Here is a 57,671-nt window from a genome sequence, read left to right on the forward strand (position 1 = left end):
CTGTACAGCCGCAAGTCTGATATGAAAAGGATGTTTCATCGTTCTGGACCTCCAGATTCCGGAATCTGGTGTCCAGGATCTGGGGTTCAGTGCACCGCCGCCCCCCTGACCACCCCGGCTCCCGGCAAAGAAAATCGCCGCTTCGCGGTCCCTTCGGCTAATGACTTGCGGCTGTCGGGTCGGGGTCGATCCTACATCCCTGTAGGTCGCCCCTCTCGGCGCATCCATGCGCCTCGCCCCGGCCTCCAGTCAACGCCTCAGCGATTTTCAGCCGGACCAGGGTGCCGCTGGGACATCTGTGCCTGAGAGGCATTTTCATCGCGGTAATTTCTTGTTTTGCGAGGCTGCTTCCGGGAATAGCCCTTCACATAGAATGGATATGGCGGTATCTTTTTTACGCGTCTGCAAAATCAGGCGTCGGGATTGACCTCCTGCTTTCTTCATCGGCGACGTATAATGATGCGTCGTACGCTCTGCTACATCTCAATGGTGGGCTGAGTAGGGGCATCGCAAGGTGCGCCGGTATCCGATGAAGCCGGTAAGGTCAACTCTGCTTAGTCCGCCACCCATGAGATTGACCTCTCTGGTGGTGGTTAATTAAATCATTCATCGGAGGCTGCCTTTATGGCTACGACCCTAAACCACACTCACGCATTACTTACCCTGCCCTTCAATCACAGCACGTCTTTTACCGAACTGGCGGACAACTGCGAACGCTTTATGGATGCGCTGGTTGAATGTGATCTTCCCACTGAAAAACTCGCCCTTTACGGACGACTTTCCGCCTGTCTGGCCCTGCTGCAACCCACGCTGCTGGAGCCCGTGCCGGACTATTTAAAAGCGAGCCTGACCGTAGACGATTTACCGACACGCCTGCCCGCCTTCGACCCTGAACCCGATCAACTGGGCCGTTACTGTCAGGAGCTGACTCGGCATCTGATGAGCGGTGCATTCCCATCTGAAGCCGAAAGAGTCATCAAGGATCTGCTTTATGAGCTGGTCAGCTTCTATGCCGATACGCTAAAAATGCCACGCTGGCTCAGAACAGACGAGGGAACAATCCCCTTAAATTAACCCACGAAAAGAGATGAAAATGCTTGAGTCATTTACCGACTCACAGCAACACCTGGTCCGGCTGAAAATCGCCGAAGCGTTTCCCGCAGGCCGGGGCGAGGCGCATGGACGCGCCGAGAGGGCATAGCCTGCAGGGATGCAGGCTGGTGCCCGACCCGATAGCCGGAGGGAATAAGCTGAGGGAATCGCGAAGCGGCGATTTTCTTGCCGGTAGCCCGGGTAGCCAGGGTGGTGGCGATTGAGCCACCCTGGCACGTTCACGGGTTCGGTTGTAACAGAGAAGCAATGGACTGGAAGTGAACGGAACCACCACCGGTGTAGCATGCTACCCCTCACCCCAACCCTCTCCCTCAAGGGAGAGGGGGCCGACCGCGCCGCCGGGCAATGCAGACCGCACAAAATTCACTATCTATTGCCACTTTTTTTCTAAAAACGATTCGGCATTAACGATGCTTTTTAATTCCTTTATCAAAATACCGCCGCCGGAAATACTGCCTCCATAACAACTACGGTAGCAGACACCATGGCAATTTCATCGCGTATCACCTTACTTGGCGCCCTTGCGCTGTGGGCATTTCAGGCGCAGGCGGTGGACGTCACCGTCGCGTATCAGACCTCCGCTGAGCCCGCCAAAGTGGCCCAGGCGGACAAGACCTTCGAGAAAACCAGCGGCGCCAAAGTGGACTGGCGTAAGTTCGATAGCGGCGCAGCCATCGTGCGGGCCCTGGCCTCAGGCGACGTGCAGATTGGCAACCTCGGCTCCAGCCCGCTGGCGGTCGCCGCCAGCCAGCAGGTGCCGATTGAAGTTTTCCTTCTGGCCTCGCAGCTCGGGAATTCCGAAGCGCTGGTAGTGAAGAAAAACATCACCAAACCCGAAGATCTGATCGGCAAACGCATCGCGGTGCCGTTTATCTCCACCACCCATTACAGCCTGCTCGCCGCCCTGAAACACTGGGGGATCAAGCCGGGTCAGGTGGAAATCATCAACCTGCAACCGCCAGCGATTATTGCCGCCTGGCAGCGTGGCGATATTGACGGGGCGTATGTCTGGTCTCCTGCGGTCAACGAGCTGGAAAAAGACGGCAGCGTGCTGACTGACTCCGCCCAGGTCGGCCAGTGGGGCTCGCCAACCCTCGATGTGTGGGTGGTGCGTAAAGACTTCGCTGAGAAGCACCCGGAGGTAGTTAAAGCCTTCGCCAAAAGCGCCATCGACGCCCAGCAGCCCTACATCGCTAATCCGGATGAGTGGCTGAAACAGCCCGCCAACCTGGAGAAGCTCGCCCGTCTGAGCGGCGTGCCGGAAGCCGACGTGCCGGGTCTGGTGAAGGGCAACACCTATCTGACGCCTGCCCAGCAGGTGCAGCAGCTCTCCGGGCCGGTGAATAAAGCGATTGTCGATACCGCCGGGTTCCTGAAAGAGCAGGGCAAAGTGCCCGCGGTGGCGGCAGATTACAGCCAGTACGTGACCGTTCGCTTCGTGAAATAAGGGGGGCCGGATGCTGAATATTACAAATCTGTCTGCCGATTACGCTGGCAAGCCTGCGCTGGAGGATATCAACCTGACGCTGGATAGCGGCGAGCTGCTGGTGGTGCTCGGCCCGTCCGGCTGCGGCAAGACCACGCTGCTGAATCTGATCGCCGGGTTTGTACCTTATCAGCACGGCACCATTCAGCTGGAAGGAAAAAAGGTGGAGGGCCCCGGCGCGGAGCGCGGCGTGGTCTTCCAGAACGAAGGGCTGCTGCCGTGGCGTAACGTGCAGGAGAACGTCGCCTTTGGCCTGCAGCTGGCGGGCACCGGACGGGAAGAGCGGCTGGCGATCGCCCGGGACATGCTGAAAAAGGTGGGGCTGGAGGGGGCGGAAAAACGCTTTATCTGGCAGCTCTCCGGCGGACAACGTCAGCGCGTCGGTATTGCCCGGGCGCTGGCGGCTAATCCGCAGCTGTTGCTGCTGGATGAACCCTTCGGGGCGCTGGATGCCTTCACCCGGGAACAGATGCAAACCCTGCTCCTGCGCCTGTGGCACGAGACCGGCAAGCAGGTGCTGCTGATCACCCATGACATCGAAGAAGCGGTGTTTATGGCTACCGAACTGGTGCTGCTGTCGCCGGGGCCTGGAAGGGTGCTGGAGCGCCTGCCGCTCAATTTTGCCCGCCGCTTTGTGGCGGGGGAGCCGGTGCGCAGCATCAAGTCCGATCCCGATTTTATTGCCCGGCGCGAATACGTGCTGAGCCGCGTCTTTGAGCAGCGGGAGGCCTTCTCATGAGCATTGTGGTGAATGACAAAACGGCGCGCAAACGCCTGACCCTGCGCTGGCCCCTTTCCCGCCAGTTGACCCTCAGCCTCAGTACCCTGCTGGTGCTGCTGGCGGTGTGGTGGGCGGTAGCGGCGGCCCAGTGGGTCAGCCCGCTGTTCCTGCCGCCGCCGGGCCAGGTGCTGGTGAAGCTGTTCACCATCGCCGGTCCGCAAGGTTTTATGGATGCCACCCTGTGGCAGCATCTGGCGGCCAGCCTGGGGCGCATTCTGGTGGCCCTGCTGGCGGCGGTGATCGTCGGGATCCCGGTGGGCATTGCGATGGGCTTAAGCCCGACGGTGCGCGGCATTCTCGATCCGCTGATTGAGCTATACCGCCCGGTGCCGCCGCTGGCCTATCTGCCGCTGATGGTGATCTGGTTTGGCATCGGCGAGACCTCGAAGATCCTGCTCATCTACCTGGCGATTTTTGCCCCGGTGGCGATGTCGGCGGTGGCCGGGGTCAAAAGCGCCCAGCAGGTGCGGATCCGTGCGGCGCAGTCGCTGGGTGCCAGCCGTGCCCAGGTGCTGTGGTTTGTGATTTTACCCGGCGCGCTGCCGGAAATTCTTACCGGTCTGCGCATCGGCCTTGGGGTTGGCTGGTCGACGCTGGTGGCGGCTGAGCTCATCGCCGCCACCCGCGGGTTAGGGTTTATGGTCCAGTCGGCGGGGGAGTTCCTGGCGACGGACGTGGTGCTGGCAGGGATCGCGGCGATCGCCGTGATCGCCTTCGGATTAGAACTGGGGCTGCGCGCGCTTCAGCGCCGCCTGACTCCCTGGCATGGAGAGATACAATGAGTGAACGTCTGACCATTACCCCGCTGGGGCCGTACATTGGGGCGCAGATTTCCGGCCTGGATGTGACCCGGCCATTAAGCGATAACCAGTTTGAGCAGCTCTATCACGCGGTGCTGCGCCATCAGGTGGTGTTCCTGCGCGAGCAGGCGGTGACGCCTCAGCAGCAGCGGGCGCTGGCGCAGCGGTTTGGCGATCTGCATATCCACCCGGTCTATCCCCATGCCGAGGGGGTAGAGGAGATTATCGTCCTGGATACCCACAACGATAATCCGCCGGACAACGACAACTGGCACACCGATGTCACCTTTATCGAGACCCCGCCCGCCGGGGCGATTCTGGTGGCAAAACTGCTGCCGGAGAGCGGGGGCGATACCCTGTGGACCAGCGGGATTGCGGCGTTTGAGGCGTTATCCGCGCCGTTCCGTCAGCTGCTGAGCGGCCTGCGGGCGGAGCACGATTTTAAGAAATCGTTCCAGGAGTATAAGTACCGTAAAACCGAAGAGGAGCATCAGCGCTGGCTGGAGGCAGTGGCCAAACACCCGCCCCTGCTGCACCCGGTGGTGCGCACCCATCCGGTGAGCGGCAAGCAGGCGCTGTTCGTCAACGAAGGTTTCACCACGCGGATTGTGGATCTGAACGAGAAAGAGAGCGATGCGCTGCTAACGTTCCTGTTTGCGCATGTCACTAAGCCGGAATTCCAGGTGCGCTGGCGCTGGCAGCAGAACGATCTGGCGATCTGGGATAATCGGGTGACGCAGCATTACGCCAATGCCGATTATTTGCCGCAGCGACGGATTATGCACCGGGCGACGATTTTAGGGGATAAGCCTTTCTTCCGTGCGGGCTGACTCCCTCCCCGACCCTCTCCCCAAAGGGGCGAGGGAGAAAACCTGTACGGTACCTGACTGTCCCCTCTCCCTTCCAGTTCCCGTAGGCCCGGTAAGGCGTCGCCGCCACCGGGCGTGACAAATGTGCGCTGTTTTTGCCGGGTGGCGCTGCGCTTACCCGGCCTACGAGACATCAACACCTACAAATGTGCCCCAATATACCGCTGGTACCGGCTGGCTTTCAGGTAACAGAGATCCACCAGCACCAGGCCGTCGATGCAGTTGTTGAACGCCGGGTCGCTGCCAAAATCGATAAACTGCACGCCGCCGGGCTCGCACAGCTCGGAATACTGTTTATAGAGCGGCGGAATGCCGCATCCCAGGTTGCCCAGCAGCGATTTCAGGCGGGTGAGGTCTTCCACGTAATCTTCGCCGCCAAACTGCGCCAGCACGTCGGGCAACGAGGCGGGATACGGGCGGCGGGAGGTCGCCAGCGGATGGGTAGCCGGGAACCACAGCCGGTAAAAGGCGACCAGCAGATCCCGAGCCGCAGGCGGTAATCCACCGGAGATGGAGACCGGCCCGAACAGGTAGCGATAGTGCGGGTAGCGCGCCAGATAGGCTCCAATCCCCGACCACAGATAGTCGAGGCCGCGACGTCCCCAGTAGCGCGGCTGAATAAAGCTGCGCCCCAGTTCAATCCCGTGATCGAGGATCGCCTGCATCTCGTCATCGTAGTGAAACAGGCTGTGGCTGTAGAGCGCCTCCCGTCCCTTTAAGGCACCCGGCATAAAGCGGTAGGCACCGACGATCTCCAGATCCTCGTCATCCCATAAAATCAGGTGCAGATAGTCATCGTCATAGCGATCGGTATCGCGCCGCTTTCCGCTGCCTTCCCCCACCGCGCGAAAAGCGATCTCCCGCAGGCGACCCAGCTCGCGCAGGATCGGCGCCTCTTCCTGGCCGTTGCGCTGCCACAGATAGATGGTTTTGCCATCGGCGGTTGTCCCCAGACACTCCGCCTGCGTCAGGGCGCGCTTCAGGGTGGCCCGATCTTCCGGGCGGGCAATGGCGGATTCGGTTTTGAACACGCCTGACAGCCCCTTGCCGAGACGCAACACATGCTGGCGGCACTGTTCGGCCATCTCCCGGGCTGAAAGGGTCGGGCTATACCAGTGGCTCCAGCCGATCTGCTGGCCGATTTTCACCGGCAGGCGGCAGTGGCGACGGCGAAACATCTGCTGCATCAGCAGAAGCATCGACAGCTGCGGCGAGAGCAGGGTGCTGGCATAAAACAGCAGGCTGTTGCGGGCGTGGATGTTCACCGGCAGCAGCGGCGCGCGGAATTTGCCCGCCAGCTTGATAAAGCCGGGGTGCCACTTTTTATCGCGGATCCCGGTGCGCGTCGGGCGGGAGACTTCCCCGGCCGGGAAGAAGATCAGCACCCCGGCGTTTTGCAGGTGCTGTTCCATCAGGGTGAACGACGACTTCGCCGTGCGTCCGCCCATATTATCCACCGGGATAAACAGCGAGCTTAGCGGCTCCAGGTGGCTCAGCATGCGGTTGGTGACAACTTTCACGTCCCGGCGCACCCGGGAGATGGCATACAGCAGCGCCAGGCCGTCCAGCGTCCCGGTGGGGTGGTTAGCGATAACAATCAGCGGACCGTGAGCGGGAATTTGTTCGAGGTCGTGAGCCGGAATGGCGCAGAGGATATCAAGATGTTCCAGAACCTGTTCCACCATATCGAGCCCTTTCAGGTGACGGTGGTCGGCGGCAAACTGCTGAAATTCTTCTTCGTGTAAGAGCTTCTTTAACAGGCTTTTTTGCCAGGGTGCAGGTTTCGCCTGCGGCCAAAGGTCATCGAGAACGCTGTCGAGACTAAACATGGTGGCTCCTCCTCCTGTTCTGCGAAGACAGTAGAAGCGCCAGATGTCGGTGGTATTGCAGTGTGGTGAAGGTTTGTCGCAGGCCGGGCAGGGCGAAGCCCCACCCGGCACTGGCGGTTAACGCAGAATTTTCTTCTCGGCCAGATCCAGCGCGAAGTAGCTGAAGATCAGATCCGCGCCCGCGCGTTTGATCGCACCCAGACTTTCGAGGATCACTTTCTCTTCGTCGATCGCACCCGCCTTCGCGGCGAACTTGATCATCGCGTACTCACCGCTCACCTGATACGCGCCCAGCGGCAGTTCGGTGCGCTCGCGAATGTCGCGCAGGATGTCCAGATAGGCACCAGCCGGTTTAACCATCAGGCAGTCAGCGCCCTGGGCTTCGTCGAGGAGCGATTCACGGATCGCTTCCCGGCGGTTCAGCGGGTTCATCTGGTAGGTTTTGCGATCGCCCTTCAGCGCGGTACCGGCTGCTTCACGGAACGGGCCGTAGAAGGAGGAGGCGAATTTGGTGGAGTAGGACATGATCGCCGTGTCGGTGAAACCGGCGGCGTCCAGCGCCTGGCGAATGGCCTGAACCTGGCCGTCCATCGCCGCGGAGGGGGCGATAAAGTCAGCGCCCGCTGCGGCTGCCACGACCGCCTGTTTGCCCAGGTTGAGCAGGGTCGCGTCGTTGTCCACGCCGTGATCGCACAGCACGCCGCAGTGGCCGTGGGAGGTGTATTCGCAGAAGCAGGTATCGGACATGACGATCATTTCCGGTACGGTCTGTTTGGCGATGCGCGACATACGCGCCACCAGACCGTCCTCTTTCCAGGCATCGCTGCCGGTGGCGTCGGTATGGTGGGAGATGCCGAAGGTCATGATTGAGCGGATGCCCGCGTTGGCAATGCGTTCAATTTCGCGCGCCAGGTGCTTCTCAGGAATGCGCATCACGCCCGGCATGGCATCGATGGCTTTGTAGTCGTCGATCTCTTCTTCAACAAAAATTGGCAACACCAGATCGTTTAAGGACAGGGTTGTCTCTTCAAATAATGCGCGCAACGCCGGGGTTTTGCGCAGGCGACGGGGACGAGCAATTAAATCGGTCATGATATGCCTGAAGTCGGTGAATCAAAGAGAGGCAGTGTAACCGAAATGCGCGCAGACTGTTTTACTAAAGTTGTCGTTTTGGCCACAGAGTGCGCAGCGGTAAAATCGGCATTATTTTTGCTTTATATGTTTTTCCGCCTGAAATAAGTTTACGCTTTATCGGCGAGCATTAATTACAGGGCCATGGATATAGTGAATCCAGGTAATATCTCAACTTGCCTTGCTGATGCTGTTAGTTGCTGGTTGTTATTTATTTATTTTATCTCTTATTTTCTTTTATTTTATAATTAACAATGATCTTTCGCCTCGCCTTATTTTTCTTTCGAATATATATAACATACTGTAATTAAAGTTGTTTTTTATTATTTTTGTATTTTAAAAAGTGCTGTGGTTATTTTGTCTGTTTCCGGACTTAATTGCCGCATTCATTGAACTATTTTCTTTCGAGACTGCATAATTCGCCTCGCAATATATTTGCACTGTATTTACGGACAAACTTGCTTACGTCCCTGAGGAGGGATGACCCAATGCAAACATGGAAAAAGAAATTTGTTGTATCTCAACTTGCATTAGCCTGCACGCTGGCTATCGCTTCTCAGGCCAATGCAAAGGATATTTCTGATACTACTTACAACACCTTTGGTTACGATAATACCGCCACCTCGGCCTGGTATAATGGATATTCCGACTGGAATGACTCTTCCGCGGCACACGATGGCGATATCTATCCTGTCATCAACAAGTCCACGGTGAACGGCGTGATTTCAACGTACTACCTGGACGACGGCGCGGGCGGTCGTGCCAACGCGCTGTCTATTTCCAACAGCACCATTAACGGGATGATCACCTCGAAGTGCATGACCACTGAATGTGCCAGCGGCCTGAATTCAGACGGCACGACGCACCAGCAGTACGACCGTTTTGCGCTGACGGTGGACAATACCACCATCAACGATACCTATGAGCATTACGCTTACGACGTGGTAAGCGGCAGCAGCACGACCACCACCTACTGGGATACCTACGCGCTGGGTAATGCCATCACCCTCGACGTTGAGTCGGACATTGTTATTCAGAACAACTCCCGCGTGGCCGGTATCACCCTGACCCAGGGCTATCACCAGCTGGACAACACCCCGTATGACGCGGTCACCGGCATTGAGGACAACGGCCACGTCTTTACCAACACCCTGCAGGTGAAAGATTCTGTCGTCACCTCAGGCGCCTACAGCGACCTGGGCACCAGCGGTTTTTATGGTCAGTCGGCAAAACCGAGCGATTACGGCGAAAACAACGCCACGGCCTCGGATGATGCGGCGCTGATCGTCACCGCCAGCAGCGCGGATAACGCCATGCGCACCACGGCGAACTTCGATCGCTCCACCCTGACCGGCGATGTGCTGTTCACCAGCACCTTCGACAACAACTTCTATCCGAATGGCGATCCGGCCACCGATACCACCGCCGACGGCGTCTACAACCCGACCACCAACGGCTGGGACGGTACCGACAAACTGGATCTGACCCTGACCAACGGCAGCAAATGGGTCGGCGCGGCGGTCTCCAGCGTGGAGGCGATCGGGCCGGGTCAGATGTACGGTCAGGGCTACAGCAGCGTCGACTGGCGTGCGCTGTCGCCAAACAGCATCTGGCCAGCCTCAACGTTCAACAGCAACGGCCATCTGGTGGGTAATCAGGTTTACCAGAGCGGTCTGTTCAACGTCGTGCTGGATAACGGCTCAGAGTGGGATACCCGTAAGCAGTCCAACATCGATACCCTGACCGTTAACAACCGCTCGCAGGTTAACGTCGAGAGCTCCGGCCTGCTGGCTGACAGCATCACCCTGACCAACCGCTCGTCGATGAACATCGGCGATTCCGGTGACGTGGCGACCGACAGCCTGTATCTCGACAGCGCCAGCCGGCTTACCCTGACTCAGGAAACCGCCGGGCTGTACGCCAACACCATTACCGTTGATAACCAGGCTGAACTGGCGCTGGGTCTGGGCCAGGTGGATACCCACAAAATGGTGCTGACCGACGGCGGCGTGCTCAACGTTGCCAGCCGCGATTACGTGTTCAATTCCGATCTGAACAACGCCCGCTATGTCTCTGACGATATCCACCATGCTGAGTACGATTACGGGGTGATTGCCCTCAATTCTGACGGGCATCTGGCGGTGAACGGTGAAGTCTCCGGTAACTACAACGTGCGTCTGGATAACGCGACCGGGGCGGGTTCAGTTGCCGACTATAACAATAACGAGATCGTTCGCGTTTACGACAACAACGCGGATACCCGGTTTAGCTTTACCGCGGCCAATAAAGCGGATCTCGGTGCTTACACTTACCAGGCGCAGCAGCAGGGCGACACCGTGGTGCTGCATCAGGAGCGTCTGACCGATTACGCCAACATGGCCCTGAGCATTCCATCAGCCAACACCAATATCTGGCATCTGCAGCAGGATGCGCTCTCTACCCGTCTGACCAACAGCCGTCACGGCCTGAAGGACAACGGCGGCGCGTGGGTAAGCCTTGTCGGCGGTAACTTCGACGGCGATAACGGCACGATCCACTACGATCAGGACGTCAGCGGCATCATGGTGGGTCTCGATACCTGGATTGATGGCAACAACGCCGACTGGATCTTCGGTGCGGCAGCGGGCTTTGCCAAAGGCGATATGAGCGATCGTACCGGCCAGGTGGATCAGGACAGCCAGACCGCCATGGTCTACTCCGCGGCGCGCTTTGAGAACGCTATCTTCCTCGACAGCTCCCTGAGCTACTCGCGCTTCAATAACGATCTCTCTGCGACCATGAGTGATGGCAAGTACGTCGATGGCAACACCACGACCGATGCCTGGGGCTTTGGCCTGAAGCTGGGCTACGACTGGAAACCGAACACGGCCGGTTACCTGACACCGTACGCGGCTATCTCCGGGCTGTTCCAGTCTGGCGACGACTACCGTCTGAGCAACGATATGCGCGTGGGCAGCCAGTCTTACGACAGCATGCGTTATGAGGCCGGTTTCGACGCGGGTTACACCTTCGGTTATGGCGACGATCAGGCGCTGACGCCGTTCTTCAAACTGGCGTACGTCTATGATGATGCCGGTGAAGATGCGCGCGTGAACGGCGACAACATCGACAACGGCGTGAAAGGCTCTGCGGTTCGCGTGGGGCTGGGGACGCAGTTCAGCTTCACCAAACACTTCAGTGCTTACACTGATGCGACTTACCTGGGTGGGGGTGATGTCGATCAGAACTGGGGCGCAAACCTGGGTGTGAAATACACCTGGTAATACGTCTGATGCGGGGAGGCTTGCCTCCCCGTTTTTTAGCTCAGTTAAGGATGACCTGAGGCCTCATGAACCGTTATGCAAAACCCATTTCTGAGTTCTCCCGACTTGAACATTGCCTGGCGTCGCACAGCACGCCATTCAAACTTCCCGCAATGCATCCTCTCTTCGGGGAGGGCGATCGAGAAAATGACAACGCAGTGGTGCTGCAGTCGGGCACGCTCAGTATTCATCGTCAGCAGGACGACCTGCTGATAGAGATTGTTGCCGCGCCTTATATCTTCGGGCTCAATGCCGGCATGATGGGCTGCAGCACCGAATATCTGCTGGTGACGCAATCGCCCTGTACCGGTTTCTGGCTGCCTGCGGCGAGTGCCCGCCAGCTGATTCAACAGGCCGGACTGTGGTCCGACGCCTTCTGCTGGCTCTCCTGGCACCACCGCATGATGGAGATCCGCGATAAACAGCTGGTAGGCAATAACTCCTACAGCCAGATCCGCTCCACGCTGCTGGACATGGCCCAGTGGGACGAGGGACTGCGGATGCGGGTGGGGGTGATGAACTACATTCAGCGCCGCACGCGCATTTCGCGTTCGGTGGTGGCAGAAGTGCTGGCGGCGCTGCGGCAGGGGAACTACATCATGATGGAAAGGGGCAAACTGATCGGTATCAACCATTTGCCCGCTGAATATTAAGCCTCAGGATGCCGGAATAACCTGCGGTTTGTTCTCGCTCAACTCCACCACTAGCTGGTTAACGCCGTCGCTCATGTTGACGAAACGCGTGAGCGGCGAGCGCGTCACCACCACGAATACCCCCACGTTAGACTGCGGGATCATCGCCATATAGGTGATGAATCCGCCGCCACCGCCGGTTTTCTGGATAATCCCCGGACGACCGTTTTTCGGCGACATATAGACCCAGCCAAGGCCCAGCGCGTCCGCGCGGCCCGGCACATCCATCCCGATCACCCGCGTTAACTGGCTGCGCTGATAGATCAGGGTCTGCATTCTGTCGGCCTGGTTGCTGCGCGAATAGAAATCCGAGGAGAGGAACTGCTGCATCCAGCGCATCATGTCCCCCGGCGTGGAGTAAACCCCGCCGCTGCCCACTGCGGCCAGAGTGTTGTTACACGGGCTGGCCCCTTTTTCCGCCACCATCAGGCGTTTGCACTGATCGGGGGAGGGGGTAAAGGTGGTGTCTTTCATCCCCAGCGGACGGGTGATCTGCTCTTCGAACAGCTGCGCATAGGGCTTGCCGGCGGCGTTGCCCAGCGCGTCGGCCAGCAGGTCAAACGCCAGGTTGGAGTAGGCGGCCTGCGTGCCCGGCGTCGATTTCAGGGTCGCCGTCGACAGCCAGTTCCAGCGCTGATCCCGGGTGGGCCAGACGAAGACCGGACGATGCGCCGCGCCGCCCGGCTGTTCGCGCGGCAGGGCGCTGGTGTGGGTAGCGAGGTTAACGAGCGTAATCGGCGCGCCCTGATAGGTCGGCACGCGAGCCCCCGGCGGGGCATATTTACTTAACGGATCGTTGAGCCTGACCACGCCCTGATCGAGCAGTTTTACCAGCATCTCGCTGGTCATTAACTTGGTCAGGGAGGCGATGCGCACCACCGAATCCAGCTGCGGGTGAACGTTGTTGCCCGGGCGCGTTTCGCCAAAGCTGCGGAACACGCGCTGGTTGCCGTCAATCGCTACCAGAGCCATCCCCGTTGCGCCACTGCCGTAAAAAATATGATTTGCGTAGCGATCAACCACATCAGAGGCAAAAGCCGGATCGGCGATCGGCTCGACAGCCTGCACGCTGGTGAGGCTGGCCGCATACAGCGCGGCGGAGAGGAACAGACAACGTTTCAACGAAAGTATCCATGAAATGAATGAAAAAAGTATGCGTATTTATACTACTAATCGGCGTATTGCAAAGGCCTGAACAGCATAACGATAGCGTGAAAAACGTAACCATGGGTAAATACGAACAATTTCGTGATTACCGATCTCATGTTTTGTGACATTGCGCTTATGATACCTGTCAGATTCATTCACTTTTCCGCCCGGGTGGCGGGTGACGGCGAACTAAAACCAGGCCGACAGGTCTGATAATCCGTCGTGCACAGCAGTAAAGATAACAACCAGAAGGAAGCGTTATGTTTAAGTCGTTTTTCCCAAAACCGGGACCCTTTTTTCTCTCGGCCTTTATTTGGGCTCTGATCGCAGTCATTTTCTGGCAGGCGGGTGGTGGGGCCTGGATTGAGCGTCTGGCTGGCGCTACCGGCGATGTACCCATCAGCGCGGCGCGTTTCTGGTCGCGCAGCTACCTGCTCTTTTATGCCTACTATGCGATCTGCGTCGGGGCGTTTGCCCTGTTCTGGTTTATTTACTCGCCGCACCGCTGGCAGTACTGGTCGATTCTTGGCACCGCGCTGATTATCTTCGTCACCTGGTTTCTGGTGGAAGTGGGGGTGGCGGTCAACGCCTGGTATGCCCCGTTCTATGACCTGATCCAGACCGCGCTCAGCTCGCCGCATAAGGTCACCATCAACCAGTTTTATCACGAAGTGGGCATTTTCCTTGGCATCGCGCTGATCGCTGTAATTATCGGCGTGATGAATAACTTCTTCGTCAGCCACTACGTGTTCCGCTGGCGTACCGCGATGAACGAACACTATATGGCCCACTGGCAGCAGCTGCGCCATATCGAAGGTGCCGCCCAGCGTGTGCAGGAAGACACCATGCGCTTTGCCTCCACCCTGGAGGATATGGGCGTGAGTTTTATCAACGCTATCATGACCCTGATCGCCTTCCTGCCGGTGCTGGTGACCCTGTCGGCACACGTGCCGGACCTGCCGATTGTCGGCCATCTGCCGTATGGCCTGGTGATCGCCGCGATTGTCTGGTCGCTGATGGGGACCGGTCTGCTGGCGGTGGTCGGGATCAAGCTGCCGGGGCTGGAGTTTAAAAACCAGCGCGTCGAAGCGGCCTACCGTAAAGAGCTGGTCTATGGCGAAGATGATGCCAGCCGCGCCTCGCCGCCAACGGTGCGCGAGCTGTTCGGCGCGGTGCGCCGGAACTACTTCCGTCTCTATTTCCACTACATGTACTTCAACATTGCCCGCATTCTCTATCTGCAGGTGGATAACGTTTTCGGTTTGTTCCTGCTGTTCCCGTCGATTGTGGCCGGTACCATTACGCTCGGTCTGATGACGCAAATCACTAACGTGTTCGGTCAGGTACGCGGCTCGTTCCAGTATCTGATCAGCTCGTGGACCACGCTGGTGGGGCTGATGTCCATCTATAAACGTTTACGCAGTTTTGAACGTGAGCTGGACGGTCAGGATCTACAGGAAGTTACCCATACGTTAGGTTAATACAGGGAGTGTCTATGTCTTTTACCGTACCGCGCGCGTTACCCCTTTCGCTGCTTGCCGTCCTGGTGCTGGCCGGGTGTGCTGAGAAAGGGGCGGCGCCGCTGAAAAAGGGCGAAAAGCCCGTCGACGTGGCAAGCGTGGTGCGGCAAAAAATGCCTGCCACGGTAAAAGACCGGGACCAGTGGGCCTCGGCGCTGGCGAAAACCTTTGAGAGCCAGAAGATCGCCCCCACCGAGGAGAACATCTGCTCGGTGCTGGCGGTGGCGCAGCAGGAGTCGCTCTATCAGTCCGACCCGGCGGTGCCCGGGCTGAACAAAATCGCCTGGAAAGAGATCGACCGGCGCGCCGAAAAGCTGCATATCCCGACGTTCCTGGTGCATACCGCTTTGAAAATCACCTCCCCGAACGGCAAAAGCTACAGCGAGCGGCTGGATGCAGTGAAAACCGAGAAGCAGCTGAGCGCCATCTTCGATGACATGATCGGTACGGTGCCAATGGGGCAGACCCTGTTTGGCTCGCTTAACCCGGTGCATACCGGCGGGCCAATGCAGGTGAGTATCGCCTTTGCTGAAAAGCATACCGACGGCTATCCGTGGAAAATCGAAAACACGGTTCGCCAGGAGGTCTTCTCCCTGCGCGGCGGACTCTGGTTTGGCACCTACCATCTGCTGAACTACCCCACCAGCTATACGGTGCCGCTCTACCGCTTTGCTGACTTTAACGCTGGCTGGTATGCCAGCCGCAATGCAGCGTTCCAGAATGCCGTCAGCCGCGCCAGCGGCGTGAAGCTGGCGCTGGATGGCGACCTGATTGTCTATGGCAGCAACGAGGCAGGGAAGACGGAGCTGGCGGTGCGCAAGCTGGCCAGCAAGCTGGATATGAGCGAGAGCGAAATTCGTCAGCAGCTGAGAAAGGGCGACAGCCTGGCGTTTGAGAAAACTGAACTGTATGAGCGGGTGTATAAACTGGCGGAGCAGAAGAGCGGAAAGACGTTACCGAGAGCGATGCTACCGGGGATCCAGCTTGAGAGTCCGAAAATCACCCGCAATCTGACCACGGCCTGGTTTGCCCAGCGCGTTGACGATCGCCGGGCGAAATGTATGGCGCTGAATTAACGGTAGCGGCGCCAGCGCACCACGACGGCAACGGCGCCTAACACTACCAGACCGACAAGGAAGGGGATCAGTCCGAAGACGGTGCCGACGCCCAGGCCAATTTCAACCCGCGGGCGGCCGCTGTCTTCGACCTGCATCAGATGTTCGTAGACCCCTGGTGCATGCACCAGAATGTTCAGCAATTGCGAACCTGCCCAGAAGCAGAACAGCACAAACAGCGCGTAAGCAATATTACCCGCCGTGGAGGTTTTGGGTTGTCTGGTGCTGAAGATGGGCTTCGGCATAGTGAAGTCTGCCATAAATACCTCCGAGTGTTCTGCCTGGCTATGTGCCTGTTGTACACGTCAAGTTTGACAGCACATTGCCGTTGTCAATATCGGAATGATGGTAATTTGGCCTGGGGAATTCTCCTGGTTTACCAATTTCTGCCGCGCATCACAGATTTTTTACTTAAGTGAAATTCACTCTCATTTCAGATTTTCCGCATACGCCGCAGACCTGGCGACAAAACTGTGCGAGGATAGATTTTTTCTTCTGGAGCGACCATGAAACTGCCTGCCAAAATTCGCCGTGACTGGCACTTCTATGCTTTTGCTATTGGGCTGATCTTTATTTTGAATGGGGTGGTAGGACTGCTGGGCTTCGAAGCGAAGGGCTGGCAAACCTATGCGGTGGGGTTGGTGACCTGGGTGGTCAGCTTCTGGCTGGCCGGGTTTATCATTCGCCGCCGCCCGGAAGAGACGACGGCGAACGACGCGGATTAACCGTTCACTGAAATCTGCAGCGCGCTGTCAGCGGCATGTCGCTCCAGCGCCAGTTCAATCAGGCGGGTGATTAAATCCGGATAGCTCAGGCCACTGGCCTGCCACAGTTTCGGGTACATGCTGATGTTGGTGAAGCCGGGCAGGGTGTTGATCTCGTTGATCACCACGCTGTTATCCGCCGTTAAGAAGACGTCGACGCGCGCCATGCCGCGGCAGCCCAGGGCCTGATACGCTTCGATGGCAATCGCGCGGATCGCGTCGTTAACCTCAGCATCCAGCGCCGCAGGGACCACCACCTGTGCGCCCTTGTCATCGATGTATTTGGTGTCGTAAGAGTAGAACTCGCTGTTCAGCACCACTTCGCCGCAGGTGCTGGCCTGCGGAAAATCATTGCCCAGCACCGCACACTCAATCTCACGCCCTTTAATTCCCTGCTCAACCACCACTTTGTGATCGAAGGTGAACGCCAGACGCACCGCTTCGCTGAACTGCGCTTCGCTGTTCACCTTGCTGACGCCAACGGAAGAGCCCTGGTTAGCCGGCTTGACGAACAGCGGCAGGCCAAAGCGGGCGCTGAGATCGGCAAAGGTGTGTTGCTCGCGGTTGGCGCGGGTGAGGGTGACAAACGGCGCCACGTTCAGCCCGGCATCGCGCAGCAGGCGTTTGGTGACGTCTTTATCCATACAGGCGGCGGAACCGAGCACATCGGAGCCGACGAACGGCAGGTTGGCCATGCGCAGCATCCCCTGCAGGGAGCCATCTTCGCCCAGCGTGCCGTGGACAATCGGGAAGATAACGTCGAGCTGTGAAAGCGTCTGGCCGGTGCCGGCGTCGATCAGCTGGCCCTGCACTACGCCCGGTACGGTGGCAACGCTGATTTCAGACGGGTTCAACGCAATGCGCGCCGGATCGTCAGCATTAAGCAGATAGCCCTGCTCGTCGTTAATGTGCCACTGGCCCTGTTTATCAATACCCAACAGCACGACTTCAAAGCGGCTCTTATCAATCGCGTTAACGATATTTTTGGCCGATTGCAGCGACACTTCGTGCTCTGCTGATTTTCCCCCAAAGACAATACCTACCCGCAACTTCGCCATCACTTCGTTCATCCACTCTGACTCAAAACGCTTACCATATCACGATGCCCGGCGGGATTCGCCGCCTTCTGCCATAATGTTTTTGACACATCGCAAAGGGGGGTGAGTGAAAGGAAAAAGCCTGATTATCTGTCTGATACTGATTGTTGCGGCTGTGGCGGGCTATCGCTGGCTGCCGTCTTATTACAATCCTTTTGCGCCGCTCACCCTCGACGATCCCCCCGGCACCCTGACCCAGTTTAAGCTCCGTCGCCTGACGCCCGAGCATTGTGACGTGCTGCTGGCTCAGGCCAATGCGCGCCAGCTGATCCGCACCCAGGCAGTGGCCGACAGCACGGGAGAGTGTCCGTTGAGCGACGTGGTGCGGGTGCGCAGTTTTGGTCACGTCAGCCTCAGCAGCAGCTTTCTGGCCAGCTGCCCGCTGGCGCTCAGTACGGCGCTGTTCGTTGATCAACAGGCCCGGCCGCTGACCCAAAGCCTGATGGGAAGCAGCCTTTCGCGTATCGACCATTTCGGCAGTTTTGCCTGCCGGAACATCTATCACCGTCCCAACGCCCGGCGCAGCGAGCATGCCACCGCCGAGGCGCTGGACATCAGCGGATTTACCCTGGAAAACGGTCAGCGAATTTCGGTCCTGCGCGGCTGGAAGAACGCCCGAACCGAACCCTGGCTGCGGGCGCTGCTCAGCGCCAGCTGCGGCTACTTCGGCAATGCCCTCGGCCCGGATTACAACGCCGCCCACGCCAACCATTTTCACCTGGGGATGCGCGGTTTTGGCTACTGCCCGCAAAGCATAAATCACCAGCAAAAAGGCGAAAATATGTGACATATTTCACAAATATGATGACTGGGAAGATAAAACACCGAAGTCGCGTCAGGCGCATCTCTGACAACTAACGGCGCAACGTAACTTGCTAATCTGATAACGAATTTACGTAATATGAAGACAGTACCCGCCTATGGAATCGTGGAAGGTTAACCTCATCTCGGTCTGGTTTGGTTGTTTTTTCACCGGCCTTGCCATCAGTCAGATTTTGCCGTTTTTGCCGCTGTATGTGTCTCAGCTTGGCGTCTCGTCCCATGAGGCGCTGTCGATGTGGTCAGGACTGGTCTTCAGCGTCACGTTTCTGGTGTCGGCCATCGTCTCGCCCATGTGGGGCAGCCTCGCGGATCGCAAAGGGCGCAAGCTGATGCTGCTGCGCGCCTCGCTGGGGATGGCGATTGCCATCCTGCTGCAGGCGTTTGCCACTAACGTCTGGCAGCTGTTCCTGCTGCGCGCCCTGATGGGGCTCACCTCCGGCTATATTCCGAATGCGATGGCGCTGGTGGCCTCCCAGGTGCCCCGGGAGCGTAGCGGCTGGGCCATCAGCACTCTGTCGACGGCGCAGATCAGCGGGGTGATTGGCGGTCCGCTGATGGGCGGATTCCTGGCAGACCACGTGGGGTTGCGCGCGGTGTTCGTCATCACCGCCGTCCTGCTGGTGATCAGTTTTCTGGTGACGCTGTTTCTGATTAAAGAGGGGCGCGCCCGACCGTGAGCAAGGCGGAGCGACTGAGCGGCAAGGCGGTGTTTGCCTCGCTCCCTTATCCGGGGCTGATGATCAGCCTGTTCGTCACCACCATGGTGATCCAGCTCTGCAACGGCTCGGTGGGGCCGATCCTCGCCCTGTTTATTCAGTCGATGGCGCCCGAGAGTAACAATATTGCCTTCCTCAGCGGGATGATTGCCGCCGTGCCGGGGATTTCTGCGTTAATGTCCGCTCCACGGCTGGGCAAGCTCGGGGATCGCATCGGCACGGGCCGTATTCTGATGGCGACGCTTATCGTGGCGGTGGTGCTCTTTTTCGCCATGTCCTTTGTCACCACCCCGTTGCAGCTTGGCGTGCTGCGCTTTTTACTCGGCTTTGCTGATGGCGCCATGCTGCCCGCCGTGCAGACCCTGCTGATCAAGTACTCCAGCGATCGGGTCACCGGGCGCATCTTCGGCTATAACCAGTCGTTTATGTACCTGGGGAACGTGGCCGGTCCGCTGATGGGGGCCGCGGTTTCGGCGATGGCCGGATTCCGCTGGGTATTTGCCGCCACCGCGGTGGTGGTGCTGGTGAATATTCTGCAACTGGCGTGGGCGATGCGCCAGCGCCGCCTGCGGGAAGCCCGGACTCAGGCGGCAAAGCGTCTTTAATGTTGTTGTATAATATAGTGTGATCTGACCGCCATTATCATAAATGTGAAATGGCGGTTCTTCATTTTAATTATTCTGCTAAGAAAGAATTAAATTTAATTTAAAGCACGTCTTATCACGCACCCAGAGATACTATTTTATGATGCATGTGGGGTTTGCTTAAAAATAGTACTTTTACCCACTTTGCAAGAATCAGACATAATGATAACGTCGAAAAAAACTGATAAGGAAATAGCGCTGTGAAAAATCTCATTGCAGAGTTGTTGGTGAAGCTGGCAGAAAAGGAAGAAGAGTCAAAAGAGCTGGTGGCTCAGGTTGAGGCACTGGAAATTGTGGTCACCGCACTGTTACGCCAGATGGCGCAAAGCGATCAGCAGGCGTTGATCAAAAGCGTTGAAGGCGCGCTGGATGAGGCCCGACCAGATGCGGAGGTACCGGCCCAGGATAGCGAGATGCTGCAGCAATACGTAAAAAAGCTGCTACGGCACCCGCGCAGCTGAACGGTTATCTGACTTAAGTTATTGTCATAGAAACGTCACGTCGGTTGCCTGTAGTCGCTCTGTTTTATTTTTCATGTATTTCTCCATGGAGAAAATAAGTGAAACAGAGCGCATTTTATATTGCATTACTCCCTCTGCTGTTTACCCCCACTATTTATGCTGAAAATGTCGCATCCACTACGGTACTTGATAATCGTGCTGCCCAGGGGATATCACCTGGCCCGGCGGGGCTCGTCGTTTGACGGAAGTTCAGACCGCCGCAATTCGCGCGTCATTAAATGATAAGCCAGCCCAAAATATTATTCTGCTGATTGGCGACGGAATGGTCGATTCCGAAATAACCGCGGAACGAAATTATGCCGAAGGGGCAGGCGCGTGCAGGCTCAGGCCCGTGGCTATCAGTTGGTGAGCGATGCCGCATCAGGGCTGATATAAACTGGCTGCCCGACGGGAAAATATCCCGCCGGGTGGTTTTTTTATCAACACGGACCAGACTTAAGGAGATCATTCACAGAAGGAAAGTGCTATGAAAATCACACTGCTGGTCACGCTGCTCCTTGGGCTGTTTTCTCTCACCCCGGCGGGGGCGCAGGATAAACAGCTCACCCCGCAGCAGCAACGCATGACTACCTGCAACCAACAGGCGACCGCCCAGGCGCTGAAAGGCGACTCCCGTAAGACCTACATGAGCGATTGCCTGAAAAACGCCTCTTCTAAACCCAACGAAAAAAGCCTGACGCCGCAACAGCAAAGAATGCGTGAATGTAACTCCCAGGCGACGCAACAATCGCTCAAAGGCGATGACCGTAATAAGTTCATGAGCGCCTGCCTGAAGAAAACCGGCTAGTTCAAAAGGGTGAGCGCTTCGTCTGGCTCACCCGAAATATCATACTTAGCGCCAGATAAGCCTTTCTATAATTTGGGAAAATACTATTGAGTATTCCCAATGCCCATGAATGATGAGAACTTTTACACTAAAGCCTATGCCCGTGAGGGTATAAACCAGGCGCGATCCGCGGATGAACATCACCGCGAAGGCATCCGTCTGGCCCGCCGGTTACGTTTACCCCGTGCTGTGGGTCTGGCTATTCTTTTCTTCCCGATTGGCAGCATGCTGGCCGCGCTGCCGGCGAACGGCCTCTGGTGGCTACTGCTGGTGGGATGGGCGTTCGTCTGGCCGCACCTGGCCTGGCAATTAGCGATGCGCTCGGCGGATCCTCATCATAATGAGATGTTCAACCTCAAAATTGACGCCATTATGGCCGGGGTATGGATTGGGCTGATGGGCTTCAACGCCATGCCCAGCGCGGCGCTGATCATGATGATGAGCATGAACCTGATGGGCGTGGGGGGCATCCGGCTTTACGCCACAGGCGCGTTAATGACTGCACTGTCGGCGCTGGTAACCCTGCAAATGATGCACGTGCCGCTGGCCTTCGTCAGCGCCCCGCTGGAAATCTGGCTCGCGCTGCCGGTCATTGTGGGTTATCCGATGCTGTTTGCCTGGGTCAGTTTCCATACTACCAACAGTCTGGTGGAGCATAAGCGGCGGCTGGAGCTGATGAGCACGCTGGACGGGATGACAGGGGTATTTAACCGTCGCCACTGGGAAGTGCTGCTGCGCACGGAGTTTGAAAACTGCCGTCGCTACCACCGGAGTGCGACGATGCTGCTGATCGACATCGATCACTTTAAGGGCATTAACGACACCTGGGGCCACGACGTCGGCGATCAGGCCATTATCGCCGTGACCCGCCAGCTTCAGCTGACGTTACGCGCCAGCGATATGATTGGCCGTTTTGGCGGGGATGAGTTCGCGGTGATCATGAGCGGGACGCCTGCGGAAAGCGCCATTGCGGCGATGTCGCGGGTCCATGAACGGCTGGCGGAACTGCGCCTGCCGGGTGCGCCGCAGGTAAAGCTGTGCATCAGCGTCGGGGTTGCGCCGCTAACGACGTCGATGGTGCATTACCAGGAGTGGCTGAAAGCGGCGGATATCGCACTCTATAAAGCGAAAAATGCCGGACGGAACCGCACCGAGGTGGCCGCATAACGTCCGGCTGTCGATCAGGATTTGCTCAGCAGCTCTGATTTTTCCATGCACTTATTCATGGCTTCAATGACGGCTGCGCGGAATCCGCGCTCTTCCAGCACCCGCACCGCTTCAATGGTGGTGCCGCCCGGTGAGCAGACCATATCTTTCAGTTCGCCGGGATGTTTGCCGGTCTCCAGCACCATTTTGGCTGAACCCATCACCGCCTGCGCAGCAAACTTATAAGCCTGCGCGCGCGGCATCCCGCCCAGCACCGCCGCATCCGCCATCGCTTCGATAAACATAAACACGTAGGCGGGCGCCGAACCGCTGACGCCCACCACCGGGTGGATCATCGCCTCGGCAATTACTTCGGCTTCCCCGAAGCAGCGGAAAATATTGACCACATCGGCAACTTCTTCCGTCGTCACCAGCGCGTTAGGGGTGATGGAGGTCATGCCCGCTTTCACCAGCGACGGCGTGTTTGGCATCGCGCGGACGATTTTACGGTCGTGGCCCAGGGCGCGCGCCAGCTGGTCGAGGGTGACGCCTGCCGCGATTGAGACCACCAGGGTCTCTTTATTGAGGCTGGAGGTGATATCGCTCAGGACTTTGACCATCATGTTCGGCTTCACCGCCCCGAAGACGATATCGGCCACCTGCGCCACTTCCTGGGCGCTCTGCGCAGCGTTGATCCCGTACTGGTCGTGCAGGGCGGCGACCTTGTCTGGCGACGGGGTGTAGACCCAAATCTGACCCGGCAGCACCTGACCGCTGGCAATCAGTCCGCCGAGAATGGCTTTGCCCATATTACCGCAGCCGATAAAACCGATTTTCTTCTCCATCACGTCTCCCTCTTAAACTTTGTTATGATTGTCGAACTTTAGCCTATCAGGTTTTGTTACGCAGCATTATATGCCGGAGAGAGAAGATGGCGATTTGGGTGGATGCCGATGCGTGTCCCAATGTGATTAAAGAGATCCTGTTTCGCGCCGCCGAGCGCGTTCAAATGCCGCTGACCCTGGTGGCGAATCAGAACCTGCGCGTGCCGCCGTCCCGCTTTATCCGCTCCCTGCGCGTCCCGGCCGGTTTTGACGTGGCCGATAACGAAATCGTGCGCCTGTGCAGCGCGGAGGATCTGGTGATCACCGCCGACATTCCGCTGGCGGCGGAAGTGCTGGAGAAAGGGGCGGCAGCCCTCAACCCGCGCGGCGAACGTTACTCCCCGTCCACCATCCGCGAGAAGCTGACGATGCGTGATTTTATGGACACCATGCGCGCCAGCGGCGTGCAGACCGGCGGGCCGGATAGCCTCTCCCAGCGCGACAGGCAGCTGTTTGCCGCCGAGCTGGATAAATGGCTGCTGGAAGTGAAGCGCCGCCAGGGTTAATCATCACTGCGACATATGTTTTGGTCATTATTACCCCAGTCCGGGGTTGTCAACGGCGGGTGGGTTCAGGTAAGGTGGGCGCACCGGCTAGTGCCATCATTTCTTTACAGGTTCTTTCCTTGATATTTCTGGAGTTGACTGAAATGTCAGTAAAAAGCCACGCCTGATGTAATAATTTTTTTACGGTTAACGTGTGTACTAGCTTAATGGTATCATTGCACTCTTTTCGACTTCACGTCCCGCACGTCTGCGGCATCAAGGGGAACACCTGGTCATGACCCAGCCTATTTTTTTAATTGGCCCCCGCGGCTGTGGCAAAACCACCGTCGGTCTTGAACTGGCTCGTCTGTGCCAGAGTGAATTTGTCGATACCGACCACTGGTTACAGACCCAGGCCGGTCAGAGCATCGCCGACATTGTTGAGCAGGAAGGGTGGGAGAGTTTTCGCGCCCGTGAGACGGCCACTCTCGAAGCGGTGACGGCAGGCTCCGGCATTATCGCTACCGGCGGCGGCATTATTTTGTCTGCCTACAACCGGCAGTTTATGCGCGAAAAGGGCATTGTGATTTACCTTTGCGCCCCCGTCCCGGTGCTGGTGGAGCGCCTTGAGGCCTCCCCGGAAGAGGGACAGCGTCCAACCCTGACCGGCAAACCCATCAGCGAAGAGGTGAGCGCGGTGCTGGCAGAGCGTGACGCGCTCTATCGCGAAGCCGCGCATCATGTGGTGGACGCATCGCTTGCGCCTGAAGACGTGGTGCAAAATATCGTCGCTGCGCTGCATCTGGCATGCGCCAGCTAACTGATGTCTATACTGATAGTTCAGCCAACCAAAAAAAGGATGAACTATGCCAACCAGACCTCCCTATCCGCGTGAAGCCCGTATCGTTGCCGTTGAAAAAGGTGCGACGGGCCAGACCGTAACCTGGTATCAGCTGCGCGCCGACCACCCGAAACCGGATTCGCTCATCAGCGAGCATGAAACGGAGCAGGAAGCGCAGGATGCCAAAGTCCGTTACGAAGACCCCGATAAGTCCTGATAAAAATCTGAAAGCATAAAGAACCGTACGGTAATCACATTTTTAACAAAGCGTAAACATGAATCGGAGGGTAATGTTCAGGGTTTACAGACACATTGTGTCAGGCTCGCGGATCTTTACATTCCAGCACCCTAAAGTGCTGCTACGCTTTTCAGCACTTTTTCTGAACAGCGAAGTGAGCCTGTATCTGTGTCACGGTAGTGATGGTTAAGAAAGGCGAGAACAATGAAGGCGACGTTGGCGATCCTCACGATTGGGGTAGTCCCGGTAAGCGAAATATTACCGCTCTTAACAGAGCATATTTCTGAACAACAGATAACGCATTACAGTCTGCTCGGTACGCTGAGCCGGGAAGAGGTCATGGAAGACTACGCCCCTGAACGGGGTGAGGCGCGGCTGCCAGTTCTGCTCAGCGACGGTAAGCTGGGCCACGTCTCGCTGCCAAAGATCGAGCGAGGCCTGCAAAGCGTGATTGAAGTGCTCGATAACCAGGATTATGAGGTGATCCTGCTGATGAGCACGGCCCCCATCACCGGGCTTGTCGCCCGCAACGCGATCCTGCTTGAGCCGATGCGGATCATCCCCCCGCTGGTCGGATCCATTGTCGACAGCCATCAGGTGGGGGTGATCGTCCCGATGGATGAGCTGCTGGAGAACCAGTCGAAAAAATGGCAGGGTCTGTCCAACGCGCCGCTCCTCGCCGTAGCCAATCCCTTCTGGGACAGCGAAAACAGACTCATCGACGCCGGACGCGATCTGCTCGATCGCGGCGCGGACGTTCTGATGCTCGACTGTCTCGGTTTCCATCAGCATCACCGCGATTTACTGCAAAAAAATCTGGATGTGCCGGTGCTGCTGTCAAACGTGCTGGTGGCCCGGCTGGCCTCGGAATTGCTGGTCTGATGATTTTGCGTGACAGGCATGGAGTGTCACCCCTATATTGGATTGACAACCAACGACAATAAGGACCAGTCCATGCTTCAGAGTAATGAATACTTTTCCGGTAAAGTGAAGTCCATCGGTTTTAGCAGCAGCATTACTGGCCGCGCCAGTGTCGGCGTAATGGAAGAAGGGGAGTACGCCTTCGGGACCGCGCAACCTGAAGAGATGACCGTAGTCAGCGGCTCACTGAAGGTGTTATTACCGGGTGAAACCGAGTGGAAAATCTATAATCCGGGTGATGTTTTCAACGTACCCGGCCACAGCGAATTCCATCTGCAGGTTGCTGAACCTTCATCCTACCTGTGTCGTTATCTGTAAAAAAAAGAGCCGGGTTAACCCGGCTCCGATTTCTGACTGGCAGTATGCATTAACGCTGTGCTTCGCCGCCTAATCCTTCCACCACGCTTTTAATCAACGCCGCCAGTTCACCCGTCATCAGAATGAAGTCAGCATCAAAGCGCTGGGCGTAGTCGTCCCGGTCGATATCGTCGTTCTGATCGCGCAGCTCATCGGAAAACTTCAGACGCTTGATTGAGCCATCGTCACACATCATGAACTGAATACGCTGCTGCCAGTCGAGGGCCAGCTTGGTCACCAGCTTGCCGGCTTCGATATGCACGGCGATTTCGTCGCTGACCAGCTCCTGCTTCTTGGCGCGGATCACGCCGCCATCTTCCAGAATCGCTTTCAGCTCGGCTTCGTCCAGCAGCTGGAACCCCTGCGGAACGTTGTTGCCGCGTACCCACTCGGTGAGGGTCAGCTCGATCGGGTTTTCCATCGTCAGCGGCACCACCGGCAGCGAGCCGAGGCTTTTACGCAGCAGCGCCAGGGTGTCTTCTGCTTTTTTGGCGCTGGCGCAGTCGACCATAATCAGGCCGTTTACCGTGTCGATCCACATCATCGTCTGGCTGAAGCGGCTGAAGGCGCGCGGCAGCAGGGAGTGCAGAACTTCATCTTTCAGCGAATCTTTTTCCGTTTTTTTCAGCTTCCGGCCCTGTTCGGCTTCCAGCTTGAAAATTTTGGCTTCCAGCGCCTGCTTCACCACCGGCGTCGGAAGGATCTTCTCTTCCTTACGCGCGCAGATGATGATTTGACCATTGGTGGTGTGGGTCAGCGCATCGCTCTGTGATCCCATAGGCGGAACCCATCCGGTTTTGGCCATGTCCTGGCTGCCACACGGGGTAAATGCGTAAAGGTCTAACTGTTTTTCCATCTCGTCTGCGCGCAGTTCGATATCGCGGCTGAGACGGTAAACCATCAAATTTTTGAACCACAGCATGATAATTTCCACGGTCTTGTCGTTTAATTCAGCGGGCATGATAGCGAATTGTCGCATCGCTTGCATTGCTAATCGGGTAGCAGGCTTCTACTCTGTTGATAATCAAAATAATGAGGAACGTCCTGTGCGAATTGGTATTGATCTCGGCGGCACCAAAACAGAAGTCATCGCCCTTGGCGAGCAGGGGGAGCAGCTGTTCCGCCACCGCCTGCCCACCCCGCGTGACGACTACCGGCAGACCATTGAAACCATCGCTCATCTGGTGGAGATGGCCGAAAAGGGCACCGGCCAGACCGGCACGGTGGGTATGGGCATTCCGGGGTCGATTTCGCCCTATACCGGGGTGGTGAAAAACGCGAATTCGACCTGGCTTAACGGCCAGCCCTTCGACCGCGACTTAAGCCAGCGCCTGAACCGCGAAGTCCGGCTGGCGAACGACGCTAACTGCCTGGCGGTCTCCGAGGCCATCGACGGCGCGGCGGCGGGCGCACAAACTGTATTCGCGGTGATCATCGGAACCGGCTGCGGGGCAGGCGTAGCCTTTAACGGCCGCTCCCATATCGGCGGCAACGGCACGGCAGGCGAGTGGGGGCATAACCCGCTGCCGTGGATGGATGAAGATGAACTGAAGTACCGCGCGGAAGTGCCGTGCTACTGCGGCAAGCAGGGCTGTATCGAGACCTTTATTTCCGGCACCGGCTTTGCCACCGACTACCGTCGTCTGAGCGGCCATCCGCTGAAAGGCAATGAGATTATGCGGCTGGTGGAGGAGCAGGACGCCGTCGCCGAACTGGCGCTCAGCCGTTACGAGATGCGGCTGGCGAAGTCGCTGGCGCACGTGGTGAATATTCTCGACCCGGATGTGATCGTGCTGGGCGGCGGCATGAGTAACGTTGACCGTCTCTATACCACCGTTCCGCAACTGGTGAAGCAGTGGGTGTTTGGCGGCGAATGCGAAACCCCGATCCGCAAAGCGGTGCACGGCGACTCCAGCGGCGTACGCGGCGCGGCCTGGCTGTGGCCGAACTGATAGTGCCATTGGTGCGGCCTGTTTCCCCTCACCCTGACCCTCTCCCCATAGGGGAGAGGGAATTTGTCCCCCCTCTCCTTTGAGGGAGAGGGCCGGGGTGAGGGTGAGCAGGCCGCACCCATCCTTAACTACTCCACCGCAAACACCTTATCCAGCCTGCTGTACCCCAGCCCGTTGATCTTCTTCACTTTGATCTGCACCGGAATGCGCTCTTTCATCGCCTCCACGTGGCTGATCACGCCGATGGTTTTACCGCTGGCGTTCAGCGCATCCAGCGCATCCAGGGCGGTATCCAGCGTTTCGCTGTCCAGCGTGCCGAAGCCCTCATCGAGAAACAGCGAGTCAATCTGCGTCTTGTGGCTTACCAGATCGGAGAGGGCCAGCGCCAGCGCCAGGCTCACGAGGAAACTTTCCCCGCCGGAGAGTGTGCGGGTATCACGCACCGCATCCGCCTGCCAGGTGTCCATCACCTCCAGCTCCAGCGCGTCGCTGGCCTTGCGCTGCAGCAGGTAGCGGCCATGCAGGCGGGTCAGCTGCTGGTTGGCGAGCCACACCAGATTGTCCAGGGTTAAGCCCTGGGCGAACTTGCGGAAGCGATCCCCCTCTTTGGAACCGATCAGCGAGTTCAGATAACCCCAGTCATCCGCCTGACGAGCCGCCTCTTCGATCTGCTGCATCAGCGTCTGCTGGTGCTGGCGATTGTCGCTGTCCTGCTTAAGCTGCTGGCGGATCTCCCCCTGACGGGTGGTGTTTTCGCGAAGCTTCAGCGCCAGCTGCTGGAGTTGCTCGTGCAGAACCGGGGCTTGCGTTGTCAGGCCCGCCGGGCGCTGTTCCAGATGTTCGTTCAGCCGTTGACCGGCCTGCTGGAGCAGCGCCGTGGTCTGCTGGATCTGATTCTCCAGGCTGTGTTTCAGCTGCTCCAGACGCTGAACCGTCCCGGCATCCAGCAGGGCCGCGAGAAACGCCTCGCGATCGCTAAAGACGCTGGCGGCCAGCGCGGCGGTAAACTGCGCCCGGGATTGTTGCAGGCGCTCGCTTTCCAGCTTGTGCTGCTGTTGCAGCGTGGCGAGCTGGCTTTGCAGGGAGACGCACTCGGTGTGGATCTCGCGCCAGTTATCCGGGATGGTGCTTTCCGCTTCCGTGAGATCCGTTTCCGGCAGGGTATCCAGCAGCGGTGCCAGGGCGGTGATGCGATCCCGCAGGGCATTATGCTGCGACTGCCGCTCCTGCCAGGCCAGCGACTCTTTTTCGCGTTCAGCAAGCCAGGCCGCCTCGGTGCCGTCCTCCGGCACCGCCAGCGACAGGGCATCAAGCGTTTTCGCCATCGCCGTGCGCGTTGCCAGAAGCTGCTGCTGGTAGAGTTGTTCCTGGGCTTCCTCTTCGTTCAGCTGGCTTTGCAGGGTCAGACGCTGGCTAAGCTGGTGGAGCTGCTGCTCGTACTGCTCCTGTTCAGCCAGCCAGAGGGTGATATCTTCCTGAATATTCAGGTTAACGTTCAGGGAACCACACACCGCCTGCCACTCTTTAGTGAGCGCTTGCTCTTCCTGCGAGAGGGTCTGCGCTTCGCTTGTTTCTCGCTGAAGCTGAGTATTGAGCGCATTCACCTGTCCGAGCACCAGCAGGCCTTCCTCTTTGAGAGCGGCAACCTCTTTTTCCATCGCGTCCCGGCGGCGCTGGTTTTCGGTGAGCACTAAGGCCTGGTACTGGGCAATCGCCGGATGCCCGGTGGAGCCGCAGAGCGGGCAGGGCTTCCCGGCTTCCAGTTCCGCCCGGTAGCTCTCCAGCTTTTTGATCTTCTCTTCCTGCTCACACAGGGTTTTGAGATCGAGATAGTGCTGGTTTTTCTCTTTGTACTGCTGACGGCGCAGCGTCAGGGTTTCGTTCAGTGTTGCCAGTTCACCCTGCGCCTTTTGCACGCTTTCGCCATTCTGGCGCAACCGCTGCTGCAGGGGCTGATAGCGGGCATGCAGGGTGGTCAGGCGCTGGCGTGCCACGCGGGACTGGGTCTGGAGCGCCATCTCAGCGGCGGCCTGTTCCGCGCTGAGCGTCAGCGTGCTTTCCGGTAATCCGGCCAGCTTCTGGCGTAACTCCGTAAGACGCCGGGTCAGGGTCGCCATCTGCGTTTTATCGCGGTTGAGCTGGGTAAAGTGCGCCCGCCAGCCGGCAATCTCCTGACTCCACTGGCGGAAGCGATCGTGTTCGGTGAGCCACTGGGTGAGCGCGGTCAGTTCGGTTTGCAGCTCATCGCGCGCGCGCAGGGCCCCGTTGCGAATGCGCGAGCGCAGCTCCACTCTGGACTGTAAGCGAGTATTCACATCCTGCATCTGCTGCTCGGTTTGCGACAGAAGGGCAAGCTGCTCCTGCTGCCGCTCCCACTGCGGACGCAGCTGGGCCGCAGGCTGGGCCAGATGCAGCTTTTCCAGCTCGGGCATGGCGTCGGTCAGAGTCTGCTGCGCCTGCTGTTGGGCAGCCATCGACTGCTGTTGCTCGCGCACAAGCTCATCGTGGCGAGTAAGCCATTGAAAATCTTTCTGTTGCGCCTGCTGCTGGGCCAGCAGCTGCGTTTCTTCGTCGGTAAGTACCTGCAAACCTTGCTGAAGCTGTTGCTGCTGTTCTTCACTGAGCAACACCACCCCGGCGGCCTGGGCCTGGCGCTTCTCCAGCTCGCTGCGCGCCGCTTTATGTTTTTCAAACACCATAGCGGAAATCTGGCCGTAAATTTCCGTGCCGGTCAGCTCTTCCAGCAGTTCGGCGCGCTCTTTCGGTTTGGCGTTCAGGAAGGCGGCAAACTGTCCCTGAGATAAGAGCATCGAGCGGGTAAAGCGGTCGTAGTCGAGCCCGGTCAGGGAGGCGACCAGCTCCAGCTTGTCCTTTACTTTATCCGCCAGAATTTTGCCATCTTCACACTGGGCCAGCTCCACGCGGGGCACCTGCAGGTTGCCGTCCGGCTGGTTGCGCGCCCGGTTCTGGCTCCAGAAGGCACGATAGGCGATCCCTTTGACTTCAAACTCCACTTCGGCGAGGCACTCGGCGGTGTCGCGGGTCATCAGGTCGTTTTGCGACTGCGAGACCGTATTCAGGCGCGGCGTCTCGTGATAGAGCGCCAGGCAGATGGCGTCCAGCAGGGTGGTTTTACCCGCACCGGTCGGGCCGGTAATGGCAAACAGGCCATTGCTGAGGAAAGGCTCGGCGGTAAAGTCGATTTTCCATTCGCCCTTGAGGGAGTTGAGGTTTTTCAGGCGCAGGCTGAGAATTTTCATGCGTCATCCTCCTCATTGCTGAGGGCGTGGAGCGTGTGGCTGAACAGTTCGTTGAGGCGGGCACGCTGGGCATCATCCAGGGGTTCCTGTGCGAGGCGGCGCTCAAAAACCTCCTCCACCCGCAGCTCGCTGAGGGTTTCCCGCAGGCTGCTGGCCAGGCTCTTTTCGCGCTGCTCGCGGCTGCGACGCACCAGCAGCACCTCCACCGGCAGATCTTCCGTCAGGTTCTGGATCTTGCGCTGCATGTCGTGCAGGTACTCATCGGTGGTGAGTTCGATATCCAGCCAGACGGGCGGCGTTTGTTCCACGCCGCGCCACTGCTCAAGCTGGGCGGTAATGGCCGCCAGATCGCCCTTCAGCACCGCCAGCGGCTGGGTAATGGGCACCTCAAGTGATTCGACGGCGCTGAGCTTGCCCTGGTCGAAACTCACCAGATGCACGCATTTGCTTTTGCCGGTTTCATCAAAGCTGAGGGGAATAGGGGAGCCGCAGTAGCGAATATGCTCGCAGCCGCCAATCATCTGCGCCCGGTGAATGTGGCCCAGGGCGATATAGTCTGCCGCCGGGAAATGCTGGGCGGGAAACGCATCCAGCGTACCGATATAGATGTCACGTACCGCGTCACTTTTACTGGCCCCGACGGTGGTGAGATGCCCGGTCGCGATAATCGGCAGCACGCTGTCGCCGCGAAGCGCGCAGGCCTGGGTATATTGATCGTCATAATAGTGGGTGATGGCTTTTAACAGCTGCTGCTGTTTCTCTGTCCCGGACAGACCCGCCTGGCTCTGCACCACGTCGCGCGGACGTAAAAACGGGATCGGGCACAGCACCGCCCCGGGCGTGCCGTCGCGTCTGTTCAATATTTGCGGCGCATGACCGGCGCTGGCGACCACGGTGGTATTCAGAAAAGCCAGGATCTCACGGGATTCATTCAGGGTGGCGACGGAATCATGGTTGCCCGCTACGATCACCAGATGGCAGCCGGTTTTTTGCAGGTTCACCACGAAGCGGTTATAGAGCTCGCGCGCATAGCTCGGCGGCGAGCCGGTATCGAAGATATCCCCGGCCACCAGGATGGCATCGACGTCCTGTGATTGCGCAGTCTCAAGCAGCCAGTTGAGGAACGCTTCATGTTCGGCGGCGCGGCTTTTGCTGTAAAAATTTTGTCCCAGATGCCAGTCCGAGGTGTGAAGTATGCGCATAACAGATCCGTGGCAAAAAAAGGTTAGCGGGATTATAAACTTTCAGGGTGACGAAGATAACCGTTACAATCGGGGCTGCCATAAAACAACGGCTTGCCATTATTAGCGGGTACGTTTTTCATAAATCTGTCATAAATCTGACGCATAATGACGCCGTATTACAAACATGTAACCTCAATAAGACAGGGCTAAGTATGGCGAGACGTATTCTGGTCGTAGAAGATGAAGCACCCATTCGCGAAATGGTCTGTTTCGTGCTCGAACAAAATGGCTTTCAACCGATAGAAGCCGAAGATTACGACAGCGCGGTGAATCAGCTCAACGAACCCTGGCCCGATCTGATCCTGCTCGACTGGATGTTGCCTGGCGGCTCTGGTCTGCAATTCATCAAACATATCAAACGTGAAGCGTTAACCCGCGATATCCCGGTGATGATGTTAACCGCCCGTGGCGAAGAGGAAGATCGCGTGCGTGGCCTGGAGACCGGCGCGGATGACTACATCACCAAACCCTTCTCCCCGAAAGAGCTGGTGGCACGCATTAAGGCCGTGATGCGCCGTATTTCACCGATGGCGGTGGAAGAGGTGATTGAGATGCAGGGCCTGAGCCTGGATCCTACCTCGCACCGCGTGATGACCGGTGAAAACCCTCTTGATATGGGGCCGACCGAATTCAAACTGTTGCACTTCTTCATGACCCACCCGGAGCGCGTCTACAGCCGCGAGCAGTTGCTCAATAATGTCTGGGGCACTAACGTTTATGTTGAAGATCGAACGGTGGATGTTCACATTCGCCGTTTGCGTAAGGCACTCGAAACCAGCGGTCACGATCGCATGGTACAGACCGTCCGCGGCACGGGTTATCGTTTCTCCACCCGTTTCTGAACAATGACAGGAGTGTGACGCGTGCTGGAACGTCTGTCATGGAAAAGGCTCTGTTTTGAACTGATACTTTGCTGTATCCCGGCCCTGATCCTCGGGGCCTTAATCGGTTATTTACCCTGGTTTTTACTGGCAGCGGTCACAGGACTGCTGATCTGGCACTTCTGGAATTTGCTCCGCCTGTCATGGTGGCTGTGGGTTGACAGAAGTATGACGCCGCCGCCCGGCAGCGGAAGCTGGGAACCTCTTCTGTATGGCCTGCACCAGATGCAGATGCGTAATAAAAAACGCCGTCGTGAGCTGGGCAGTCTGATCAAACGCTTTCGCAGCGGCGCGGAATCGCTGCCGGATGCGGTGATACTCACCACCGAAGAGGGAACAATGTTCTGGTGCAACGGTCTGGCACAACAGCTGCTGGGCCTGCGCTGGCCGGATGATAACGGGCAAAACATTCTCAACCTGCTGCGTTATCCGGAGTTCACGCAGTATCTGAAAAAACGCGACTTCACCCGCCCGCATAATCTGGTGCTCAACAACGGTCGTCATCTGGAGATCCGCGTGATGCCCTACAGCGACAAACAGTGGCTGATGGTGGCGCGCGACGTGACGCAAATGCACCAGCTCGAAGGGGCGCGGCGCAACTTCTTCGCCAACGTCAGCCACGAATTACGCACCCCGCTGACGGTGCTGCAGGGCTATCTGGAGATGATGCAGGAGCAGACCCTGGAGGGTGCGCCGCGGGAAAAAGCGCTGCAGACCATGCGCGAGCAGACGCAACGCATGGAAGGCCTGGTGAAGCAGTTGCTGACCCTCTCGCGCATTGAGGCGGCTCCGACCCTGGCGCTGAATGAAACGATCGATGTGCCGATGATGCTGCGGATGTTAGAGCGCGAAGCGCAGACCTTAAGCCAGCAGCAGCACCAGCTTACCTTCGAGGTGGATAACACCCTGAAAGTGCGCGGCAGTAACGACGAGCTGCGCAGCGCGATCTCGAACCTGGTCTATAACGCGGTGAATCATACCCCCGCCGGGACCCACATCACCGTGCGCTGGCAGCATGTGCCCACGGGGGCGGAGTTCAGCGTTGAGGACAATGGCCCGGGGATTGGTCCGGAGCATATTCCTCGTCTGACCGAGCGTTTTTATCGGGTGGATAAAGCGCGTTCCCGGCAGACGGGCGGCAGCGGCCTGGGGCTGGCGATTGTTAAGCATGCCATCAATCACCACGACAGCCGTCTCGATATCGTCAGTACGCCGGGTAAGAGCACGCGTTTCAGCTTCGTGATCCCGGAACGTTTAATTGCCAGTAACAGCGCCTGACGGCGTCACTGTAATCAGATATTGCCACAGGCCAGCGTATGCTGGCCTGTTTGCTTTGCAGTCAACCGAAGCGCGGGTAAATTTTATACGCCTGTTGCTTTTTTGTTCGCATGATTAGCCATGAGTTTTTCTTATAAATGGTGTAATGTTCCACTCTCATCTTTCAGGCTGGCATATTGTTCTGGTTTTCAGATCCCATATTGCCTTTAAACGTTATAAGCGTTTAAATTGCCCCCCTGATATCGTCGGACAGACTGTATTTGCGTGGTAAATCGAAAAACTATTCTTCTCCACGCCGGTAGGAAAGCATTTCCCGCTGAGATTGCACATTTTTTCCGCTGTTTTGTTCCGCAACGGATAGCGAAAAATTCAACGTTTTCAACACCACATCCACAGGCAGTAAGGTTTTATGACCCATCAATTGAAATCGCGCGATATCATCGCGCTGGGCTTTATGACATTTGCGCTGTTCGTTGGCGCTGGCAACATCATCTTTCCTCCCATGGTTGGCTTACAGGCGGGTGAACACGTCTGGACGGCGGCTATTGGCTTTTTAATTACCGCCGTAGGTCTGCCGGTACTGACCGTCGTTGCGCTGGCGAAAGTTGGCGGCGGCGTTGACAGCCTCAGCGCGCCGATTGGCAAGGTGGCCGGGGTGATGCTGGCCGTGGTCTGCTACCTGGCGATCGGCCCGCTGTTCGCTACGCCGCGTACCGCGACCGTCTCCTTCGAAGTGGGGATTGCCCCGCTGACCGGCGACGGCCCGCTGCCGCTGTTTATCTACAGCCTGGTCTACTTCGCTATCGTGATTCTGGTGTCGCTCTATCCGGGCAAGCTGCTGGATACCGTGGGTAACTTCCTGGCACCGATGAAGATCCTGGCGCTGGTGGTACTGGCTGTTGCGGCGATTATCTGGCCTGCCGGCCCGCTGAGCTCCGCAACCGAAGCGTACCAGAATGCGGCTTTCTCTAACGGCTTTGTGAACGGCTATCTGACCATGGATACGCTGGGCGCGATGGCATTCGGTATCGTGATCGTTAACGCTGCGCGTTCCCGCGGCGTGACCGAAGCGCGTCTGCTGACCCGTTACACCGTCTGGGCTGGCCTGATGGCGGGCGCAGGGCTGGCGCTGCTCTATCTGGCGCTGTTCCGTCTCGGTTCCGACAGCAGCGTGCTGGTTGACCAGGGCGCTAACGGTGCGGCAATCCTGCATGCTTACGTTCAGCACACCTTTGGCGGCGCGGGAAGCATGATGCTGGCAATCCTGATCTTCCTGGCCTGTCTGGTGACGGCGGTTGGCCTCACCTGTGCCTGTGCAGAGTTCTTTGCCCAGTACGTGCCGCTCTCTTACCGCACGCTGGTATTTATCCTGGGCGGCTTCTCCATGGCGGTGTCGAACCTGGGTCTGAGCCACCTGATTCAGGTCTCCATTCCGGTGCTGACCACCATCTACCCGCCGTGCATCGTGCTGGTCGTGCTGAGCTTCACCCGCGGCTGGTGGAACAATTCCACACGAATTATCGCGCCGGCCATGTTTATCAGTCTGCTTTTTGGTATGCTTGACGGCATTAAGGCATCTGCTATCAGCGCCATTCTGCCTGCCTGGACACAGCGTCTGCCGCTGTCCGAACAGGGTCTGGCGTGGTTGATGCCTACCGTTGTTGCACTGGTACTGGCAATTATCTGGGATCGTGCTGCAGGGCGTCAGGTTACATCGAACGCGCACTAATCAACGGCTGAATGTTTAACCACGGGGCGTAATGCCCCGTGGTTTTTTGTTTTTTTTAGTCTGAAATGGCATGACAACAAATGGAAAGCACTAACAAACTCAAGCGTGGATTGAGCGCCCGCCACATCCGCTTTATGGCGCTGGGTTCTGCAATCGGTACTGGTCTTTTTTATGGCTCGGCAGATGCCATCAAAATGGCCGGTCCCAGCGTTCTGCTGGCGTATCTTATCGGCGGTGTTGCCGCTTACATCATCATGCGTGCGCTGGGGGAGATGTCCGTACATAACCCGTCAGCCAGCTCCTTCTCTCGCTATGCGCAAGAAAACTTAGGTCCGCTTGCTGGGTATATCACCGGCTGGACCTACTGCTTCGAAATCCTGATTGTGGCCATTGCCGACGTAACGGCGTTCGGCATTTATATGGGCGTCTGGTTCCCGACCGTGCCGCACTGGATCTGGGTGCTCAGTGTGGTGCTGATCATCTGCGCCATCAACCTGATGAGCGTGAAGGTGTTTGGCGAGCTGGAGTTCTGGTTCTCCTTCTTTAAAGTCGCCACCATTATCATCATGATTGCTGCCGGTATCGGCATCATTATCTGGGGTATCGGCAACGGCGGAGAGCCGACCGGGATCCACAATCTGTGGAGCAACGGCGGTTTCTTCAGTAACGGCTGGATAGGCATGGTGATGTCGCTGCAGATGGTGATGTTTGCCTACGGCGGGATCGAAATCATCGGTATCACCGCCGGTGAAGCGAAAGATCCTGAGAAGTCCATCCCGCGCGCCATCAACTCGGTGCCGATGCGTATCCTGGTCTTTTATGTAGGCACGCTGTTTGTGATCATGTCCATCTACCCGTGGAACCAGGTTGGTACCAACGGCAGCCCGTTCGTGCTGACGTTCCAGCATCTGGGGATCACCTTTGCCGCCAGCATTCTTAACTTCGTGGTGCTGACCGCGTCGCTTTCCGCCATCAATGCCGACGTCTTCGGCGTGGGGCGCATGCTGCACGGCATGGCCGAGCAGGGCAGTGCGCCGAAGGCGTTCGCCAAAACCTCCAGCCGCGGTACGCCGTGGGTGACGGTGCTGGTGATGACCGTGGCGCTGCTGCTGTCGGTGTACCTCAACTACATCATGCCGGAGAACGTCTTCCTGGTGATTGCGTCGCTGGCAACCTTTGCCACCGTCTGGGTGTGGATCATGATTCTGATGTCGCAGATTGGCTTCCGCCGCCGTCTGTCGCCGGAAGAGGTAAAAGCGCTGAAGTTCAAGGTGCCGGGCGGCGTGGCAAGTACCGTTGCTGGCCTGATCTTCCTGGTCTTTATTATCGGCCTGATTGGTTACCATCCGGAAACCCGCATCTCGCTGTATGTCGGCTTTGCGTGGATTGCGCTGCTGCTGGTGGGCTGGGTGTTTAAACGCCGCCGCGAGCGTCAGTTAGCGCAAGTGCAGTAACAGCAATGCCCGGCAAACGCCGGGCATTTTTCTCCTCCCCCTTCCTCCTCCCCCAATAAACCTCTCCGTGAGGAGTGAACATCAACTACCCTGTGGCAAGGTGACCTCATTTCTGGGAAAGGGGATAAAAGATGTTGAATGCATGGCACCTGCCGGTTGCCCCATTTGTTAAGCAAAACAACGATAAACTTGTCATCACGCTGTGGCTGACGGGCGAGAATTTGCCTGAGCGGGTGACGCTGCGCGCTGAAATCGATAATGAAGAGACGTCGCTGAAAATGCAGAAGCAGCGCAGCCAGCCGCAACCCGGCGTAACGGCCTGGCGGGCCACCCTCGACGTGGAGAAAGGGCAGCCGCGCCGTCGCTACAGCTTTAAGATGCTCTGGCATAACCGCCAGCTGTGGTTCACCCCGCAGGGTTTCAGCCGTTTTCCACCCGCGCGCTGGAGCAGTTTGCCGTCGATTACCCGGATGCCGGGCCGCAGTGGGTGGCCGACCAGGTCTTTTATCAGATCTTCCCGGACCGCTTTGCCCGCAGCCAGCGGCGCAACCCGGAACTGGATCGAACCTATCATCACCATGCCGCGGGGCATGAGACGCTCTTCCGGGAGTGGGATGAGCCGGTAACCGCCCAGGCAGGGGGATCGACGTTTTACGGTGGCGATCTCGACGGCATCAGCGAGAAGCTGCCCTATCTGAAAAAACTGGGCGTTACGGCGCTCTACCTCAACCCGGTGTTTGTCGCCCCCAGCGTGCATAAATACGACACCGAAGATTATCGCCACGTGGACGAGCGGTTTGGCGGCGACGTCGCCCTGTTACGCCTGCGGGAGAACACCCACCGGGAGGGGATGCGCCTGATCCTCGATGGCGTGTTCAACCACAGCGGTGATTCCCACGCCTGGTTCGACCGCCACAACCGGGGGACGGGCGGGGCCTGCCATAACCCGGATTCGGCCCAACGGGACTGGTACAGCTTTGACGACGAGGGCCGCGCCCTCGACTGGCTGGGCTACGCCAGCCTGCCGAAGCTGGATTATCAGTCGTCCGGGGTGGTGGATGAGATCTACGGCGGCGAGGACAGCATTGTTCGTCACTGGCTGAAAGCGCCGTGGAGCATGGACGGCTGGCGGCTGGACGTGGTGCACATGCTCGGCGAAGGCGGCGGGGCGCGCCATAATCTGCAGCACGTCACCGGGATCACCCGTTCGGCGAAGGAGGCCAATCCAGAGGCTTTCGTCTTTGGTGAACATTTTGGCGACGCCCGCCAGTGGTTACAGGCTGATGCAGAAGATTCGGCGATGAACTATCGCGGCTTCACCTTCCCGCTGTGGGGTTTCCTCGCCAATACCGATATCTCTTACGATCCGCAGCAGATTGATGCGGAAACCTGCATGAGATGGATGGATAACTACCGCGCCAGCCTTTCCCATCAGCAGCAGCTGCGCATGTTTAACCAGCTCGACAGTCACGACACCGCCCGCTTTAAGTCGTTGCTCGGCAAAGATGTCGCCCGCCTGCCGCTGGCCATCACCTGGCTGTTCACCTGGCCTGGGGTGCCGTGTATTTACTATGGCGATGAGGTGGGGCTCGACGGCAATAACGATCCGTTCTGCCGGAAGACCTTCCCGTGGGAGGATGAAAAACAGGACAAAACCCTGCTGGCGCTCTACCAGCGGTTAATCAGGCTGCGCAAGCAGAACCAGGCTCTGCGCTACGGCGGCTGTCAGGTGGTGTACGCCCACGACAACGTGGTGGTGTTTATGCGCGTCTACAACCAGCAGCGGGTGCTGGTGGCCATTAACCGGGGCGATGCCTGTGAAGTGGTGATGGACGATTCGCCGCTGCTCAACGTTAAGCAGTGGCTGCTGAAAGAGGGGAAAGGCGTGGCGCAGGACGGCGTACTGTCGCTCCCGGCGATCTCGGCTTGCGTCTGGTTCGGTAATTAATTTGCTGTACGGCAGGTGCTGAGCGCCTGCCGCCTGCTTCCGGGTGGGAAGAATTTCTGAAAAGCGACTAGTTTTACAGTCAGAGATAGCGGAAATGCAACAATTTGTGTCAATCTGCTTAACCCATATACGGTGGAAGGTGGAAACATGGATGAGCTACTGATCTTTGGCTGCATTGTTTTATTGTTCGTGGGGGTGGTGGTGCCCATCCTCGCGATTGTCGCCCTTAACCGCACCTCGGCGTTTCGCTTTGAGCTAACGGTTCTGCGCCGCCGCCTTGAGGAGCTTGAAAAGCGCGGCGTGGCAGAAAAACCTGTCATGCCGCAGGCTGAAGCGGTGACGACTGCGCCGACACTTGTGGCCCCGGAACCGGTCGCCGCCGTTGTGCCTGAGCCCGCCGATCCCTGGCTCTCCCGGGCGAAGGCTGCACCCGCTGCCCGGGAGCCAGACCCCGTTAACGCGGTCACTAAAGACCCGGAGCCTTCTGCCCTTGGCGGCATGGTTACCTCGCTGGTACGCTGGTTTATGCAGGGTAACCCGCTGGCGAAGCTCGGTATTTTGCTCCTGTTCTTCGGCCTCTCATTCCTGCTGCGCTATACGGTTGAACATTCACTCTTCCCTCTGGAATTACGTCTCGTCGCGGCCGCGCTATTTGCTCTTGTGCTGCTGGCGACAGGTTGGCGATTACGTCATAAACAGCCGGTTTACGCCCTGATATTACAGGGGGGCGCGACAGGCGCGCTCTATCTCACCGTTTTTGGCGCGTTCCGCCTGTGGCAAATGCTGCCGATGACCCTGGCTTTTGCGCTGCTGGTGGTGATTTGCGCCGCGAGCGTGGGGCTGGCGATTTTACAAAAGGCGCTCAGTCTGGCGATGCTGGCAAGCCTCGGCGGTTATCTGGCCCCGCTGCTGCTCTCCAGCGGCAGCGGCAACCATGTGGCGCTGTTCTCGTTTTATCTTCTGCTTTCCGTGGGCATTCTTGCCATCAGCATCTGGCAACACTGGCGGGAGCTGAATCTGCTCGGCCTGGCCTTCACCTTTGGCGTCGGGGGATTATGGGGAGCGAATGCTTACCAGCCCGCGAACTACCTGAGCTGTCAGCTGTTCCTGATCGCAAATACGATCCTTTTCGGCGTGCTGAGCGTGGCGCTGTCGCTGCGTGCGCAGGAGAAGGGGAAACAACTTATTGATGGCGTGCTGCTGTTTGCGCCGCCCCTGGTGGGCTTTGGCATGCAGTACGCCATTACCCGGCACTGGGAGTATGGACCAGCCCTCAGCGCGTTGGGGTACGGCGGTTTCTATGTCGCATTAGCCTGGCTGGCCTTGCGTCGCTACCCTTCGCTGGGGAAACCGCTGGTCCTGGCTGCGCTGGCGCTTGGCGGCGCCTTTATCACCCTCGCTATCCCGCTGGCGCTCTCGGCGCGCTGGACATCGATGGCCTGGGCGCTGGAAGGGTTGGGGATCCTCTGGCTGGGGGTGCAGCAGCACCAGCGACGCATGACGTACAGCGGCACGGCGCTGCTGGTTCTGGCGCTGTGCAGCGCGGTTTGGGCGCAGGTAAATGGCACGGTGCCGCTGTCTCTGATGCTGATCTTCGCGGTTCTCAGCCTGTGCTGGCTGGCGGGGGCATGGCTGTGGCGTGCGGTCCAGCTTCAGGTCAGCCTGGGGCTTCTCGCAGGCGGACTACTTTTCTGGCTGGTCGCGCTGGCGGGCGCATCGCAGTGGGTGCTGAACAATGACTCACGGGTGATGGCGGGCGTGCTGGGGTTGCTGGCGATCTCGGTCTGGGGCTGGCGCGGCGTTGCGGGGCGGCTGGCGTGGCAGGCGCTGGATCACAGTAAATGGCTGCTGTGGCCCATGATGCTGGTGATGCTGCTGTATCAGATATCACAGCAGCAGATCTTCGCTGCCGGCTGGTCGAACCTGGCGTGGTGTGTTGCGTTACCCGCGGCGGTGGCGTTGCTCTGGCGCGACGGAGCGGCATTGCCGCCGCGGCTGTCCAGGATTGCGCATTTGTCGCTATTCTGGATGGTTCTGCTGGCGCTGGCGATGGAGCTTTTCTGGTTTGCACGCGATCTGCCGTGGGGCATGGCGGCCTGGGGAAGCGGCCTGATGATGGCGGCGGGTGGCCTGACAATCTTCCTGATTAACGAGGCGGTGGGGCGAAACATCTGGCCATTCCGCGTCTGGCCTGCGCTGTATGGGGTACAGGCGATGCTACCGGTCGCGGTGGCGTTGACAGGCCTGTTAGTGCTGACCAACTTCCAGGATGGCGTGGTTTATCGTCAGACCTGGTTGCCGTTAATCAATCCGCTGGAGGAGGGCGCGGCCCTGGCGTTGCTGGGGCTGGTGATGCTGTATCGCGCGGCGTTGCGCTACTTCCCGGTCTATATCGCGGTCTCCCGCCCCTGGCCGGTTGTCGCCTTGCTCGCCCTGAGCTGCTGGTGGCTGAACGGCATGCTGCTGCGGGCCCTGGCCTGGTACGGAGAAATTGCCTGGGATGCGGACGCGCTGTGGCATTCGCGGCTGGTGCAGACCTGCTTTGCGCTGGTCTGGATGCTGGCGGCGCTGGTGGTGATGCTCCATGCCACCCGGCGTCACTCCCGCCACCAGTGGCTGTGCGGCGCGGTGCTGCTGGGAATTGTAATTGTGAAACTGATGCTGGTGGACAGCGCGGGCGGCGGCGGGCTGGCGCGGGCAATCGCGTTTATCGGCGTGGCTATTCTGGTGTTAATCGTCGGGTATTTCTCCCCGTTACCGCCAAAAGCAGGAGAAGCAAAATGAAATGGATGAGAGCGGTATTATGGGGCGTGCTGTTCAGTGCCGCCGGGGCGGCCTCGGGCAACGATAAGGCAGGGGAAACGCCGCAGGATTACGCCACGGGGATGTCGCTTGAAACGCTCGACGCATCGCCCTGGTATCGCGTTGCGCTGCCCCAGGCGGTCTATCAGAGCACGGCCTGGCTGGACCTGCGTGATGTGCGGGTCTTTAACCATCGGGGTGACGCTGTGCCCTTTGCCCTCGAGGTGCAAAAACAGCAGCCCGTGACACCAGAGACGGTGGATCTGCGGCTTTTCCCGCTGGACAGGGCGCCGGTCTCGTCGGCTGAACAGCAGGAAAAGGGGTCGGCATCCGTTGTTTTACGCTCCAGGAGCGGGATTGAAATCCATCTGGAAAGCGACGAGGTAAAAAGGTTCGGCCAGAGTTATCTACTGACGTTGCCCGAGGAGAGAAAAGATCCGCTTTATCTGGCGCAACTGCGCCTGAACTGGAACACACCGCCGGGTAACTGGCAGGGGAAAGCGTCGGTCTATGCCAGCGAGGATCTACGCTACTGGCGACAGGTGCAGGAAGATGCGCCTCTGATGGATCTGACCCGTGACAACGATCGGCTGAAGATGGATACCATCAGTGCCCGTCTGATGCTCTCCGGGGAAGGGACGCGCTACCTGCTGGTGATCCTCGATTCGCAAAGCCCGGCGCTGGCCCTGAACGGCGTCAGCGCCATTGCCGATAGCCGCGAGCCGGAACCTGAACGCATGGTGATCGCTGCCCGGGCCGAAAAAGCGGGCGATGACCAGGTCGTCTGGCGCTGGAAAAAGCCGCAGCCGCTGACTTCGCTCAGGATCACCCTGGCAAATGAAGGGGTCTTGCCGGTGGAGTTGAGCTGGCGCAGTGGCGAAAAACAGCCCTGGCAGCCGCTGAGCAAAACCGTGCTCTACCAGCTGGATGGTAAACGTTCGGACGATATCCTGCTTTCCGGTCAGCCGGTTGAAGCGGTGCGGATGGTGACCATCAATACCCGCCTGCCCGAGACGCTGCCTGAGATGAGCGGCGCGCGCGACAGCTATCAGCTGGTGTTCAATGCCCAGGGCAAAGGCCCCTATATGCTGGCCTGGGGAAACCGGGCGGCCAAAAAGGCGGACATCGGGCTGGATATGCTGATCCCGGCATCGCTGCGTAACACCCATCCGGTAAACGCGCTGCCGTGGGCGCTGGCGCAAGAGGACGTCACTTTGGGCGGCGAAGAACGACTGACGGCGACCTCGGCTGCCGAGCAACAGGCACGCTGGAAAACGCTGCTGGTGTGGGGCGCGCTGCTGCTCGGGGTTGGAGCGCTGGCGCTGATGGCCTGGCGTATCTGGCGGGAAGTGAAAAAAGACGGGGCGGCTTAACGGCATAAAAAAGGCCCGCATCTGCGGGCCTTTCTCGTAAACCGTGCCGATTACAGGCTGGATACGTTCTCGGTCAGGTATTTAGCAACGCCTGCCGGAGAGGCTGCCATACCTTCTTTACCTTTTTCCCACTGAGCCGGGCACACTTCACCGTGCTCTTCGTGGAACTGCAGCGCGTCAACCATACGCAGCATTTCGTCGATGTTACGACCCAGTGGCAGATCGTTCACAACCTGGTGACGAACGATGCCGTTCGCGTCGATCAGGAAGGAGCCACGCAGTGCAACGCCAGCGTCCGGATGTTCGATACCGTAAGCCTGCTGGATTTCACGTTTGATGTCCGCAACCATTGCGTATTTCACTGGACCGATGCCGCCGTTGTCGACAGGGGTGTTACGCCATGCGTTGTGTACAAACTCAGAGTCGAAGGAGACGCCAACCACTTCCACGCCACGCTTCTGGAATTCTTCGTAACGCTTGTCGAACGCGATCAGCTCAGACGGGCAAACGAAGGTGAAGTCCATTGGCCAGAAGAACAGAACGGTCGCTTTACCGTTGGTGTGCTGCTTGAAGTTGAAGTTTTCAACGATTTCACCGCTGCCCAGAACGGCTGCTGCTGTAAAATCCGGAGCCGGACGAGTTACCAGAACCATATGATTCTCCTGTGATTACTAAGGTTATTTAGAACGCAACGCGGGCCAGTATAGAGAGTGTTCGTCCTAAAGACAAAGAGGCGCTGACAATCGTTAACCCAGCTTTTACCTATCAATCACATTTATATTAAAGCTGCTTATGCTTCGCCTGCTCCATCATCCGGGGATAGAACTGCCAGAAGCGCTGCTCCAGCGCGTCATAATGGGCGTCCAGATCCTGCCAGGAGTCGCGCAGGGCGTCGAGACGCGGGCGGCGGCTGGCCATGCCGTTGAGCACCCGCTGAATGAAATCCATCTCGCTGTAGCGCTCCAGCCAGCGCTCCGACCACAGATAGTTGTTCAGATTCACAAAGCGCGGCGGAGAGTCGGGCAGGATAATCGCCACCTGGGCATGGGCATAGCGCACGAACGCCGGCAGCGGCATCTCGGGGGAGAGTTGCGCCCAGTGGCGGGAGATAAAGTGATCCCACATCACATCCAGCGTAATGGGTGCTACCCGGCGGGTTTCCGGGCGGAACCACTCTTTGGCCTCTTTCACTTCGGGCAGATTGTCGGTGAGAACATCGATCCGGCGATGCATGAAAATGCCCTCCACGACGTCGGCGGGGTAATCCTCAGCAGGGTTGCCGCGCACGAAGTCGGCCAGCAAATTGCCGGAAAGGGAGCTGTCAGCGAGATGGGCGAGGTGCAGGTGAGCGAGAAAATTCATGCGATTCGTTATCCGAAGCGAGGCTAGTTGTTGCAGCAAAGAGGTGTGAGCACTAGACTAAGCCGCCTGTTTTTAAGTCACGAGTATATGCCATGCGCGTCGCCGATTTCTCCTTTGATTTACCCGAGTCCCTGATTGCCCACTATCCAATGCCTGAGCGCAGTAGCTGCCGCTTATTGTCGCTGGATGGGCCGACGGGGGCGCTGACGCACGGTACTTTCACCGATCTGCTCGACAAGCTCAACCCGGGCGACCTGCTGGTGTTCAACAACACCCGCGTGATCCCGGCCCGTCTGTTCGGCCGCAAAGCCAGCGGCGGCAAGATTGAAGTGCTGGTCGAAAGAATGCTCGATGATAAACGTATTCTGGCACATATTCGCGCTTCCAAAGCCCCTAAGCCGGGCGCGGAGCTGCTGCTGGGCGATGACGAGAGCATTAAAGCGACCATGACTGCGCGCCACGATGCGCTGTTTGAAGTCGAGTTTAACGACGAGCGCACGGTGCTGGATATCCTTAACGCTATCGGCCATATGCCGCTGCCGCCGTACATTGAACGTCCGGATGAAGAGGCTGACCGCGAGCTGTATCAGACCGTCTACAGCCAGAAGCCGGGTGCCGTAGCGGCGCCGACGGCGGGCCTGCACTTTGATGAACCTCTGCTGGAAAAACTGCGTGCGAAGGGCATTGAGATGGCCTTTGTGACGCTGCACGTCGGCGCGGGAACCTTCCAGCCGGTGCGCGTTGACAGCATTGAAGACCACATCATGCACTCCGAATATGCCGAAGTACCGCAGGAGGTTGTCGATGCAGTGATGGCGGCGAAAGCGCGCGGTAACCGCGTCATTGCCGTTGGTACAACGTCGGTTCGCTCGCTGGAAAGCGCCGCGCAGGCCGCCAAAAATGACCTGATCGAGCCGTTCTTCGGCGATACTCAAATCTTCATCTACCCGGGTTATCAATATCAGGTGATCGACGCGCTGGTGACCAATTTCCACCTGCCGGAGTCAACCCTGATCATGCTGGTATCGGCCTTTGCTGGTTATCAAAACACCATGAATGCCTACAAGGCTGCGGTAGAACAAAAATATCGCTTTTTTAGTTACGGTGACGCGATGTTTATCACGTACAATCCGCAGGCTTTGAATGAGCGTGTCGGGGAATAAGTCCGCGACAGCAGAATAATGTGTTGGACTGTTTTTCTGGCACAGAGGAATAAGAATGAAATTTGAACTTGATACCACCGACGGTCGCGCTCGCCGTGGCCGCCTGGTGTTCGATCGCGGCGTAGTCGAAACGCCAGCCTTTATGCCAGTGGGCACTTACGGCACCGTAAAAGGGATGACGCCGGAAGAAGTTGAAGCCACAGGCGCGCAAATTATCCTCGGCAACACCTTCCACCTGTGGCTGCGCCCGGGCCAGGAAGTGATGAAGCTGCACGGCGATCTGCATGACTTTATGCAGTGGAAAGGCCCAATCCTGACCGACTCCGGCGGCTTCCAGGTCTTCAGCCTCGGCGATATCCGTAAGATCACCGAAAAGGGCGTGCATTTCCGCAACCCGATCAACGGCGACCCGATTTTCCTCGATCCAGAAAAATCGATGGAGATTCAGTACGATCTCGGTTCCGACATCGTAATGATCTTCGACGAATGTACGCCATACCCGGCGGACTGGGACTACGCCAAGCGCTCGATGGAGATGTCGCTGCGTTGGGCGAAGCGCAGCCGCGACCGTTTTGACTCTCTGCAGAACAAAAATGCGCTGTTCGGCATTATTCAGGGAAGCGTTTACGAAGATTTACGCGATATCTCTGTTAAAGGTCTGGTAGAGATAGGTTTTGATGGCTACGCTGTCGGCGGTCTGGCTGTGGGAGAGCCGAAGGAAGATATGCACCGTATTCTGGAGCATGTTTGCCCGCAAATTCCAACAGATAAACCTCGATACCTGATGGGCGTCGGTAAGCCAGAAGACCTGGTTGAAGGCGTGCGTCGCGGCATTGATATGTTCGACTGCGTTATGCCGACCCGCAACGCCCGTAATGGCCACCTGTTCGTGACCGACGGCGTGGTAAAAATCCGTAATGCGAAGCATAAAAGCGACACCAGCCCGCTCGATGCCGAGTGCGATTGCTATACCTGTCGCAATTATTCTCGTGCCTATTTGCATCATCTTGATCGTTGTAATGAAATATTAGGCGCGCGTCTCAACACGATTCATAACCTTCGCTATTACCAGCGCTTAATGGCTGGTTTACGCAAGGCTATTGAAGAAGGTAAATTAGAGAGCTTCGTGACCGATTTTTACCAACGTCAGGGTCGGGATGTCCCACCTTTGAACGTTGATTAATTTATTTAATGAGGGAATTTTAATGAGCTTTTTTATTTCTGATGCGGTAGCGGCAACAGGTGCACCGGCGCAGGGCAGCCCGATGTCTCTGATTCTGATGCTGGTGGTGTTCGGTCTGATCTTCTATTTCATGATCCTGCGTCCACAGCAGAAGCGCACCAAAGAGCACAAAAAGCTGATGGACTCCATCGCGAAAGGCGATGAAGTGCTGACTAACGGTGGTCTGGTTGGTCGTGTGAGCAAAGTTGCTGATAACGGCTACATCGTCATCGCACTGAACGATACCACTGAAGTGGTTATCAAACGTGACTTCGTTGCTGCCGTTCTGCCGAAAGGCACCATGAAAGCGCTGTAATTAACTTTTCCCAAAGGGAACTGCCGTGTTAAACCGTTATCCTTTGTGGAAGTACATCATGCTGGTCGTCGTCATTGTCGTCGGCCTGCTGTATGCGCTTCCCAACCTGTATGGTGAGGATCCGGCTGTTCAAATCACTGGCGCGCGCGGCGTCGCCGCCAGTGAGCAAACGCTGATCCAGGTCCAGAAAACGTTACAAGAAGAAAAAATTACCGCTAAGTCTGTGGCACTGGAAGAGGGCGCAATTCTTGCTCGCTTCGACTCCACCGACACGCAGCTCCGCGCTCGTGAAGCGCTGATGGGCGTGATGGGTGATAAATATGTCGTGGCGTTGAACCTTGCTCCTGCAACTCCGCGTTGGTTAGCTGCTATTAACGCTGAGCCGATGAAACTCGGTCTCGACCTGCGTGGTGGCGTTCACTTCCTGATGGAAGTGGATATGGAAACCGCACTCGGAAAACTTCAGGAACAAAACATTGATAGCCTGCGCAGCGATCTGCGCGATAAAGGCATCCCTTACACCACCGTGCGTAAGGAAGATAACTACGGGATGAGCATCGCGTTTCGCGACAGCAACGCCCGCGACCAGGCGATGGATTACCTGACCCAGCGTCACCGCGATCTGGTGCTCTCTTCTCAGGGTAGCAACCAGCTGCGTGCGGTGATGACCGATGTGCGTCTGAAAGAAGCGCGTGAATACGCGGTTCAGCAGAACATCAACATCCTGCGTAACCGTGTAAACCAGCTCGGCGTAGCTGAACCGCTGGTACAGCGTCAGGGTGCTGACCGTATCGTGGTTGAACTGCCGGGTATCCAGGATACCGCGCGTGCGAAAGAGATTCTGGGCGCTACCGCGACGCTGGAATTCCGTCTGGTGAACACCAACGTCGATCAGTCTGCTGTTGCCTCTGGCCGCGTGCCGGGCGACTCAGAGGTGAAACAGACCCGTGAAGGCCAGCCGGTTGTCATGTACAAGCGCGTGATCCTGACCGGTGACCACATCACTGACTCGACCTCCAGCCAGGACGAGTACAACCAGCCGCAGGTTAACATCTCGCTGGATAGCGCGGGTGGTAACATCATGTCTAACTTCACCAAGGACAACATCGGCAAACCGATGGCGACCCTGTTCGTGGAGTACAAAGACAGCGGTAAGAAAGATGCCAACGGTCGTTCCGTGCTGGTGAAAGAGGAAGAGGTGATTAACATCGCCAATATCCAGTCTCGTCTGGGTAACAGCTTCCGTATCACCGGTATCAGCAACCCGAACGAAGCCCGCCAGCTCTCGCTGCTGCTGCGTGCCGGTGCGCTGATTGCGCCGATTCAGATTGTTGAAGAGCGTACCATCGGTCCAACGCTGGGTATGCAGAACATCACTCAGGGTCTGGAAGCCTGTCTGGCCGGCCTGGCGATCTCCATCATCTTCATGGTCTTCTTCTATAAGAAGTTTGGTCTGATTGCGACGTCGGCGCTGATTGCCAACCTGGTGCTGATTATCGGCATTATGTCCCTGATACCAGGGGCGACGCTGACCATGCCAGGCATTGCGGGTATCGTCTTAACCCTTGCGGTTGCGGTGGATGCCAACGTACTGATTAACGAACGTATCAAAGAAGAGCTCAGCAACGGTCGCTCAGTCCAACAGGCGATTGATGAAGGCTACCGTGGCGCATTCAGCTCCATCTTCGATGCGAACGTAACAACACTGATTAAGGTTCTTATCCTGTATGCAGTGGGTACTGGCGCGATCAAGGGCTTTGCTATCACCACCGGTATTGGTGTGGCAACGTCAATGTTTACCGCTATTGTCGGCACCCGTGCCATCGTGAACCTGCTGTACGGCGGCAAGCGCGTTAAAAAGCTGTCTATCTGAGGAGTGCGTTGTGGCACAGGAATATACTGTTGAACAATTGAACTACGGCCGTAAAGTCTGGGACTTTATGCGCTGGGACTACTGGGCCTTCGGCATTTCAGGTTTTCTGCTGATCCTGTCCCTCGCCATTATTGGCGTGAAAGGCTTCAACTGGGGGCTTGATTTCACCGGTGGTACGGTGATTGAGATCACCCTGGAAAAACCGGTCGACATGGACCAGATGCGTATCTCGCTTGAGAAAGCGGGCTTTGAAGAGCCGCTGCTGCAGAACTTCGGCAGCAGCCGCGACATCATGGTGCGCATGCCGCCAGTGAAGGATGCCAACGGCAGCCAGGAGCTGGGCAGCAAGGTTGTACAGGTGGTTAATGAAACGACCAGCCAGAATGCAACGGTAAAACGTATTGAATTCGTTGGCCCGAGCGTCGGTGCGGATCTGGCCCAGACCGGTGCGATGGCACTGCTGGTGGCGCTGCTCTGTATCCTGACCTATGTCGGTTTCCGCTTTGAGTGGCGTCTGGCTGCCGGGGTGGTAATCGCCCTGGCGCACGACGTGGTAATCACCATGGGCGTTCTGTCGCTGTTCCATATCGAGATCGACCTGACCATTGTGGCCTCGTTGATGTCGGTTATCGGTTACTCGCTGAACGACAGTATCGTGGTATCGGACCGTATCCGTGAAAACTTCCGTAAGATCCGTCGCGGTACGCCGTACGAAATCTTTAACGTGTCGTTGACCCAGACGCTGCACCGTACCTTGATTACCTCCGGGACTACCCTGATGGTGATCCTGATGCTGTATCTCTTCGGCGGTCCGATTCTGGAAGGCTTCTCGCTGACCATGCTGATCGGTGTCTCCATCGGTACGGCCTCTTCCATCTACGTCGCGTCCGCGCTGGCGTTGAAACTGGGCATGAAGCGCGAGCACCTGCTCCAGCAGAAAGTGGAAAAAGAGGGCGCGGATCAACCGTCCATCCTGCCGTAACGGAAACGCTGTTACGTCAGCAAAATCCCGGTCTTATGGCCGGGATTTTTTTTGCCTGCTCCTGACAAACACTCCTGACAGTATGCTGTCAGGAGCCCTGGCGTAGACTCCTTCTGAACCCAAACAACAGGCAGGAGGATGTATGAAAAGTGTGATTAACTGGTTTGAAATTCCGGTTGCTGAGATGGATCGCGCCATCAAATTTTACGAGCCGGTGATGCAGGTGTCGCTGAGACGCGAGAAAATGGACTGCGCTGAGCTGGCTGTTTTCCCTCATGACGATCCGGCTACCGGCGGCGCGCTGGCGAAATTTGATGGCATTACACCGTCGCAGCAGGGCGCTATTATCTATCTGCATACTGACAATCTGGCGGCCACCCTGGATCGCGTTTCGTCCGCCGGTGGCGCGTGCGTGTTCGGCCCGCTGGAGCTGCCGCACGGTATTGGCACCATTGCGCTCTTTACTGACAGCGAGGGCAACCGCGTCGGTCTTCATCAACCCGCCTGATCCGGAGAACCTATGACCCGACGCGCTGACCGCCTGTTTCAGATTGTGCAGATCCTGCGCGGCAGGCGTCTGACAACGGCAGCGCATCTGGCGGACAGGCTGGGCGTGTCTGAACGCACGGTCTACCGCGATATCCGGGATCTGTCGCTCTCCGGCGTGCCGGTGGAAGGGGAGGCGGGGAGCGGCTACCGGTTGATGTCGGGTTTCGACCTGCCGCCGCTGATGCTGACCAACCGGGAATCGGAAGCGCTGATGGTGGCGATCCGCCTGCTCAAAACCTGGGGCGGGGAGTCGCTGTCGCGCGAGCTGGAGTCAGCGCAGGAGAAAGTGCTGGCGATCCTGCCGGAGGAGAGCCGCCGCAAGGCCGAGCAGACGCGCATCTACGCCCCGGATATTGCCATGCAGAACCACTCCCGCAGCGGTTTCGATCTAATTCATCAGGCGATATCGGCCCTGCGGGTACTGGCGCTGCATTATCGGGATGAAGCCGGACAGCTCTCTTCCCGCGAGGTGCAGCCGCTGGGGTTGTTCTTCTGGGGAGAGCACTGGCTGCTGGCGGCCTGGTGCGAACGGCGCGATGACTATCGCTGTTTCCGGCTCGACAGGTGTCTGAATATCACAATGACGGACAGGCGGTTTAGCGAAAGCGCGGACAGGTCGTTGGCGGATTTTCTCAGGAAAGTGAAGCAATAAAAAGCCAGCTCTTGAGCTGGCTTTTTTGCCCGGCGGCGCTACGCTTGCACGGGCCTACAGGTTTTGTAGGCCGGGTAAGGCGTAGCCGCCACCCGGCACCAACCACCAGGTTAGAAGTTATAACCCACAACCAGGTAACCACCCCAGCCGGTAGAGCGAACGCTGAAGTCACCGTCGCCGAAGTTCAGGCTTGCGTCGTCGTTCCACTGACCACCGTTGTGCCAGTAACGGGCAACAACAGAGTAGTGCCAGTGATCGTAGTTCAGGGCCAGAATGTGGCTGGACGCGATAGAGTCGTTGGTACGCGCTTTCTTACCGTTCAGGTCACGGAAGTCGTTGTCGCCCAGGTCTGAACCCCAGTCAAAGTTGGTGAAGCCGATATAGCTCAGGTTGCCGCCCCACAGCTGGGTGATCGGCACAAAGTATTTCACTTTGAAACGGTAGCCATCCCACTCGTTTTCGTTCGCTGCGCCGTAGTTCTGCCACTGGTATTTGGCATAAACGTTCATGGACAGGCTCATCGGCAGACCGGTGTCGATGTCGGTACCCAGACCCATATACCAGGTGCTCTGACGACCGGACTTGTTGCGGCCCATGTCGTAGATGTAGTTGTTCGCGAAGTACCACTCTTTAAACGGACCAAACGCCAGGCTGGTGCCGGTCAGCTTGTCGATAGAGAAGCGCGGTTCAATCTCCATGAACAGTGGGGAACCGTGGTTCCAGATACCTTTCGCGTCAGTGTTACCACCGAAGAAGACCGGCGCATCCATGTAACCATAGAAATCAAACCAGTCTTTCTTGGCAAAGGCTTCGTATTCCAGGTAGGTATCGTTACGGATCTGTGGTCCAAAACGGGTGTGATAGCTGCCGACGACGTTAACGCTCTGGTGCCACCAGTCGGAAACGTACTCTGGTTTGTCGTTTTCTGCTGCCTGCACAGCAAAAGTGGAAGAGAGGGCCAGCGCTGCACCGGCTGCCAGTAATGTTTTTTTCATAATGATGCCACTGATTTGAAATCCCTAACGGGAGTGAAAAAGGCGCGAATTGCGTTTCTAAATATTTCGTGTTTCTGGGAGCCTATTATAGGAATCCTTGCTCACAAAAATATGTGTTGTTTCACAGTTCTCTCACATACGTAATCGATTGCGTTCACGTTTGCGTATTTTTGACGAAGCGGATTGTAATGGCAAACATCTTTGTTGCCAATGTTTACACTTCAGAGGAGAGCGGAACGCGAAACACGTTCCGCTGGGGGATTATTGCTGGACGGGCTGAATATCGTGAATGCGGATAAAGCCGAGCTGATCCGGCGTCATGCCGTTTAGCTGTAGCGGAATGTCGACATCGCTCGGTGCCAGCACGCTGGCAGGGGCGTTAATCAGCTGGGTCTGCACGTTCTGTTCCTGGAAGCTGTCGGTGGTGCCCTGAATCTGGCCCCACTCCACGGTGGCGCTGAAGGCCGGCAGCGGGTCGTTGGATTCTCCCTGAATGCGCAGCGTGGCGCGGGTGCCGTCGGCATTTGGCGCGACGTTGACCATCGACATCTTCAGCGTACCAATCTGGCTGTTCAGTCGGGCCGGCGTATTCGAACCCGGAAGCAGATAGACGCCGCTGGTCGATTTGGCGTTCAGCGCGTTCTGCTGGGTGATTTTGACGGTTTCCTGGTTGAGCTTGTTCATGGTCGTATTCAGCGAACTGATGCTCTGGTTCATCTGACGAACTTCGCTTTGCTGCGCGCAGGCGCTGAGGCTAAAGAGGCTTCCCACCAGCAGGATCCTCAGGTAACGTCTTGTCATGGCAATTATTTCCCTGAATTATCGGATTCTGCTAAGGGTAATCAACCAGGCTGCCATTCGTATAGATCCTTTATCTCAAAAACGCTCCTTCTTTGTTGTAGGGCCAGTTCGGGGTAAAATAGAGTTCAGTCAACCCGATAGTCAGGACACCGTATGCATTGCCCATTCTGTCTCGCCGTGGATACCAAAGTAATCGACTCCCGACTCGTGGGAGAGGGCTCGTCCGTGCGCCGCCGTCGGCAGTGCCTGGTGTGTAATGAACGTTTTACGACCTTTGAAGTGGCAGAGCTGGTGATGCCGCGCGTGGTGAAAAGTAACGACGTTCGCGAACCGTTCAACGAAGAGAAACTGCGTAGCGGGATGCTCAAGGCACTGGAAAAACGGCCAGTGAGCGCAGATGACGTTGAAATGGCGCTTAACCACATCAAAACCCAGCTGCGCGCCACCGGCGAACGTGAAGTGCCGAGTAAAATGATCGGCAACCTGGTGATGGAGCAGCTTAAAAAGCTCGATAAAGTGGCCTATATCCGCTTTGCCTCCGTTTACCGCAGTTTCGAAGACATCAAAGAGTTCGGCGAAGAGATCGCCCGCCTACAGGATTAAGCCCATGCAGGATGAGATTTACATGGCGCGAGCGCTGAAGCTGGCGCAGCGCGGGCGGTTTACCACCCATCCCAATCCGAATGTCGGCTGCGTTATTGTGAAAGATGGCGAGATCGTCGGGGAAGGTTTTCACTATCGCGCCGGCGATCCGCATGCAGAAGTGCACGCGTTGCGCATGGCAGGAGAGAAGGCGCGGGGCGCAACCGCCTACGTCACGCTGGAGCCCTGCAGCCATCATGGCCGCACCCCGCCGTGCTGCGATGCCCTTATCGCCGCGGGCGTTTCACGGGTGGTAGCGGCAATGCAGGATCCTAATCCTCAGGTAGCCGGTCGCGGACTTTACCGTCTTCAGGAGGCCGGAATCGATGTCAGCCACGGCCTGATGATGAGTGAAGCCGAACGTCTGAACAAAGGCTTCCTCAAGCGGATGCGGACCGGTTTTCCTTACGTGCAGCTGAAACTCGGCGCGTCGCTGGATGGCCGCACGGCAATGGCCAGCGGCGAAAGCCAGTGGATCACGTCGCCGCAGGCAAGGCGCGATGTGCAACGTCTGCGCGCGCAAAGCCATGCTATTCTCACCAGCAGTGCTACCGTGCTGGCGGACGATCCTGCCCTGACCGTGCGCTGGGATGAGCTGAACCCTGATACCCAGGCGCTCTACCCGCAGGAGAATTCACGCCAGCCGCTGCGCATTGTGGTCGACCGGCAGAACAGCGTCACCCCTGCGCATCGCATTGTGCAGCAGCCGGGTGAAACCTGGTTTGCCCGCACCCAGCAGGATGACCGCAGCTGGCCGGAAGGCGTGCGCAGCATTATGGTGCCTGAGCATAACGGGCATCTCGATCTCGTGGTGCTGATGATGCTGCTGGGCAAACAGCAGATCAACAGTATCTGGGTTGAAGCTGGCCCGACGCTTGCCGGCGCGCTGTTGCAGGCCGGGCTGGTGGATGAGCTGATCGTTTATCTGGCACCTAAACTGTTAGGCAGCGACGCCCGCGGCTTATGCACCTTGCCCGGGCTGGAAAAACTGGCGGATGCACCGGCATTTAACTTCAGCGAGATACGTCCGGTTGGACCGGATGTCTGCCTCCACCTGACCACCGCGTAAGGCTTGCCTAAATAGGGAAGCAGTGCGCAAAATATTATGATAAAATCCGCCCCCCTGCGGGGCCACCAAATGAACCCGTTAAGGAAGAGTATGAACATTATTGAAGCAGCCGTTGCTACCCCGGACGCTCGCGTCGCCATCACCATTGCGCGTTTCAACAACTTCATCAACGACAGCCTGCTGGATGGCGCGATTGACGCCCTGAAACGTATCGGCCAGGTGAAAGACGAAAACATTACCGTTGTCTGGGTTCCGGGTGCTTACGAACTGCCACTGGCAGCGGGCGCACTGGCGAAAACCGGCAAGTACGATGCGGTAATCGCGCTGGGTACGGTGATTCGTGGCGGTACCGCGCACTTTGAATATGTTGCGGGTGGCGCAAGCAACGGTCTGGCGCACGTGGCTCAGGATGCAGAAATTCCTGTCGCGTTCGGCGTACTCACCACTGAAAGTATTGAACAAGCCATCGAACGTGCTGGCACCAAAGCCGGTAACAAAGGTGCAGAAGCTGCACTGACCGCGCTTGAAATGATCAATGTATTGAAAGCCATCAAGGCCTGATTTTTTTGTAAGGGGAATTCCGTGAAACCTGCTGCTCGTCGCCGCGCCCGTGAATGTGCCGTACAGGCACTTTACTCCTGGCAGTTGTCCCAGAACGACATCGCTGATGTTGAATACCAGTTCCTGGCGGAACAAGACGTCAAAGACGTTGACGTCGTGTACTTCCGTGAACTGCTGTCGGGAGTGGCGACTAATAGCGCGTATCTCGATGGTCTGATGAAACCGTACCTGTCCCGTCTGCTCGAAGAGTTGGGCCAGGTTGAAAAAGCGGTGCTGCGTATCGCACTCTTTGAGCTGTCTAAACGTGACGATGTGCCGTACAAAGTGGCCATCAACGAAGCGATCGAACTGGCGAAAACCTTCGGTGCTGAAGACAGCCACAAGTTTGTGAATGGCGTGCTGGATAAAGCTGCACCTGCGATCCGTCCCCGTAAAAAGTGATCCGCAAGCCGGAGTGTCGTACTGCCCATCGGGCGGTGCGGGCTCCGGTTTTTTATTTTCTTTGCTGAGGCATAACGTATGGCATGCGGCGAATTTTCCCTGATTGCCCGTTATTTTGACCGAGTCAGAAGCTCGCGTCGCGATGTGGAAACCGGCATCGGCGACGACTGTGCACTTCTCAATATTCCCGATAAACAGACGCTGGCAATCAGCACCGACACGTTAGTGTGCGGCCACCATTTTCTGCCGGATATCGATCCTGCCGATCTGGCGTATAAAGCGCTGGCGGTGAACCTGAGCGATCTGGCGGCAATGGGAGCCGATCCGGCGTGGTTAACCCTCGCGCTGACCCTGCCGAAGGTCGATGAAAGCTGGCTTGAGGCCTTCAGCGACGCGCTGTTTGAACAGCTTAATTACTACGATATGCAGCTGATCGGTGGCGATACCACCGCCGGACCGCTGTCGATGACGCTGGCGATCCACGGCTACGTGCCGGCAGGGCGCGCGCTGAAACGCTCTGGCGCGAAGCCCGGCGACTGGATTTACGTGACCGGCACGCCGGGCGATAGCGCGGCAGGACTGGCCATTTTGCAGAAGCAATTCGTGGTGGAAAACGACGATGACGCGGCCTATTTCCTGCAACGTCATCTGCGCCCGACGCCGCGTATTTTGCAGGGGCAGGCGCTGCGCGATCGCGCCAGCGCTGCCATCGATCTGTCGGATGGCCTGATCTCCGATCTCGGGCATATCCTCAAGTCCAGCGGCGTTGGCGCGCGAGTCGATCTGAACGAATTCCCGCTCTCAGAGGCGATGCGCAGGCATGTCGAGCCAGAGCGCGCCTTACGCTGGGCGCTCTCCGGCGGCGAAGATTATGAGCTGTGCTTTACCGTTCCTGAGCTTAATCGCGGAACGCTGGATGTGGCGTTAGCCAATCTGGGGGCGCGGTACACCTGTATCGGGCAGATCATGCCGGAAAGCGAAGGGCTGCAGTTTGTGCAGAACGGCGAGCCAGTGACGCTCGACTGGAAAGGGTACGATCACTTCGCTTGATTTTAGCATTATGCGGTTTGTGC

51 protein-coding genes and 3 pseudogenes are annotated in these 57,671 nt (G+C 57.7%); 41 read left to right on the forward strand and 13 right to left on the reverse strand.

Translation table 11 applies throughout. The features are described from left to right. The first annotated feature begins 624 nt into the window (after positions 1-624). From K5I40_RS12330 to tauD, 5 genes are all read left to right on the forward strand, one after another. Positions 625-1,074: a hypothetical protein gene (locus K5I40_RS12330; protein WP_223074641.1), complete on the forward strand. Its 450-nt coding sequence runs from the start codon at positions 625-627 to the stop codon at positions 1,072-1,074. 523 nt (positions 1,075-1,597) lie between these two features. Continuing rightward, on the forward strand, positions 1,598-2,560 hold the full coding sequence (gene tauA / locus K5I40_RS12335; protein ID WP_223074642.1) for a taurine ABC transporter substrate-binding protein: 963 nt from the start codon (positions 1,598-1,600) through the stop codon (positions 2,558-2,560). A gap of 10 nt (positions 2,561-2,570) precedes the next feature. Next, positions 2,571-3,338 (forward strand): taurine ABC transporter ATP-binding subunit, encoded by a 768-nt coding sequence (gene tauB / locus K5I40_RS12340; protein WP_039032434.1) that lies wholly within the window; start codon positions 2,571-2,573, stop codon positions 3,336-3,338. Next, complete coding sequence (gene tauC / locus K5I40_RS12345; protein WP_039032433.1) at positions 3,335-4,162, forward strand: taurine ABC transporter permease TauC; 828 nt, start codon at positions 3,335-3,337, stop codon at positions 4,160-4,162. The genes tauB and tauC overlap by 4 nt, the downstream gene beginning before the upstream one ends. Next, complete coding sequence (gene tauD, locus K5I40_RS12350; RefSeq protein WP_223074643.1) at positions 4,159-5,010, forward strand: taurine dioxygenase; 852 nt, start codon at positions 4,159-4,161, stop codon at positions 5,008-5,010. The genes tauC and tauD overlap by 4 nt, the downstream gene beginning before the upstream one ends. Before the next feature lie 179 nt (positions 5,011-5,189). On the opposite strand, the gene K5I40_RS12355 is transcribed toward tauD, so the two are convergent. Next, positions 5,190-6,878, reverse strand: coding sequence for a lysophospholipid acyltransferase family protein (locus K5I40_RS12355; protein ID WP_223074644.1), 1,689 nt, complete (start codon positions 6,876-6,878; stop codon positions 5,190-5,192). Positions 6,879-6,995: 117 nt separating this feature from the next. Then, entirely contained in the window at positions 6,996-7,970 is a 975-nt protein-coding gene (gene hemB / locus K5I40_RS12360; protein ID WP_039031458.1) for a porphobilinogen synthase, read from the reverse strand. 527 nt (positions 7,971-8,497) lie between these two features. On the opposite strand from hemB, the gene K5I40_RS12365 reads away from it, so the two are divergent. Both K5I40_RS12365 and K5I40_RS12370 read left to right on the forward strand, forming a co-directional pair. Continuing rightward, a complete protein-coding gene (locus K5I40_RS12365) occupies positions 8,498-11,272 on the forward strand; it encodes an autotransporter outer membrane beta-barrel domain-containing protein (RefSeq protein WP_223074645.1) in 2,775 nt (924 codons plus the stop codon). Positions 11,273-11,337: 65 nt separating this feature from the next. Next, positions 11,338-11,964, forward strand: coding sequence for a helix-turn-helix domain-containing protein (locus K5I40_RS12370; protein ID WP_039031460.1), 627 nt, complete (start codon positions 11,338-11,340; stop codon positions 11,962-11,964). Between the two features lie 3 nt (positions 11,965-11,967). On the opposite strand, the gene ampH is transcribed toward K5I40_RS12370, so the two are convergent. Next, positions 11,968-13,125: a D-alanyl-D-alanine-carboxypeptidase/endopeptidase AmpH gene (ampH, locus tag K5I40_RS12375; protein WP_039031461.1), complete on the reverse strand. Its 1,158-nt coding sequence runs from the start codon at positions 13,123-13,125 to the stop codon at positions 11,968-11,970. Positions 13,126-13,412: 287 nt separating this feature from the next. On the opposite strand from ampH, the gene sbmA reads away from it, so the two are divergent. Both sbmA and K5I40_RS12385 read left to right on the forward strand, forming a co-directional pair. Continuing rightward, complete coding sequence (gene sbmA / locus K5I40_RS12380; RefSeq protein ID WP_251931022.1) at positions 13,413-14,633, forward strand: peptide antibiotic transporter SbmA; 1,221 nt, start codon at positions 13,413-13,415, stop codon at positions 14,631-14,633. 14 nt (positions 14,634-14,647) lie between these two features. After that, entirely contained in the window at positions 14,648-15,748 is a 1,101-nt protein-coding gene (locus K5I40_RS12385; protein WP_138370644.1) for a DUF1615 domain-containing protein, read from the forward strand. On the opposite strand, the gene K5I40_RS12390 is transcribed toward K5I40_RS12385, so the two are convergent. After that, positions 15,745-16,047, reverse strand: coding sequence for a DUF2755 family protein (locus K5I40_RS12390; RefSeq protein WP_039031464.1), 303 nt, complete (start codon positions 16,045-16,047; stop codon positions 15,745-15,747). The two genes, K5I40_RS12385 and K5I40_RS12390, sit on opposite strands and share 4 nt — an antisense overlap. A 246-nt stretch (positions 16,048-16,293) precedes the next feature. Here K5I40_RS12390 and K5I40_RS12395 point away from each other — a divergent pair, with 246 nt between their 5' ends. Continuing rightward, on the forward strand, positions 16,294-16,512 hold the full coding sequence (locus K5I40_RS12395; protein ID WP_039031465.1) for a DUF2754 domain-containing protein: 219 nt from the start codon (positions 16,294-16,296) through the stop codon (positions 16,510-16,512). Here the strand turns inward: K5I40_RS12395 and ddlA are convergent. Continuing rightward, entirely contained in the window at positions 16,509-17,609 is a 1,101-nt protein-coding gene (gene ddlA / locus K5I40_RS12400; protein WP_039031483.1) for a D-alanine--D-alanine ligase, read from the reverse strand. The genes K5I40_RS12395 and ddlA overlap by 4 nt on opposite strands. Before the next feature lie 106 nt (positions 17,610-17,715). On the opposite strand from ddlA, the gene K5I40_RS12405 reads away from it, so the two are divergent. The 6 genes and pseudogenes from K5I40_RS12405 (at position 17,716) to adrA (ending at position 22,344) form a co-directional block, all read left to right on the forward strand. Then, positions 17,716-18,435 carry an extensin family protein gene (locus K5I40_RS12405; protein WP_223074647.1) on the forward strand — a complete coding sequence of 240 codons (720 nt, stop codon included), beginning with the start codon at positions 17,716-17,718 and terminating at the stop codon, positions 18,433-18,435. Positions 18,436-18,568: 133 nt separating this feature from the next. After that, positions 18,569-19,791, forward strand: a pseudogene (locus tag K5I40_RS12410) (multidrug efflux MFS transporter). 239 nt (positions 19,792-20,030) lie between these two features. Then, positions 20,031-20,291: an anti-adapter protein IraP gene (gene iraP, locus K5I40_RS12415; protein WP_039031467.1), complete on the forward strand. Its 261-nt coding sequence runs from the start codon at positions 20,031-20,033 to the stop codon at positions 20,289-20,291. Between the two features lie 98 nt (positions 20,292-20,389). Next, positions 20,390-20,664, forward strand: a pseudogene (locus tag K5I40_RS12420) (alkaline phosphatase); the annotation flags it as partial. A 153-nt stretch (positions 20,665-20,817) separates the two neighbouring features. Continuing rightward, positions 20,818-21,138, forward strand: coding sequence for a phosphate starvation-inducible protein PsiF (gene psiF, locus K5I40_RS12425; protein ID WP_039031469.1), 321 nt, complete (start codon positions 20,818-20,820; stop codon positions 21,136-21,138). 105 nt (positions 21,139-21,243) lie between these two features. Next, the gene (gene adrA, locus K5I40_RS12430) at positions 21,244-22,344 is read left to right on the forward strand and encodes a diguanylate cyclase AdrA (protein ID WP_138370678.1); all 1,101 of its coding nucleotides are present in this window, start codon (positions 21,244-21,246) and stop codon (positions 22,342-22,344) included. Between the two features lie 14 nt (positions 22,345-22,358). On the opposite strand, the gene proC is transcribed toward adrA, so the two are convergent. Next, positions 22,359-23,168 (reverse strand): pyrroline-5-carboxylate reductase, encoded by an 810-nt coding sequence (gene proC / locus K5I40_RS12435; protein WP_039031470.1) that lies wholly within the window; start codon positions 23,166-23,168, stop codon positions 22,359-22,361. Between the two features lie 86 nt (positions 23,169-23,254). Between proC and K5I40_RS12440 the strand changes: the two genes are divergently transcribed. From K5I40_RS12440 to ppnP, 5 genes are all read left to right on the forward strand, one after another. Beyond that, entirely contained in the window at positions 23,255-23,713 is a 459-nt protein-coding gene (locus K5I40_RS12440) for a YaiI/YqxD family protein (RefSeq protein WP_138370642.1), read from the forward strand. Positions 23,714-23,987: 274 nt separating this feature from the next. Further along, positions 23,988-24,512: a shikimate kinase AroL gene (gene aroL / locus K5I40_RS12445; RefSeq protein WP_138370641.1), complete on the forward strand. Its 525-nt coding sequence runs from the start codon at positions 23,988-23,990 to the stop codon at positions 24,510-24,512. A 46-nt stretch (positions 24,513-24,558) separates the two neighbouring features. Further along, positions 24,559-24,750: a protein YaiA gene (yaiA, locus tag K5I40_RS12450; protein ID WP_039031473.1), complete on the forward strand. Its 192-nt coding sequence runs from the start codon at positions 24,559-24,561 to the stop codon at positions 24,748-24,750. 225 nt (positions 24,751-24,975) lie between these two features. Beyond that, the gene (locus tag K5I40_RS12455; RefSeq protein WP_138370640.1) at positions 24,976-25,653 is read left to right on the forward strand and encodes an AroM family protein; all 678 of its coding nucleotides are present in this window, start codon (positions 24,976-24,978) and stop codon (positions 25,651-25,653) included. 72 nt (positions 25,654-25,725) lie between these two features. Beyond that, positions 25,726-26,010, forward strand: a complete 285-nt coding sequence (ppnP, locus tag K5I40_RS12460) for a pyrimidine/purine nucleoside phosphorylase (protein WP_039031475.1) — start codon at positions 25,726-25,728, stop codon at positions 26,008-26,010. 49 nt (positions 26,011-26,059) lie between these two features. Here ppnP and rdgC read toward each other — a convergent pair whose 3' ends face one another. Beyond that, the gene (gene rdgC / locus K5I40_RS12465; protein WP_039031486.1) at positions 26,060-26,971 is read right to left on the reverse strand and encodes a recombination-associated protein RdgC; all 912 of its coding nucleotides are present in this window, start codon (positions 26,969-26,971) and stop codon (positions 26,060-26,062) included. Between the two features lie 124 nt (positions 26,972-27,095). Here rdgC and mak point away from each other — a divergent pair, with 124 nt between their 5' ends. Continuing rightward, a complete protein-coding gene (mak, locus tag K5I40_RS12470) occupies positions 27,096-28,001 on the forward strand; it encodes a fructokinase (protein WP_223074648.1) in 906 nt (301 codons plus the stop codon). Positions 28,002-28,129: 128 nt separating this feature from the next. Here mak and sbcC read toward each other — a convergent pair whose 3' ends face one another. Next, positions 28,130-31,261, reverse strand: coding sequence for an exonuclease subunit SbcC (gene sbcC, locus K5I40_RS12475; RefSeq protein WP_223074649.1), 3,132 nt, complete (start codon positions 31,259-31,261; stop codon positions 28,130-28,132). Next, positions 31,258-32,463 carry an exonuclease subunit SbcD gene (sbcD, locus tag K5I40_RS12480; RefSeq protein WP_223074650.1) on the reverse strand — a complete coding sequence of 402 codons (1,206 nt, stop codon included), beginning with the start codon at positions 32,461-32,463 and terminating at the stop codon, positions 31,258-31,260. The genes sbcC and sbcD overlap by 4 nt, the downstream gene beginning before the upstream one ends. A gap of 194 nt (positions 32,464-32,657) precedes the next feature. On the opposite strand from sbcD, the gene phoB reads away from it, so the two are divergent. The 7 genes and pseudogenes from phoB (at position 32,658) to K5I40_RS12515 (ending at position 43,970) form a co-directional block, all read left to right on the forward strand. Further along, the gene (gene phoB, locus K5I40_RS12485; RefSeq protein ID WP_039031479.1) at positions 32,658-33,347 is read left to right on the forward strand and encodes a phosphate response regulator transcription factor PhoB; all 690 of its coding nucleotides are present in this window, start codon (positions 32,658-32,660) and stop codon (positions 33,345-33,347) included. Positions 33,348-33,368: 21 nt separating this feature from the next. Continuing rightward, complete coding sequence (gene phoR / locus K5I40_RS12490) at positions 33,369-34,664, forward strand: phosphate regulon sensor histidine kinase PhoR (protein ID WP_039031480.1); 1,296 nt, start codon at positions 33,369-33,371, stop codon at positions 34,662-34,664. A gap of 409 nt (positions 34,665-35,073) precedes the next feature. Beyond that, positions 35,074-36,393, forward strand: a complete 1,320-nt coding sequence (gene brnQ, locus K5I40_RS12495) for a branched-chain amino acid transporter carrier protein BrnQ (RefSeq protein ID WP_039031481.1) — start codon at positions 35,074-35,076, stop codon at positions 36,391-36,393. A gap of 80 nt (positions 36,394-36,473) precedes the next feature. Next, positions 36,474-37,847 (forward strand): proline-specific permease ProY, encoded by a 1,374-nt coding sequence (proY, locus tag K5I40_RS12500; RefSeq protein ID WP_139564421.1) that lies wholly within the window; start codon positions 36,474-36,476, stop codon positions 37,845-37,847. A gap of 131 nt (positions 37,848-37,978) precedes the next feature. Next, positions 37,979-39,795, forward strand: a pseudogene (malZ, locus tag K5I40_RS12505) (maltodextrin glucosidase). Between the two features lie 147 nt (positions 39,796-39,942). Then, the gene (locus tag K5I40_RS12510) at positions 39,943-42,579 is read left to right on the forward strand and encodes a DUF2339 domain-containing protein (protein ID WP_223074652.1); all 2,637 of its coding nucleotides are present in this window, start codon (positions 39,943-39,945) and stop codon (positions 42,577-42,579) included. Continuing rightward, the gene (locus K5I40_RS12515; protein ID WP_223074653.1) at positions 42,576-43,970 is read left to right on the forward strand and encodes a DUF3999 domain-containing protein; all 1,395 of its coding nucleotides are present in this window, start codon (positions 42,576-42,578) and stop codon (positions 43,968-43,970) included. The genes K5I40_RS12510 and K5I40_RS12515 overlap by 4 nt, the downstream gene beginning before the upstream one ends. A 50-nt stretch (positions 43,971-44,020) precedes the next feature. Here K5I40_RS12515 and K5I40_RS12520 read toward each other — a convergent pair whose 3' ends face one another. Both K5I40_RS12520 and acpH read right to left on the reverse strand, forming a co-directional pair. Continuing rightward, complete coding sequence (locus K5I40_RS12520) at positions 44,021-44,623, reverse strand: peroxiredoxin C (protein WP_032616797.1); 603 nt, start codon at positions 44,621-44,623, stop codon at positions 44,021-44,023. A gap of 127 nt (positions 44,624-44,750) precedes the next feature. Next, positions 44,751-45,332 (reverse strand): ACP phosphodiesterase, encoded by a 582-nt coding sequence (acpH, locus tag K5I40_RS12525; protein ID WP_223074654.1) that lies wholly within the window; start codon positions 45,330-45,332, stop codon positions 44,751-44,753. Between the two features lie 92 nt (positions 45,333-45,424). Between acpH and queA the strand changes: the two genes are divergently transcribed. From queA to K5I40_RS12560, 7 genes are all read left to right on the forward strand, one after another. Then, entirely contained in the window at positions 45,425-46,495 is a 1,071-nt protein-coding gene (gene queA / locus K5I40_RS12530; protein ID WP_223074655.1) for a tRNA preQ1(34) S-adenosylmethionine ribosyltransferase-isomerase QueA, read from the forward strand. Between the two features lie 55 nt (positions 46,496-46,550). Then, the gene (gene tgt / locus K5I40_RS12535; protein ID WP_039032354.1) at positions 46,551-47,678 is read left to right on the forward strand and encodes a tRNA guanosine(34) transglycosylase Tgt; all 1,128 of its coding nucleotides are present in this window, start codon (positions 46,551-46,553) and stop codon (positions 47,676-47,678) included. 22 nt (positions 47,679-47,700) lie between these two features. Next, positions 47,701-48,033, forward strand: coding sequence for a preprotein translocase subunit YajC (gene yajC / locus K5I40_RS12540; RefSeq protein ID WP_032616800.1), 333 nt, complete (start codon positions 47,701-47,703; stop codon positions 48,031-48,033). A gap of 25 nt (positions 48,034-48,058) precedes the next feature. Beyond that, positions 48,059-49,906 carry a protein translocase subunit SecD gene (gene secD / locus K5I40_RS12545; RefSeq protein WP_072036752.1) on the forward strand — a complete coding sequence of 616 codons (1,848 nt, stop codon included), beginning with the start codon at positions 48,059-48,061 and terminating at the stop codon, positions 49,904-49,906. 10 nt (positions 49,907-49,916) lie between these two features. After that, positions 49,917-50,888: a protein translocase subunit SecF gene (gene secF, locus K5I40_RS12550; protein ID WP_039032356.1), complete on the forward strand. Its 972-nt coding sequence runs from the start codon at positions 49,917-49,919 to the stop codon at positions 50,886-50,888. Positions 50,889-51,030: 142 nt separating this feature from the next. Beyond that, entirely contained in the window at positions 51,031-51,396 is a 366-nt protein-coding gene (locus K5I40_RS12555) for a VOC family protein (protein ID WP_138370629.1), read from the forward strand. 12 nt (positions 51,397-51,408) lie between these two features. Continuing rightward, entirely contained in the window at positions 51,409-52,089 is a 681-nt protein-coding gene (locus K5I40_RS12560) for a YafY family protein (RefSeq protein WP_223074656.1), read from the forward strand. 110 nt (positions 52,090-52,199) lie between these two features. Here K5I40_RS12560 and K5I40_RS12565 read toward each other — a convergent pair whose 3' ends face one another. Both K5I40_RS12565 and K5I40_RS12570 read right to left on the reverse strand, forming a co-directional pair. Next, positions 52,200-53,084: a nucleoside-specific channel-forming protein Tsx gene (locus K5I40_RS12565; RefSeq protein ID WP_039032359.1), complete on the reverse strand. Its 885-nt coding sequence runs from the start codon at positions 53,082-53,084 to the stop codon at positions 52,200-52,202. 261 nt (positions 53,085-53,345) lie between these two features. Further along, entirely contained in the window at positions 53,346-53,885 is a 540-nt protein-coding gene (locus tag K5I40_RS12570) for a DUF3251 domain-containing protein (protein ID WP_039032360.1), read from the reverse strand. 153 nt (positions 53,886-54,038) lie between these two features. On the opposite strand from K5I40_RS12570, the gene nrdR reads away from it, so the two are divergent. From nrdR to thiL, 5 genes are all read left to right on the forward strand, one after another. Continuing rightward, a complete protein-coding gene (gene nrdR, locus K5I40_RS12575) occupies positions 54,039-54,488 on the forward strand; it encodes a transcriptional regulator NrdR (RefSeq protein WP_032616812.1) in 450 nt (149 codons plus the stop codon). Between the two features lie 4 nt (positions 54,489-54,492). After that, a complete protein-coding gene (ribD, locus tag K5I40_RS12580; protein WP_223074657.1) occupies positions 54,493-55,596 on the forward strand; it encodes a bifunctional diaminohydroxyphosphoribosylaminopyrimidine deaminase/5-amino-6-(5-phosphoribosylamino)uracil reductase RibD in 1,104 nt (367 codons plus the stop codon). Between the two features lie 90 nt (positions 55,597-55,686). After that, the gene (ribE, locus tag K5I40_RS12585) at positions 55,687-56,157 is read left to right on the forward strand and encodes a 6,7-dimethyl-8-ribityllumazine synthase (protein ID WP_039032362.1); all 471 of its coding nucleotides are present in this window, start codon (positions 55,687-55,689) and stop codon (positions 56,155-56,157) included. A gap of 21 nt (positions 56,158-56,178) precedes the next feature. Next, on the forward strand, positions 56,179-56,598 hold the full coding sequence (gene nusB / locus K5I40_RS12590; RefSeq protein WP_032616814.1) for a transcription antitermination factor NusB: 420 nt from the start codon (positions 56,179-56,181) through the stop codon (positions 56,596-56,598). Positions 56,599-56,676: 78 nt separating this feature from the next. Next, the gene (thiL, locus tag K5I40_RS12595) at positions 56,677-57,648 is read left to right on the forward strand and encodes a thiamine-phosphate kinase (protein WP_138370626.1); all 972 of its coding nucleotides are present in this window, start codon (positions 56,677-56,679) and stop codon (positions 57,646-57,648) included. Positions 57,649-57,671: the final 23 nt, after the last annotated feature.

Origin of the sequence: Leclercia sp. LTM14 (genome assembly GCF_023736175.1) — a bacterium.
Taxonomy (GTDB): domain Bacteria; phylum Pseudomonadota; class Gammaproteobacteria; order Enterobacterales; family Enterobacteriaceae; genus Enterobacter; species Enterobacter barmai.

Coding starts and splice junctions, on each gene's coding strand:
- aroL (WP_138370641.1), top strand. CDS start 23,988: ATGACCCAGCCTATTTTTTTAATTGGCCCCCGCGGCTGTGGCAAAACC.
- K5I40_RS12385 (WP_138370644.1), top strand. CDS start 14,648: ATGTCTTTTACCGTACCGCGCGCGTTACCCCTTTCGCTGCTTGCCGTC.
- tauA (WP_223074642.1), top strand. CDS start 1,598: ATGGCAATTTCATCGCGTATCACCTTACTTGGCGCCCTTGCGCTGTGG.
- tauC (WP_039032433.1), top strand. CDS start 3,335: ATGAGCATTGTGGTGAATGACAAAACGGCGCGCAAACGCCTGACCCTG.
- sbcC (WP_223074649.1), bottom strand. CDS start 31,261: ATGAAAATTCTCAGCCTGCGCCTGAAAAACCTCAACTCCCTCAAGGGC.
- hemB (WP_039031458.1), bottom strand. CDS start 7,970: ATGACCGATTTAATTGCTCGTCCCCGTCGCCTGCGCAAAACCCCGGCG.
- proY (WP_139564421.1), top strand. CDS start 36,474: ATGGAAAGCACTAACAAACTCAAGCGTGGATTGAGCGCCCGCCACATC.
- proC (WP_039031470.1), bottom strand. CDS start 23,168: ATGGAGAAGAAAATCGGTTTTATCGGCTGCGGTAATATGGGCAAAGCC.
- tauD (WP_223074643.1), top strand. CDS start 4,159: ATGAGTGAACGTCTGACCATTACCCCGCTGGGGCCGTACATTGGGGCG.
- K5I40_RS12330 (WP_223074641.1), top strand. CDS start 625: ATGGCTACGACCCTAAACCACACTCACGCATTACTTACCCTGCCCTTC.
- tgt (WP_039032354.1), top strand. CDS start 46,551: ATGAAATTTGAACTTGATACCACCGACGGTCGCGCTCGCCGTGGCCGC.
- K5I40_RS12555 (WP_138370629.1), top strand. CDS start 51,031: ATGAAAAGTGTGATTAACTGGTTTGAAATTCCGGTTGCTGAGATGGAT.
- K5I40_RS12520 (WP_032616797.1), bottom strand. CDS start 44,623: ATGGTTCTGGTAACTCGTCCGGCTCCGGATTTTACAGCAGCAGCCGTT.
- K5I40_RS12510 (WP_223074652.1), top strand. CDS start 39,943: ATGGATGAGCTACTGATCTTTGGCTGCATTGTTTTATTGTTCGTGGGG.
- rdgC (WP_039031486.1), bottom strand. CDS start 26,971: ATGCTGTGGTTCAAAAATTTGATGGTTTACCGTCTCAGCCGCGATATC.
- ribE (WP_039032362.1), top strand. CDS start 55,687: ATGAACATTATTGAAGCAGCCGTTGCTACCCCGGACGCTCGCGTCGCC.
- K5I40_RS12565 (WP_039032359.1), bottom strand. CDS start 53,084: ATGAAAAAAACATTACTGGCAGCCGGTGCAGCGCTGGCCCTCTCTTCC.
- K5I40_RS12455 (WP_138370640.1), top strand. CDS start 24,976: ATGAAGGCGACGTTGGCGATCCTCACGATTGGGGTAGTCCCGGTAAGC.
- ribD (WP_223074657.1), top strand. CDS start 54,493: ATGCAGGATGAGATTTACATGGCGCGAGCGCTGAAGCTGGCGCAGCGC.
- queA (WP_223074655.1), top strand. CDS start 45,425: ATGCGCGTCGCCGATTTCTCCTTTGATTTACCCGAGTCCCTGATTGCC.
- K5I40_RS12355 (WP_223074644.1), bottom strand. CDS start 6,878: ATGTTTAGTCTCGACAGCGTTCTCGATGACCTTTGGCCGCAGGCGAAA.
- nrdR (WP_032616812.1), top strand. CDS start 54,039: ATGCATTGCCCATTCTGTCTCGCCGTGGATACCAAAGTAATCGACTCC.
- brnQ (WP_039031481.1), top strand. CDS start 35,074: ATGACCCATCAATTGAAATCGCGCGATATCATCGCGCTGGGCTTTATG.
- K5I40_RS12365 (WP_223074645.1), top strand. CDS start 8,498: ATGCAAACATGGAAAAAGAAATTTGTTGTATCTCAACTTGCATTAGCC.
- yaiA (WP_039031473.1), top strand. CDS start 24,559: ATGCCAACCAGACCTCCCTATCCGCGTGAAGCCCGTATCGTTGCCGTT.
- K5I40_RS12440 (WP_138370642.1), top strand. CDS start 23,255: ATGGCGATTTGGGTGGATGCCGATGCGTGTCCCAATGTGATTAAAGAG.
- adrA (WP_138370678.1), top strand. CDS start 21,244: ATGAATGATGAGAACTTTTACACTAAAGCCTATGCCCGTGAGGGTATA.
- K5I40_RS12370 (WP_039031460.1), top strand. CDS start 11,338: ATGAACCGTTATGCAAAACCCATTTCTGAGTTCTCCCGACTTGAACAT.
- thiL (WP_138370626.1), top strand. CDS start 56,677: ATGGCATGCGGCGAATTTTCCCTGATTGCCCGTTATTTTGACCGAGTC.
- acpH (WP_223074654.1), bottom strand. CDS start 45,332: ATGAATTTTCTCGCTCACCTGCACCTCGCCCATCTCGCTGACAGCTCC.
- yajC (WP_032616800.1), top strand. CDS start 47,701: ATGAGCTTTTTTATTTCTGATGCGGTAGCGGCAACAGGTGCACCGGCG.
- phoB (WP_039031479.1), top strand. CDS start 32,658: ATGGCGAGACGTATTCTGGTCGTAGAAGATGAAGCACCCATTCGCGAA.
- tauB (WP_039032434.1), top strand. CDS start 2,571: ATGCTGAATATTACAAATCTGTCTGCCGATTACGCTGGCAAGCCTGCG.
- sbmA (WP_251931022.1), top strand. CDS start 13,413: ATGTTTAAGTCGTTTTTCCCAAAACCGGGACCCTTTTTTCTCTCGGCC.
- psiF (WP_039031469.1), top strand. CDS start 20,818: ATGAAAATCACACTGCTGGTCACGCTGCTCCTTGGGCTGTTTTCTCTC.
- K5I40_RS12570 (WP_039032360.1), bottom strand. CDS start 53,885: ATGACAAGACGTTACCTGAGGATCCTGCTGGTGGGAAGCCTCTTTAGC.
- sbcD (WP_223074650.1), bottom strand. CDS start 32,463: ATGCGCATACTTCACACCTCGGACTGGCATCTGGGACAAAATTTTTAC.
- K5I40_RS12515 (WP_223074653.1), top strand. CDS start 42,576: ATGAAATGGATGAGAGCGGTATTATGGGGCGTGCTGTTCAGTGCCGCC.
- K5I40_RS12395 (WP_039031465.1), top strand. CDS start 16,294: ATGAAACTGCCTGCCAAAATTCGCCGTGACTGGCACTTCTATGCTTTT.
- ppnP (WP_039031475.1), top strand. CDS start 25,726: ATGCTTCAGAGTAATGAATACTTTTCCGGTAAAGTGAAGTCCATCGGT.
- K5I40_RS12560 (WP_223074656.1), top strand. CDS start 51,409: ATGACCCGACGCGCTGACCGCCTGTTTCAGATTGTGCAGATCCTGCGC.
- ddlA (WP_039031483.1), bottom strand. CDS start 17,609: ATGGCGAAGTTGCGGGTAGGTATTGTCTTTGGGGGAAAATCAGCAGAG.
- K5I40_RS12390 (WP_039031464.1), bottom strand. CDS start 16,047: ATGGCAGACTTCACTATGCCGAAGCCCATCTTCAGCACCAGACAACCC.